The sequence below is a fragment of the Paenibacillus massiliensis subsp. panacisoli DSM 21345 genome, assembly GCF_000426545.1.
GTDB lineage: Bacteria > Bacillota > Bacilli > Paenibacillales > Paenibacillaceae > Paenibacillus > Paenibacillus panacisoli.
In genome coordinates this window covers 1-55,384 of the sequence record NZ_AUFO01000036.1, presented here as the reverse complement: position 1 = coordinate 55,384, position 55,384 = coordinate 1, and the positions used below count along the sequence as shown (strand labels likewise).

Genomic DNA, 55,384 nt, shown 5'->3' with positions numbered 1-55,384 from the left:
AGATTTCCAAACACTTTTTTAACATGTCATTCTCCCGTTTAAGCCTTTGAACATACCGATCCTGATCCATATATTCCTCTCGGCGTCCTCGCTGATCCAGTAGTCCATACTCACCCAGTTCTCTGTACTTACGCATCCATTTCTTAACTCTATCCTTATCCTGGATCCCAAGATGTTCAGTAATCTGTCTGTATGTCCATTTCTCTTCCACATGTAGTCGGATTGCCTCTTTCTTATCTTCTTCAGTATATGATTTAAACTTCTGTCCTTTAATCGCCATAAAAATGCACCCCTTAGATTTCATCGGATTAACCAGGGGGTTTTTCCAATGTCTATTCTAAGGGGTGCAATTCAGATTAACCAGGGGGTTTTTCCAATGTCTATTCTAAGGGGTGCAATTCAGACGCGATAAAGGGGGATTTCTATAATACCCATGGATGGGGATCAAATCTAGCTTAATCCGACAGAGACTAATTATGCGGCGAATTCGGATTTTTAAGTGAGCGTCCTAGCCCCTTGAGGAAGCTGAGCCCGAAGCTTAGCGCTCGTAAAATGTCGGGATCGCGAAGCGATTTTGACATCGACCACAGACTGGTCTTGCTGGAGGCTGCAGTGGTCGTCTGTGCCTCGGTAATCCCGGACTTGAGCCCATCAATGAGACTCTTGGTATGAGCAGGATCGAGGCTGGTCAGTGCACCAGCTGCTGCCATTCCGTGATTGATCAGGTTAGTTACCTCAGGGCGTGACACTTGCCCGAGGGCAATCTCGGCGATATTGGCTCTTGCTTGCAGCAAGGACTCGGCAGCCTCAAGTATGCCGCTTTTATGGAGCTCATTTAAGATGGATAATGATTTCTCTAGTGCCTCATTGCTCTCAGCGAGCTGCTGCTTCAGTTGAAGAATCGTCCTCTCCTGCAGTTCTTCCTCTGTCAGCAGGCGTTTTTTGACGATGGAGATGGGTTTTGCCATAGTTGAATGGCCTCCTCTGGTATTCTATTTGACCAACGATACGAAGTCAGGTCGGTTCCACTTCCGCTCTACCTCAACACCTGCTTGCGGGTTGCGCTTCTTGTAGCGTGGATTGGTCGGAGGCAGAGGATTCACGCCCTTCACGTTCAGAATCTGCATACGCACCTTGGTCTGTTTGTAAGCAGGGGTCCGGGTGCGTACATCCAGCGCGGTACCCGTTAGCAGGTTGACCGCACTTTCATGGCTGTTGGAGTGCATGGGCACATACACTTCATGGCCCCGAACACGGTCTGTGACTAATGCACTGAGCTTAATCGCCCCGTATGGTGATTCCAGTCTAACCAGAGACCCGCTCTCGATGCCGCGTTCATGGGCAAGCTCAGGTGATACTTCAACGAATACATCAGGGAATTTCTGATTGATCCCTTTCGATTTCTTGGTCAGATTGCCTTCATGAAAATGTTCTAGTAGGCGCCCGTTGTTCAAGACGAGATCGTATTCCTTCGGATACTCTACAGGTGGAACGTACTCTACCAGTGAGAAGCGAGCCTTTTTGTCTGGGAAATAGAACCCATCTGTGTAGAGCAGCGGCGTGCTCTCTCCCGTATCCGAGCCCCACATAAAGCTTCCCCAACCTTCCAGCATCTCGTAGCTACACCCGGAGAAGAATGGAGTCAGGCTGGCCATTTCGGCAAAAATGTCGGATGGATGTGTGTAGCCCCAGTCATAGCCCATGGCTTTGGCAATTTGTGTGGTAATCCACCAGTCAGGCTTCGAGTCGCCCACCAAATCCAATGCTTGATAAAGTCTTTGAACCCGGCGCTCGGTGTTCGTGAAGGTACCGTCCTTCTCCAATGAAGGTGCTGCTGGTAGGATTACATCTGCGAACTGAGCGGTCGTAGACAGGAACACATCCTGAACGACGAAGAAGTCCAGCTTCTCCAGTACTTCATGAACGTGGTTCGCATTGGAATCGACCCAGGCCATGTCCTCACCTACGAGATACATCGCCTTCATTTCGCCACGCTCAATGTCATCTAGCATTTTGATATTGTCTTTGCCTGGAAGTGGAGAGATCGGTGTTCCGTAAGCTGCCTCGAATCTCATTCGTGCCTCGTCATTGGAGACGTGCTGATAGCCAGGCAGCCATGGCGGTAACGTCCCCATATCGCACGCACCCTGGACATTGTTATGTCCTCGCAATGGATAGGCCCCGGCGCCTGAACGCATATAGTTCCCTGTAGTCAGCAGCAGGTTGGAGATAGCTGCGGAGGTATGCGACCCAGCGATATTCTGAGTGACACCCATGCCCCAGCAGATTGCAGTTCCATCCGCATCACGAATCATTTCGGCGATCGAGATCAGCTCTGCTCTGGAAATACCGGTCTCTTGCTCTGCGAATTCCAATGTGTATGGCTCTAGCACCAACTCATAGTCTGCAAAGAAATTAACGTGATTCTCAATGAAGCTCAGGTCATGCCAGCCTTGATCAATGATGTATTTGGTCACTGCGGTAAGCCAGACGAAGTCCGTCCCTTGCTTTGGATGGATGAACAGATCGGAGCGCTCTGCCATCTCATGCTTGCGCAAGTCAGCAACGATCAACTTTTGCCCGTGTAGCTTATGTGCTCGCTTAATGCGAGTTGCCAGGACGGGATGTCCTTCCGCTGGTGCACAGCCGATCAGAATAACCAAGCCTGCAGCAGAGATGTCCTGAATCGTTCCCGCATCCCCGCCGATTCCTACCGTGGACATCAAGCCATCCGAAGCAGGGGATTGGCAGTACCGGGAGCAGTTATCAATGTTGTTCGTACCGAAGACCTGACGTGCCAGCTTCTGAATGACATAATTCTCTTCATTCGTAATCTTGGAGGAGGAGATAAATCCAATCTTGTCAGAGCCATAATCTTTCTTGATCGTACCCATGCGATCAGCAATCAGGGAGAAGGCCTCCTCCCAGGTAGCTTCTACGAATTCTTCCCCTTGGCGAATGAGTGGAGTCGTCAAGCGCTGGTCACTGTTGACAAAGTCCCAGCCGAATTTACCCTTCACACAGGTGGAAATGGCGTTCACCGGGGCATCATGGGAAGGCTGGATTTTCAGGATATTGCGCCCCTTGGTCCAGACTTCGAAGGAGCACCCTACGCCGCAGAAGGTACAGACGGTCTTCGTCTTGCGGGTCCGGGTCTCACGCATGGCAGCTTCCATCTCGGAAATCGCGAATATACCGCTGTATCCAGGTTCTACTTCTTTAATCAGATCAACCATCGGATTCAGCAGCTCTTCACCTATGCCGGACATGAATCCAGCCTCACCCAGCATAGACTTCTCCATTAGAGCGTTGCATGGGCATATAGTAACGCATTGACCACAGCTCACGCAGGAAGAATCATTGATGGAAGAGCCCTGGTCCCAGATCACTCGTGGAATGTCTGCCTCCCAGTCGATGGACAGGGTCTCATTCACTTGGAGGTTCTGACATACTTCTACGCATTGACCACAAGCAATGCACTGATTTGGATCATAGCGATAGAAGGGGTGCGACATATCTACCTCAGAGGGGGCTACCTTGGGACGATATGGATATTTCTGATGCTCAACCTCCATCATCTCGACGGTGTTGTGCAACTTGCAATTCCCATTGTTGTTGTCACATACCGTGCAATATAGCATGTGATTTTCTAGCAGCCGATCCATGCCTTCGGTCTGTGCAGCCTTAGCCGAGGGTGAATTGGTGATAATGCTCATGCCTGCCTGGACCTTGGTGGAGCAAGCGCGCTTAAGCTGCCCGTCAATCTCAACGATACAGGTGTCACAGGTCTGGATGGGATCAACTTCGGGAACATGGCAAATTTGTGGATGGGCGATATTGGCAAAGTTAATGACGTCGATGACATTTGCGCCCCGTGACACCTCATAGGTGCCTCCATTCACGACGACCTTGATCGTTTGCTCGTTCATACAGATGCTCCTTTACGATTTCTTGGCACAGAGTCTTGCGTATTTATGCATAATCTTGACTGTATGCCATTTCCTTTTTCGCAAAAATGACCATAAAAAAACTCCACCCCAAATGTAAAATCCGATACCTCGGACCATACATTTAAAGTGGAGTAATTCATTAGCAATGACCTACCAATGGATCAATCCTAAAATATTTGACAATTTTACGACTAATTAGATTATACTACTACATGACAAAAAAACAAGACTGCATCTTGAGGATCGGCACTTCTGCAATGAAATAGGATTTATTCATTTCTTATCTTTGGAGGATTTGCATGAAGAAAGAAGCTGCTTTTAACGAGATTGTGAGAAAAGTTAGAAAAGATACCTTTGGGAAGGGTCCAGAGCGGATTCACACGACATTTGTGGAGAATATGGCAATTACGAAGATGTACGGGAATTTTACGCCAACGGAGAAATTCATTGCCAAGACCACAGAAGGGGTACAGATGGTGCACAGCGCAAGGACGCATATGATCAAGAAGCTCTATGAGAATCATGTTCCAGACGGGATGGAAGAGCTATGCGGCTCAAGGCTGATTCATTTATTCTCGGATATTAAAGTGGATGAGGATGTAGCCGTGTCTGTATTTCTTTTTGAAAAAAATATTGAACAGGGATGAGATGCGATGAGTTTACCACTACAGCGTTCACAGCGTGTCATTCGTTATGAACATGGCCAAGTAGCTACAGCGGATGACCTGATTGTGACCGAGCACCCCGTCACTGTGAAAGTGAATGGGGAGGAGCTGGCCACAATGATATGCTCGCCGGAGTATATAGAAGACATGGCTGTTGGATATTTAGCGTCAGAAGGAATCATTAAGGACTATAGAGATATTCAGGAGTTATGGGTACAGGAGGAGGCCGGCTTTGTTCATGTTCGAACTCAGCGCCTCAGTCTCCTACATCAGCAGATGTACACCAAGCGTTACATTACTTCTTGTTGCGGCATGAGCCGTCCTGGTTTTGTATTCTTCAACGATGCGCGGACAGCGAAAAGTATGGAGGATGTTCATATCAGGCTGTCCTTCCAAGAGTGCTTCAAGCTGATGCATGAGGTGCTCGCACAGACGGATCTGTTCCACCGCACCGGTGGGGTGCATAATGCAGCCTTGTGTGATTCACAGGGGATATTGCTGGCTAGATGCGATATTGGACGTCACAATGCTCTGGATAAAATCTATGGTCATTGTCTGAAAGAGGGTCTAGCCCTCAAAGATAAGGTGATTGTATTCAGTGGGCGGATATCTTCTGAGATCCTGATGAAGGTATCGAAGATCGGCTGCGAGATTGTCCTCTCCAAGTCTGCGCCAACAGCGCTGGCGTTGGAACTTGCAGAACAGCTAGGTATTACGACCGTAGGTTTCATTCGTAATGATACTTGCAATGTGTATACGCACCCTGAGAGAATTGTAGATGTAAAGAGGCAAATATAAGAACATTTCTTGCGAATTACATGTCACATTATTGACAAAATCTGAATTCTGGAATAATCTTGATTTTGCAGAAGAACAACGCATCGTACTTATGCATTACGTTTGGAGTACATTCAAGGACTTGTCTTTACTCTAAACTACCCGGTAACCAGCTTGTTTGGTTCCCCTATAGTTTGTGTAGGGAAATTAACCAGCATGGAAGTCATCTCTTACCAGATTCCTCAAGTGCCACGACTAGCTTGAAGAGAGTCTATAACAGAGCATAACTTCATGAGGGTTATTTGTGCTTTCATGATATATAATCTGGAGGTCAGCCATGGGATATAATTCACCACAACAAATTATGGAATTCACCGCAGAGGCAGGTGTGAAAAAAGCACAGCTCACATGGTTGTCCTTGATTCTCCTTGGATTTCTAGGGGGAGCATTCATCTCACTTGGATTTCTCCTCGACATCAGAGTCATTGGAACCGCGCCTAAGGAATGGGGCTCCATCGCTGGATTCATTGGTGCATCGGTATTCCCGTTAGGACTGGTGCTCATTATACTAGCGGGAGGTGAGCTGTTGACAGGCAATATGATGACGATGTCAATGGCCTGGTTCGCACGCAAAATCCGCCTTTATGATGTACTACGCAACTGGATTGTTGTGCTCATCATGAATTTCGTGGGTGCGATCTTTGTCGCATTTTTCTTTGGACATGTCGTGGGACTCACAGAAGGAGACTTTCTGACGAAGACCCTGGCTATTGCTCAGGCGAAGGTGAAGGATGGATTCATGGAATCTTTTATCTCGGCGATTGGCTGTAACTGGCTCGTATGTCTGTCCATCTGGATCGCAAATGGCAGTAAGGATTCCTTAGGGAAATTCGCAGGAGTCTGGTTCCCGGTCATGGCGTTCGTGGCTATCGGTTTCCAGCACGTGGTGGCCAATATGTTCGTTATCCCGGCAGCCATCTTCGCAGGCAGCCTGACCTGGGGAGATTATCTTTCAAATTTTGTTCCAGTGTTGCTAGGAAACATCGTGGGTGGTGCGGTATTTGTCTCTCTTATTTACTTTGGAGCCTATCGAAATAAGAGAGAGGTTGCCAGTGTAATGAACAGAGAGGCTTGAGTGTCTGGAAGAGTAAGGAAGACTCATCCAAACTCCAATTTTGCTTTCTTCGTCTAGATATTTACATTTCATCCGTGAGAGAATATAATGGCAAATGTACACCATAATTGGGAAGTAACAGGCTGCCCTTTTGCGATTAGAGTGTTGTACAAAAGTCTGATGGCAGTCTCCAATTGAAAGGCCAAGTGCCCAAAACGGATATTTTCCGTGTTTCTTTAAAGCTTCTGTGATGCACATAATCACTTCGTACAAGATTAATCGTTGTTTAGGCACGTTGATCTTTCTTGGTGAAAATAGTCTCATTTGAATGATCTATCTTAGAAAAAGTAGATCCGTGGCGAAGCTATGTCTTAATGCTGAAAAGGATATTTTTTACATTTTTAAAATGGACGAGGGATTGCTAGTTTTTATTCCTTATCCATTTTTTTTGATATAGTTATCCAACTACTATCCACTCCAGTGAGACGAAAGGAATGCTTCTAACAATGGAAAACACTCATATTATTCTATTGGATAAGCCCTTGGCCATAAAACACACTGAAGAATTAGAAAAGAGAATTTTTTTCATATCCTCGAACATTCATCATTTTAAATTAATCACAGGCGAAACAACAATTAACGGTGTAGAAGTTACTCTGCAACCAGGAACGGACCCAGAGGGAATTAAGACTAAAATAACCTCTGTGATTGATAATGAAATTGCACTTCAAAAAGTATTACCTCCACGAGTCGTATGGAAATCAAGTGATAACGCGCCCCAATTTCAAGATGAGCTCTTTGATAAAATGCTGGAACAAGAAATGGTATTTGAAATGGGCGAGGGTCAGGTCTGCTTTGGGGAAAAGTTAATCCACTTAATGGATTGCTTGGATCAGATGATTAAAGATATGACTATATCTCATTTTGGAGCTACTGAATACCGATATCCTACCTTAATCTCTACCAAAGCCCTCGAGAAATGCGGATATTTCAAGTCATTCCCACATTTCTTGATGTTCGTCACACGACTGCATAATGATATTGATATCTATCGTGATTTCCTAGAGGACTACAAGTCCAATCATGGAATTGGCTCTTATTTACTTCCCTACTGTCAAAACGTCGATTACTGCTTACCCCCCACCATGTGCTACCACACATATTATCAGTTCCAAAACACCCAACATGCTGAGACACACAATCGTGTTATAACGTCTATCGGAAAATCATTTCGCTATGAATCGAAATATCATCGGACCCTGGAAAGACTATGGGATTTTTCTATCCGAGAAATTGTTTTTATGGGGTCCAGGGATTTTGTATTGGATAGTCGCCACAAATTTATGGAAGCAGCGTTCTCTCTTTTCGAAAAGCTGGGGCTAGAGGGACACTGTGAAGTAGCTAGTGATCCTTTCTTTTGCAGCGAAGATACTGCAGCGAAAATATTTAATCAGAGAATGCAAGAACTCAAATATGAGCTGCGCTTAAAGGTTGGACCTGATCGAACCATTGCTGCAGCTTCTTTTAATTTTCATGATCACTTTTTTGGTGAGCAGTTCAATATAAAACGTGGTGAGACGGAATGGATGTCAACAGGCTGCGTTGGATTTGGCATCGAGAGACTAGTCTACGCATTTATTAGTCAGCATGGACTAGATGAGGCACAATGGTCCAAGGTCTTGTCCAATGCACAGTCAGAAGCTATTCACGCTGAATAAGCGCCGTGAGCAGCCCCCAATATTAAAACTTGCTTATAAATCTAATGTATGGAGGATTAAATGGAAAAACAGGGTCTATTCCAAATATTAGAGCTCGACGGTACTTTGCTGGATGACAATATGTTGATAAACGAAAAATTGGCCATGGAAATGTACAAGCTTCTTGTAATCAATCGAGTGTTTGATCGCAAACTGGTGAATATGCAGCGCAAGGGTCAGATTGGTACATATGCTCCCTTTGAAGGTCAGGAGGCGAGTCAGGTAGGAAGTGCCATGGCTCTTTCGAAGCAGGATTGGATGTTTCCTACATATCGGGATCATGCCGCAATGTTAACATTCGGCTATGAGATGGTGAAAATAATCTGGTATTGGATGGGGAGAATTGAAGGATGTATACCACCTGACAACAGGAATATCCTGCCTCCTTATGTACCTATAGCTACACAAATCCCTCAAGCAGCCGGGGCTGCATGGGCTAGCAAATATAAGCATGAGAATGCATGCTCCATTGCTTACTTTGGCGATGGTGCTACCTCAGAAGGAGATTTCCATGAAGGGCTGAACATGGCTTCAGTATTCAAGGCCCCAGTGGTATTTTTCTGCCAAAACAATGGCTACGCAATTAGTGTACCTTTATCACGCCAGACATCTAGTGAAACGATTGCCCAAAAAGCGATAGCCTATGGTATGGAAAATGTTCGGGTGGATGGCAATGATATATTTGCTGTGTATGCAGCAACTAAAAACGCCTTGGAGGCTGCCAGAAATGGGAAGGGCCCTTGTCTAATAGAAGCAGTAACCTATCGTTATGGTCCGCACACAACTTCGGATGACCCAAGCCGATATCGGAGCCTAGCGGAAAGCGAAGCATGGAAACCGAGAGATCCTGTTTTGCGAGTAGAGGCCTACCTGCAAAGGAAAGGAATACTGGAGCAAGGTGTACGAGAGAGAGTCCGCAGTGAAGCGGAACGCTTGGTAAGTGACGCGATTCAGTTCGCACTTAATATTCCAAAGCCTGATCCACAAAATATGTTTAACCATGTGCTCTCTAGCAAGCCGTGGAATATCCAAGAGCAGGAGAACAACTTTAATGAATTTATGCAAAGTCATCACCAATAGATGTTACGGAGGAGACTTAGTATGGAGAGAGAATTGAACCTTGTTCAGGCACTAAATGAAGCCTTGGATGTGTTATTGGCCAGTGATGATCAGGTGCTTCTCTTAGGAGAAGATATCGGTATAAACGGTGGTGTGTTTCGTGTTACCGAGAATTTGTACAACAAATTTGGTGATCGACGTGTAGTGGATACTCCTTTATCCGAAGCAGGCATTGTAGGCTGCGCAATTGGTATGGCCTTAAATGGTCTTAAGCCTATCGTTGAGATTGAATTTTTTGGCTTCATTTATCCTGCCTTAGAGCAAATTCTGTCACATCTTTCAAGGCTGAGAATGCGCACTCAGGGTAAATATGAGGTGCCGTTAATTATAAGAGCTCCTTACGGGGCTGGAGTTCGTGCTCCTGAGCTGCACTCGGAAAGTATCGAAGCGCTGTTATTTCAATCACCAGGACTACAAGTTGTGATACCTAGTAATCCCTATGATGCGAAGGGTCTGCTTATTGCGGCTTCGGAAGGTAGTGATCCTGTCATTTTTCTGGAGCCTATGAAAATATATCGCAGTGTGCGCAATCATGTCCCCGAGCATAGATATACAGTTCCTCTGGGTAAGGCGAGTATCGTAAGAGAAGGGCAAGATATCACCGTCATATCCTGGGGGGCCATGATCTGGAACGTGATGCAGGCGGCGGAGCAGCTTGAGAAGTCTCAAGGTGTTCATGTTGAGGTCCTAGATCTTCGTACGCTATATCCATTTGACATGGAGACGATAGAGGCATCTGTAAGAAAAACGCAGCGGGCTGTGATTGTACATGAAGCTGCATTGACAGGCGGTGTAGGGGCGGAGCTAGTTGCTGTGATTCAGGAGCGTATGTTCAGTGAATTGAAATCTCCGGTAAAGCGAATTACAGGTTTTGATGTACCTATTCCCCAATTCTCCATTGAAGACTACTATTTGCCTTCTACAGATCGAATTGTTCACGAAATAGATCAAATGTTAGTTTCCTTGAAGAGGTGAGATATATGAAATATGAATTTTTGTTTCCTGAGCTTGGAGAAGGATTGTATGAAGGATATATCGTTGCCTATATGGTCAAAGAAGGAGAGCAGGTTGCTGAAGACCAACCGCTTGTTGAAGTTCAGACAGATAAGATAACGACCGTGTTGCCTTCACCAGTAGCAGGAGTAATCGACAGGCTCCCCTACAAGCCGGGTGATGTCGTCACTGTCGACAACGTCATCTTGGTTATTGATCAGGACAGTAGGGGAACCCCGGACGTGATGAATAACGAATGGTTAAATATGGATCTGGGTCAGGCCGAGCAGCAGTCATGGAATGACTTCGGTATCAATCTAGGTACATACCCTAGTGCAGCCTTAGAGGATTCCAGCGACGAGACGATTGTGAAGATGACATCCACTCGTAAAGAGATAGCGCGAATCGTAACAAAATCCGTGCAAACCATCCCTCATGTAACGGCTTATGCTGAAGCAGATATAACAAATCTGCTGAATTATAAGGAACGATTACAACGAGATAAGGGACTAGACTTAACATTGACACCTATATTCGCAAAGGCATTGTCCCAGACCCTTCATCAGCATCCTATGTTCAACGCAAATGAGTTCAATGGCTCATTGAAACTGTTCTCAGAACACAATATCGGAATAGCGGTGGATACTGTGGATGGCGTTGTTATTCCAAGCATACATCAGGTTAATGGGAAGTCAGTTGATGTATTGGCCCAGGAGATTAATGCACTCGTGGAGAGAGCCAGATCCAGAACTATGTTGCTTGCAGATTCTCAAAAGGGAACGATTACTATAAGCAATGTGGGAGCCATAGGAGGCGGATTTGCCACTCCTATTATTTTCTATCCACAGGTGGCTATCATTGCCTTTTACCGTGCAGATAAAAAAGTGGTTGTGACCGAGAACGATGAGCTTGTAGTTAGAAAAATGCTCCCGATCACGTTAACCTTCGACCATCGTTTCTTTGATGGTGCAGATGGACTGCGTTTTTTGAACACCTTCAAGGCTCATCTGGAAAGTGGATATGAGGATTATCTGAATTAACATATTTCACAAAATGGCTAAGAAATTCAATTCTAAACTCTGTACGTCTCAAATAAGTATGATATGATTGAACAAAAACTAGATGATATTCCCAACAAATCAATTATAAGTTAAAGTGGTAACAGAGAGGTATTGTTCACGTAGCTCTGTCAAAGAAATTCCCTTAGCATAGTTTGACTTATCCATCTCCTTACCATTGGAAATCGAGTCAAACCAGGTTCATAAAAGCATTACGAGGAGATGTACGAAGTGAAAAAGCTTATCGAATTCAAAGCTGTGACGAAAGAATATTCCATAGGAGAGGTGACAATTAAGGCACTTGCTGGCGTAGATTTCTCAATCATGGAGGGAGAATTCGTTGTAGTCTTGGGTGCTAGTGGTGCAGGTAAAAGCACAATTCTGAATATTCTAGGCGGTATGGATACAGCCACGGCTGGACAAGTGTGGGTTGGTGACCAGGATATTACGGGATTCAACGAGAAAAGACTAACGGAATATCGCGCTGAGAAGGTTGGTTTTGTATTTCAGTTTTACAACTTAATTCCGAACCTGAATGCGCTAGAAAATGTTGAGTTTGCCACGGAGGTATGCAAAGATCATCTGGATGCTAAAGACATCCTATACAAAGTGGGGCTAAAGGATCGTATGATGAACTTCCCTTCCCAACTTTCTGGTGGTGAACAACAGCGCGTAGCGATCGCGCGAGCGGTTGCCAAAAATCCGTTGCTTCTTCTGTGCGATGAACCAACCGGCGCCTTGGATTATGTTACGGGGAAATCCGTCCTAAAACTTCTTCAAGACCTGAACAAAGAAACGCAGAAATGCGTTGTACTGGTCACACATAACTCAGCGATCGCGCCCATGGCAGATAAAATTATTAAGGTGAAGAGCGGAAAGATTGAAAGCGTGACAATGAATCCTAACAGGCAGAACGTTGAAGGAATCGAGTGGTAATGATGAAGCTATTCATAAAATTGATTCGTGATATCAGGCAATCCATCGGGCAATTTATTGCATTTGTGCTGGTTATTGCGGTGGGCGCTTTTTTTTATGCAGGCTTGGTCACGTTAAGTGATGATCTTAGTGATTATACGAAGGCTTACTTTGAGGAGCATAACTTAAGTGATTTAAATGTCTACTATGAACGCATTTCCAAGCAGGCTGTGGCAAGCATGAGTGAAGTCCAGGGTGTAAACAAAATCGAAGGACGTTATACCTTGGATGCAACACAGGTGCTAGAGGACACGAAGGCAACTGTAAAGCTGTATTCGATTCCTGAGCATAATCAAATCAATACACCTACAATCATTGAAGGCCAAATTCCGAACCAAGCGAATGAAATCTTGCTGGATTCCCATTACGCTCAAGAGCATCAGTATCAAGTTGGCGATCAGATCCAGTTAAGTGTGAATAACAAAAATGAGTTGTTCATAATCAGTGCTTTGGGCGAGAATGTGGAATATGCCAAGAAAAATGAAATACAGGATCATAAAACCTCAGGATTTGCGTACGTGTCTGAAGCAGCCTTGCCTCTCATAGCAGGCAGCTCGTACTATAATGAGATATTGATTGATGCCAAGGACGGATACGATATTGATCAATTAGGTAGAACAATTGAAGAGCAGTCCAAGGGACTCCCTTATCTAAGTCAAGTTAGCAAGGAACGGTCATTCAGCTATTCTCAGTTACAACAAACCATTCACAATAATAAGCTGATGAGCAAAGTAATACCGCTCGTTCTCTTTATCATCGAAGCTATTATTCTATTCCTTACCATGTCACGGATCATTGATTCGCAACGGAATCAAGTCGGGATCATGAAGGCACTGGGTGTAAAGAACAAGAGTATTATGCTGCATTATATGGGCTATCCAGTATTAGTGGGAATTATAGGTTCGATACTCGGCTGTATTGCGGCTGCCAGTATATTCATTCCATTAGTGAGAGCATCGAATGCGAGAGCTTACTCGCTACCTGATATTGCCTTCTCCTTATCCTTAACTTCCGTGATTCCACCCATTCTTTTTTCAAGTGCATTTGGAATCCTGTCCTGTTACTTAAGTGGTAGAGCTGTCTTGCGGGAACGCGCGGCACAGGCGATGCGTCCAAAGCCGCCTAAGAAGATGAAAAGGCTGCTTATCGAAAGGCTTCCGGGAGCCTGGCAAAACATCCCTTACAGCTACAAGCTCATTCTGAGAAATATATTTCTCAACAAAGGGAAAGCTTTGGCGAGCTCCGCTGGAGTTGTCGTAAGCACAGTTTTGTTAATCACGGCTTTTGGTACTCAAATGGCTTTACAGCAAGTAGCTGATCAGATTGAAGTGGTAAACACCTATGATTTAAAGATTGACTACACCAGAGGAAATTCACCAGAGATGCTACAACTACCTGAAGGTATTAAGAGTAGCTATGATTTGTCAGCCTTCCCAGTGGAGCTCATTCAAGGAAATCGTAACGAGAATGCGACGTTAGTAGTTACTGAGAAGGATAACCATCTTATTCATTTCTTCGACGATCATGGTAATGAGCTGGCACTGCAAGACAATGGGGTACTGGTACCCAAATCGTATGCAGATAAGTACCGCATTGCAGAAGGTGATACCATTCAGATCAAGTTCACCACGCCAGAATTATCTAATAAAACGGTCGATATGGAAGTCTTGCAAATTTCTACTCAGTACTCGAATCCTTCATTCTACTGTACACCAGCTTATCTAGGTAGCTTCGGCATTGATTATTCGCCAACGTCGTTATTGGTAGAGGCAGGTAGTGGGACAGAGCTTACAACCGTACGCAACTTCTTCGAGCAAGTACAGCAGGTGGATATGATCTCGGATAAGAATGATTTAAGGCAATCGGCAGAGTATATTATGAAGCAAAATAGTTTTATCTTTATTATGTTTATCATCAGTGCTGTAGTTCTATCCTTTGGAGCGATGTACACGATATCCTCTATCAATATTTATGAAAGAAATCGTGAGCTGGCTACTTTAAAGGTGTTAGGCTATCCAAAACATAAAATACATCGGCTTATATTTTTCGAAAATATCATCCTGACCAGTTTTGCGATTGTGGTAGCACTGCCTATAAGTGGGTACATGTACGATCTGGTTGTCAGAGGCTTATCCAGTACACACCAGCAGATTCCTAACCAATTAAGTCTGCTTGTCTTGCTCATATCGGTGTGCCTTGCATTTGTGCTCACGATTTTGTCCAACTTGTTACTTCGAAGAAAAGTGTCGCAGATCAATATGATTGAATCCTTGAAGAGCATAGAATAGTGGAATAGTAACAACCCAATATTTAAGAAGCTTCCCACCCGTTGTGGTGCTGGAAGCTTCTTTGTTCTGGTTCTAAGAAAGGAACCCTTAAGGAGATGAGACAATGAGTTCAGAGAAATCTTTTACAAAGCGTGAGATTATTGGATATTTGGCAGATTTAGTGGAAGATATTTTGGACGAAAAGGTTGTGGATTATACCGAACCATTCATCAGCCTGGGTCTGGTATCTGTTGATATCCCTCTATTTACGAAGAAGGTATCGAAGCAATTCGGAATTGATATTGAAGTTGCATCTATATTTGAGAATTCCAACATCAACCTATATGCGGATTATGTCTATAACATCCTACACCCAGTAGACTTAGGCACAGAGAGTGCTGACCCGGCCCAAGACAACAAAGCTTCTCGATCCAAGGAGGATGTTGCGATCGTAGGGATGAGCTGCCGCTTTCCTGGAGGAGCCAACAGCCCAGAGGAATATTGGGATGTCTTAATCAAAGGGATTAATGGCATTTGTGAGATGCCTGAGAATCGGTGGGATGTGGATAGCTATTACAGCCCGGATAAAGAAGAGCCTGGAAAGATGTATTCAAGAAAAGGTGGCTTTCTAAATGTACCGATTGATCAATTTGATCAGAAGTTTTTTAATATATCGCCCAAAGAGGCAAAAGCATTGGACCCCCAGCAGCGATTACTCCTTGAGTTGACGTGGGAGGCCTTTGAGCATGGTGGCATCAATATTGCTCAATATTATGGAAGCAATACGGGTGTATACATCGGTATAGCAGGAGAGGAATATTCATTTGCTCATTACAAATCAGGGGATTTGAGTAAAATAGATGCTTATTCCCTTACGGGGACAACTTTTAGTACTGCCTGCGGGAGGATATCGTACACATTCGGCTTTGAAGGACCATCGTTTTGTGTGGATACGGCATGCTCTTCCTCACTCACTGCACTTCACTTGGCCTGTCAAGCGATTAAATCCGGTGAGGTGGATACCGCAGTTGTTGGTGCTGTGAATTTGATGATTTCGCCAGCCGTTCATGTGTGCTTCTCCAAGCTAGAGGCTATTTCTATTGACGGGCAGAGCAAAAGCTTTGATGCTGCAGCAAATGGTTATGGACGGGGAGAAGGTGGCGGAGTACTGATTTTAAGGCGTCTAAGTGATGCCGAGAAGGATAAAGACAATATCATTGGGATTGTAAAAGGTACAGCGATCAACCAGGACGGAAAGAGCAATGGATTAACAGCTCCCAATGGCCAAGCTCAGGAAAAAGTAATTCGAAAGGCGCTAAAAGATGCTGGGTTACAGCATTCTGATATTGAATATTTGGAGATGCATGGCACAGGTACAAAATTGGGCGATCCGATAGAGGTAAAGGCTGTTGTGAATACCTATGCCAAAGATAGAACTATGAATAACCCCCTTCAGATTGGCTCTGTTAAATCCAACATTGGGCATTTGGAGGCGGCGGCAGGTATAGCTAGCATTATAAAGGTGCTACTAACGTTCAAGAACGAGATGATTCCTGCAAATCTCAACTTTAACGAGCCTAATCCACATATCCCTTGGGAGAAATCACCGATCTCCGTCATATCGGAACACAAAGTCTGGAAGAACGAAGGAAGCTTAAGAAGGGTCGGAATAAACGGTTTTGGCTTTGGGGGTTCCAACGCCCATATCATTTTGGAGGAACCACCCCGAATAGAGCAGCAGCATACTAACGATGCAGAGCCGATCTCTATCATCAAAATATCAGCTAAAAGTGAACATGCATTATATGAAAACATAAAAAGCAATCTTGCATATTTACAGCGTAACCCGCATATTGCACTCAAAGATTACGCATATAGTAACAACCAGGGTAAGGTTGATTTTGCTCATCGGTTTACGGTATCTGGTAAAAGTCGAGAAGAAATAATGAACAGGCTTCGGGCATATTTGGATACGAACAGCAAGGATGGGATCTCCACAAGGCAGAATGAACAACTTGAGATGAAACAGGATATAAAGCTCGTATTTCTGTTCACAGGCCAAGGTTCGCAGTACTTGAATATGGGCAAGGAATTGTACCAATCCAATCCTCCGTTTAAGTTCGCCTTGGACGAATGCGATCAATTATTTTATCCGTTTATAAATCAATCGTTAGTGGAGATGCTCTATAGTGGCAACTATTCTAGCGGAGATATTGAGAAGACTCTCTATGCCCAGCCACTTATATTTTCCATCGAGTATGCCTTGCTGAAATTTTGGGAAAGCATAGGGGTTACACCTGAAGTTGTGCTTGGTCATAGTCTGGGAGAATACGCAGCAGCCGTTGCCGCTGACATATTGAGTCTTGCGGATGCGGTAAAGCTGGTCGCGGTGCGTGGCCAATTCATGGATTCAGCTCCGGGGCGCGGGGCTATGGCCGCTATTTTTGCGAATCAAGCTACCGTGGAAGCATTGTTGCAAGATTATAAAGGTAAGCTCTCTATTGCTCTGCATAATGCGGAAGAAAATATCGTGATCTCTGGTGATGTGGATGCTGTTGAGGAAGTAACGACAGAAGCCATGCAGAGAAAATTAAATGTAAATAGATTGCAAGTGTCTCATGCATTCCATTCTCACCTTATGACTCCGATCCTGGAGCAATTTAGACACGTTGCTGATGAAGTGAAATTTAATAAAAGTAAGCTCACCTATATATCCGCTACCCTCGGAAGAGTAATGGACGAAGAAGACATATTAGATGCGGAGTATTGGACCAATCATATCAAGGATAAAGTTGATTTCTACCATGCGATGTCTCAATTGAAGGATACACCCAATACCATATTCCTCGAAATTGGTTCCAACAAAATGCTGTGTACGCTTGGCAGACTGACCCTTAATGAGGATCGGCTATTGTTGAACTCATTGGATATGAGGAAAAATGCTTGGGAACAAATCACATACTGCCTAGGGGAACTGTATTGCCATGGTGTAGATGTCCAATGGGAGGGTCTTGCGACAAGCTTTGACCATAGCTTCAATCGGGTAGCATTACCTACGTATGTATTTGATAAGGAATCCTACTGGATGCAGCCCGTGTGCTCTCATGAAGCCAGTAGAACGAGCAGTGCAGTTCCGGATCATCATCCGCTTATTGGGCAGAGAATTAGAACGCCTTACTTAAAAAATGGAGTTCTTTATCAAAGCGAATATACGATGGAAAACCCATATTTTATGCAGGAACATATTATTTTCGATACCGCAATAGCACCTGCTGCTGCTCATATGTCCATGCTGATCTCGATTGCAAAGGATTTCCGAGATCCAGTGAGCTGCACCATTTCGAATGTGGAGTTTCATGCGCCCTTAACAGCTGTCCAAGAAGAAAAACGGATAGTGCAATTCTCAATTGAAGATACCGATCTGGAGCAAATGAAATTTGAGCTGGTCAGCACAGATAAGCAGTCAGAACACGAGAATTGGATGAAGCATTGTCAGGGAAATATTGTGATGTCCCAGGAGCGGGGACATGAGAAGCGGGTATCTATTACTGAATTAAAGGCCCAGTACCCTGAAGTGAACTCAGGGGTTAATGCTTATGATGTGATGAGGAAATTCGGATTCAAATTAGGTGAGGGTTTTACGAGAATTTCGCAGGTGTGGAAGGGTGAAGCTGAAGGGCTTTGTTATATTGATCCCAAAAAAGACATTCCGAATGGTCAAGATTATATCGTGTATGCAGGCACAATCGACTCGATTTTTCAATCCGTATTCTTCATTTCCGAATTAAGTATGAGAATGAATTCGCAAAGTGAAGATTATGCCTTAAAGACAGCCATTCCTATTTCTTTAGGCAAAATTAAATACTACTACAGGGAAGCTGAGAGTTTCTGGTGTCATATTAAAGTAGACGATTCGCAGCAATCTGGCGTTGTAGGCGATATTGATGTGTACAACGAAAAGGGGGAAATCGTCTTTGAAATTGAACGAATCATGGCCAAGATCACGGAGCGCGACACACTGCTCAAGGAATTGAATAGTAGTGGTGATCGTATGATCTACGATGTGAAGTGGATGGAACAAGCAAGAACGGCAAGAAAACTAGAAGTGGATTCGAATGAAAAGATAGTATTATTCGGAAATGAACCAGATGTCGTTGATCGTTTCTTTGAACAATTCAATAGCAGGGGCATGTCTGCTGTTCGGGTTATTCAAGGGGACAAGTATGTAGAGCATGAGAATGATGTATTTTTTGTATCGTACACGAATAAGCACGAGGTTAAAAACCTTCTGGAACATATCGCAGATCAATATCAACAAGAAAAATATAGACTCATCTATCTAAGCACAATCAATGAGACTAGGCTGACTAATCTTGATGCAGATGAGTTGTTGCGAAGGGTCCAAGAGGACTGCAGTGGCCTATTGCATATCGTACAATCCATTACGGAACTGAATTACACGCAGGTCATGGGGATACAAGTAATAACCAATAATGTGCATCAGTCAGATGGTACACCTACCTCCGTGTATCAAGCACCATTATGGGGATTTAGCGAGGTTATTCGACTTGAGCATACCGGGCTCTGGAATGGCATTATTGATTCAGATATTCCTATGTTAGAGAACCATATTGATGAGATCATCAGTGAAATTCTCCATGGTGCTGACAAGCAGGTCGTGCTCAGAAATCCCCATAAAAGGTACATTCCTAGGTTGATTAGAGGTGGAAGAAGCCTGGCTCAGCAAGAGGAACTCACGCTTCGAGCTGATGATAAGGCCGTATACCTGATCACGGGTGGAACTGGATCGATAGGTCAGATCTACGCGGAGTATTTGATTCAGAAGGGCGCTCGCAATATCGTCCTATTAAGTAGAAATCAAGCCTCGGCTACCATGCTTGAAGTGATGGACTCTTGGAAAGAAAACGGTGTTCAGGTCATGCTTGAAAAAGCAGATGTGAGCAATGAAGCAGACGTAATTGCTGTAGTACAACAGCTGAGACAGAACAACATGACGATTAGAGGAGTCGTTCATGCTGCTGGAATTATTGATGACAAGATGATCAGAGATCAGACCTGGGAAAGCTTTGAGAACGTATTCAAAGCTAAGGTAGCGGGTACCTATCATTTACATCATGCATTAAAGGAAGAGGATCTGGACTTCTTCATTATGATGTCATCTATCTCTTCCATTGTAGGGAATATGGGCCAAGCCAACTATGCTGCGGCTAATTATTTTATGAACATTTTTGCAGAATACAGAAGGAGCCTAGGATTACCTGCATTGTCGATATGCTGGGGACCTTGGGAGGAAGCCGGGATGGCAACGAGCAGTAGTGACATTTTGAAGAACATTGGGAACAAGGGCATATATGGAATGTCCAAAGAACTTGGCAGGAAAATGATCGACAAGGTATTCCTGAAGGATCTGGCTTCGATTGTAGTTGCTGATGCAGATTGGGAGCTATTTAGCCAAAAAACGGGTGTGGATGAAGTTACCGCATTCCTAACAAATTTCATCATGAACAGCCATACGGCTAGTGGGGCAAAAGACAATCAGGATTCCAGGCAAAATGTTGTCGCCAGCCTGCATGCTTTAGGTCCATCAGAAAGAAGCGAGTATTTATTAAGCCTATTGCACACTTCAGCGGCTAAAATTATCGGATTTGAGGATGTAAATCAATTGTCTGTAGATACCCCTTTTGCGGAGCAAGGGGTAGATTCTTTGATGATCTTCTCTTTGAGAAACCAGATAAAGAATCTGCTGGATTTGCAGGTCGATATTTCGATATTTTTCAATTACCCATCCTTAAGAAAACTGAATAGCTATTTGTTAACAGAGGTCGAGAGCTTACAGCAGCAGAAGGAAGCTGTTCCGTCGGCTAGTGACGAACCATCAGTAGATGACATCTTGTCTGAGATCAACTCTTTAATTAACTAAAGACAAGCTTTACTTGCTATGTCGTACTTCGGAGGAAGCGATACCATGAAATTATTTTGTTTACCATTTGCAGGTGGATCCAAGCGTGCATACTCACATTGGGGTAGACTTGCTAACCAATCCTTAGAGGTGGAGGGTATCGAATTAAAGGGGAGGGGGGAAAGGTTCGGTCAGGGCTTTTATCGTGATATTACGGAAGCCGTTGATGATATCTATGAACTGATAAAAGACAGCATCGAGAAGGAAGAGTATGCATTATATGGACACAGCATGGGGACCCTTCTGGCTTACGAGCTGTATTACAAGGTTATCGACGAAGGGCAGCGGAAGCCACAGCATATTTTTTTCTCAGGACGTCAGTCCCCTATTGTGAAGGACAACATGCATATTACCTCCCATATGCCTGATGATGAATTTATTGAAAGGCTCATTGCTCTTGGTGGCATTCAAGAAGAGCTAACTCAGAGCAAAGAATTGATGGAGTTCTATTTGCCAGTGATCAAGAATGACATCAGAATGATGGAAAACTATGATTTTCAGAAGAAGGCCAAAAATATAGAATGTGGTATTTCCGTTTTGCATGGCATAGACGATACGATTGATGGTCCACAAGAGATAATGTGGGATGATTTATGTGAGAAAAGAAGCAAGCTTTATTATTTTTTGGGAGGTCATTTTTTTATTAATGATCATACTGACAAGATTATGAATATCATTGAAGGCGAATTATTGCCGAATGAGGTTGATTATGAACTTGCTAATGAATAAGCAGCGAGCCTTTCTTTTTCAAGGCGTAGGTCCCCAATACCAGGATCTATTGGATAGATTCGATAATGTGCAGCTTCAAAGCCTGAAGCGCTACGCTTCCATTGTACTTGAGGAGATTGGAGTAGACCTGTACGGCTACCTAATGAAGCATCAGGATATGGAATGTGACAGCATGTTCTATGATTGGATCGCCATCTATACGTGTGACTATATCATCTATCAACAATTTATTGATTCCGGGGTGAGGCCTGCAGTGATGCTAGGGTACAGCATGGGCCTAATCACAGCCATGGCTTGCGCGAAATCTATCTCTTTTGCTGATGGCCTACGAATGCTTCAGACGATATATGAATACCCCAAGGACAGCTCGGATTCCTATGGAATGGGGGTTATCGTAGGGCAGACGTATAAGGAGGTGTACCAGCTTATCGTTGATTGTAAGGCAGAGAATGAGGTGTTCATTGCAAGTGAGAATAATGATACATGTCTGGTTGTGTCGGGGATCAAGGATAGCATCCATCAGGTGCTGAAGAGAGCTGAGGAAGAAGGTGCCATAAAAGCTTCATTGATAAATACACCTTATGCGTTTCATTCTCCTTACGCAGCTAGAGGCATAAATATGTTCGTTGATCTTGTTGAGACGATTCCCATTCGTGAGGCTGAAGTGCCGATACTATCTGTGTTTACCCAGACCTTCATCCAAAGTGCACCTGATCTAAAGAATGAGCTTATCAAAAACATGGCAAGTCCCATGAATTGGAATGCCTCCATTCTAAAATTAGGAGAGTCGGAAATAGATAGCTTTGTTGAAGTTAGTCTGGATGATTCTCTTACCAAAATATCAAGGATTATCAATCTGGATAACGAGTTTTTGACCTACAAGAAATTTCAGCGACTGGAAAAAGCGTTGTAATAAAAATACTAATATATTGAGGTGCTTACCCATGGAACAGATTAAAAGCCGAATCAGAGAAATGTTAAGCCAATTTATTAAAAGCCAGGATATTGAAGATCATGATGATATTTTCGCTATAGGAGATGTTGATTCTCTCTTTGCCATGCAGTTGGTTGTATTCATTGAAAAAGAGTTCGGGATTGAAATTGATAATGATGATTTGGATCTGAACAATTTCAAATCCATTGATGCTATTTCCGCTCTCGTAGCAAATAAAAGCAGTGTACTAGGTCACTAATTCAAGCAACATACAAATCACTTGAGGCCAGAGAGGATATGCTTGATTTCTGCCTTGGAGGAGCGAAAGGAATGGATATCAACATGAAGGTAATTGGAGTTATAGGCGCGGGTGTTATGGGAACGGGCATCGCTCATAACTTTGCATTAGCAGGATATGACGTAATACTCATTGATATCTCAACGGAGATTCTGGAACAAGCCAAAGAGCGAGTTGCCGGCAACATTCGTTTTCAAAGCTTGTACAACAAGGATTTCAAGGCAGAGAAGCCGGATACGATTCTGAACCGGATATGCTTCACCGATAATTATGACTTATTACAGAATGCGGACTATGTCATTGAAAATGTAACGGAGAAATGGGAGATCAAGAAGGACGTGTACTTGACGCTTGATCGGATCTGCCCTGAGCATTGTATCTTTGCCGTTAATACCTCATGTATTTCGATTACCAAAGTTGCTTCTCTTACCAAAAGACCAGATAGAATCATTGGCTCACATTATATGAACCCAGTATTAATGAAGCCCGTGGTAGAGGTGATCAAAGGGTACCATACCTCGGAGGCAACGATTGAAGCAACCGTTGAGCTACTCGCTACCTTGAAGAAAGAGGCTATTGTGGTGAATGACTTACCAGGATTTGTGTCCAACCGCATATCACATCTGATGATGAATGAAGCGGCATTCGTCGTGCAGGATCAGGTTGCGGAGCCAAAGGATGTAGACGATATATTCAAAAAGTGCTTTGGTCACAAAATGGGACCACTTGAGACGGCTGACCTAATAGGTCTGGATACCGTTGTACATTCGCTAGACGTTCTATACGAAAGCTACCAGGATTCCAAATTTCGTTGCTGTCCGCTCCTTCGCAAAATGGTAGAAGCCGGGACTCATGGAAGGAAAACAGGTCAAGGATTTTACACCTATCCAAGCTTCGAGCATAGTCTAGTGAAAGCATGACGAGGTAGTATAGTCTAATTTTAAAGCCGCATGATAACAGGAATAGGTCTTGGACAAATGAATCGTGTCCAGTGAGTGACGAGCATGAGCTCTCCAACTGAACGCGATTCTTTTTGTTTTAGCTCTCGACTGGAGGAAAAATGGAGAACACTAGCGAACCCAAAAAACGGTTGTGGTCGATGAATTTCTTTTTACTCTGGCAAGGACAATTGGTGTCTGCTTTGGGAGATTCCATTTATGAAATTGCCCTGACCTTCTGGATTCTTTACAAAACAGGCTCACCAGGGTTGATGGGAGCACTGATGGCTACTGCCTTGCTGCCCAAAGTTCTGATCTCTCCTTTTGCAGGAGTTATCGTAGATCGCACAGACAGAAGAAAAATGATATTGCTGATGGATTTCATTCGAGGCATATGCATCACTTTTGTAGGGATTGCTGCTATATTTGGAGTCCTTGAAATTTGGATGGCCTTCGCCGCAGGGATCATCCTCGGTACATGTGCTGCATTTTTTAATCCTGCAGTTACATCAACAATCCCTGATATTGTTCCCTCATCTCGAATTGTACAAGCCAGTGCCAACTTAAGCATGCTACGAGCCATTTCTCAAATACTCGGGCCTTCATCCGGAGGCGTGCTGTTTCATCTTGTGGGCGCACCGATTCTATTTCTATGTAATGGCATATCCTACATCGTATCATTTATTCTTGCGATTTTTATGAAAATCCCCAAATCAACGAACCAGGATCAGAAGTACAACTTTTGGCATGATATGAAGGATGGGGTTACGTATATCTGGAAGATGAAAGGGCTTAGAGACTTGATTGTGTTAGCAGGTCTCTCCAACTTCTTTTCAACGATAAGTATCGTGTTGCTTGCACCGATGTTCAAGAACTCAGCGAATCTGGGAGAAGTGAGATATGGTATTGCCATTGCCATCTTTACGTTAGGCATGCTAGCAGGGATGGTGTATACATCTGTATTTCGCATTAAGCCGGAAAACAAAAGTATGGTACTTACGATATCAGGAATACTTTCAGGATTATTCTTTTCAACTGCAGTCATGATGAATGGTTTTGCACTCATGACTTGCTTGTTATTTATCGGTGGTGTATTCAGTGCAATTGTTAATGTGTTGATTGAATCGACTATACAATTGACAGTGGTTCAGGAAATGAGAGGCAAGGTATCCTCCATAAAAGGGACGCTCACCATGGGGCTCGCACCTGTGGGTATGCTTATTGGAGGTCTATTAGGCGAGTTTTTCCCGATCAAATATATAGTGTTTACAGGCTTTATGGCCATGAGTGTATTGTTTATTCCGTTATTTTTCATGAAATCTTTTAAAGTATTTATTCGAGGTAATCAAGCGCAACATAACATTGGACTGTAATTACTGTAAAAGGGTGTGAGTGTATGGGGCAAGAGATTGATAAGTATAAATCGGCTCTTAAAAAAGCTGCAGCCAAAATAGAAGAGCTATCTACAATCATTCAGGACCAAAAAGACAATGATGAAATTGCTGTAATCGGCTATTCGGGTCGTTTTCCGGGCGATGCATGGAACCTTGAAGGGTTTTGGAATGTTTTGGCTAACAGCATGGATACGGTCACCGAAATTAAATCCGATCGATTTGATTTCCACCACTATTACAGTAATAATCCTGAAGCTGAAGGTAAAATGATTACAAAAAAAGCCTCCTTTCTGCGAGAAAATATAAAGGAGTTTGACAATATTCATTTTGGTCTATCAGCTATAGAAGCTGCATCCATGGATCCCCAGCATAGACTTTTGCTAGAGGTTAGCTGGGAGGCACTGGAGAATTCAGCGCTCAACATAGAGGAATTGAGAGGAAGTAGGACAGGAGTATTTGTAGGGATAAGCGCTTATGAATATGCCAAAGCCGAATTGTTCTCAGGTAGCACTAATGATATAACCCCTTACTCCACAGTAGGAGTATCACTGGGATCAGCGTCGGGAAGATTATCCTATTTTTATGATTTCAAAGGACCAGCCATTACATGTGATACGGCATGCTCATCCTCGCTCTCAGCCTTAAGCATGGCAGTGGACAGCTTGCGGAATAATCAATGTGACATGGCCATTGTCGGGGGTTCTAATCTATTACTCACGCCAGAGCCCTTTGTAGGACTTTCCAAATTCAGTGGTTTGTCCAAGGATGGAAAATGCAAGGCATTTGATAATGAAGCAGATGGCTTTGGTAGAGGTGAGGGTTGTGGTGTCATTATACTTAAAAGGTTAAAAGATGCTAACGCAGCAGGGAACCAGATTTCTGCCATCGTAAAGGGCGTAGCTATCGGGCAAGATGGTAAGTCAAATGGCTTCACAGCGCCTAACGGCCTGGCCCAACAAAGCGTAATCAGACAGGCACTACATAATGCAAAATTAACCGTCGATGATATCGATTATGTAGAGACACATGGGACGGGAACGCAGTTAGGTGATCTGATTGAAATTCAATCACTTTCGGAGGTCTTCAAGAATAAAAAAAGTCCGATCTTAGTCGGTTCTGTAAAACCTAATATTGGGCATTTAGAGGCTGCTTCCGGAATAGCGGGATTGATTAAAGTCATTATGTCTTTAGAGAATAAGAAGATTTTACCTAACATGTATTATGAAAATCCCAACAAAAACATATCATGGGGCACGGTTAAAATTGCGGACAAATTCATGGATTGGCACAAATCAGAAGGAGCCAGAAGAGCAGGAATTAGTTCTTTTGGGTTCAGCGGGACTCTGGGGCATGTCATTCTTGAGGAGCCGCCTCAGGACAACAGGAAGCAACTAGACCAATTACCAGCTCATATGTTGACCTTGTCTGCCAAGAATGTCTCAGCATTAAAGGAATATGCAGGTTCTGTGAAGGGACTATTACAACAAGATCAAAGCTCTATTGCAGATATAGCCTATACTTCCAATGTCAGTAGATCTTTTCTGAAGCAAAGGTTCTCGGCAGTGGGGCGAAGCAAGCAAGAGTTGCTAGATAAAATAGACCTTTTCCTAAACAATCATCCTGGCGATGAGCTCCTGAACCGGAAGAATACCGCTAAAGACAAGAAAATAGCTTTTTTGTTCACAGGCCAAGGCTCGATCTATGAAGGTATTGCCAAAGACTTTTACGCCACATCCAATACGTTCAGAGAGGCCATGAACCTGTGTAATGAAAAATTTGAAAAGATACTGGGGTTATCGATTCTGGATGGAATTTATGGGGAAGACAAGACACTGGTAAATAGACCCTTATACTCCCAAGCAGCAATTTTCTCAATCGAGTATGCATTGACCAGGCTTTGGGGTTCGCTTGGCATCAAGCCTGCTGTAATCATTGGCCATAGTATAGGGGAATATACGGCAGCCTGCTATGCAGGGTTAATCAATCTGGATGATGTAATCCAGATGATTGCACGACGTGGACAAATGATGGAGGCCATAGATGTTGAAGGCAAGATGGTCGTTATTCTTACCAATGTGGAATATGTAAAGGAGGCATTGGAGGAAAGTGGGTGTCAGAATGTCACGATTGCCGCGATCAATGCACCTGGAAATGTCACAATATCGGGGCGGAGCGATGAGGTAGATATCGTTATTGATACCCTGCAAGCCAAACACAGAGTATTTTTTAATAAGCTGAATATTCCTCATCCATACCATTCTTCCTTAATGAAGGATTATGAAAGTATGTATGAGAACAGCATTGGGGACATTACTTTCTCCAAGATGAACATACCTATGATATCCAGCATTACGGGACAGCTTGAGAAGGAAGAAGTGCTTGGGAAAAGTAAGTATTGGATAGAGCACCTGTCCAAAACAGTGAATTATCAGGAAGCTATTAACGAAGCCAAACGACTCGGTGTCAACCTCTTCATTGAGATTGGAGGAGATGCAACGCTAAGCGTATTAGCTAATCAGTGTCTGAACGACAGTGATATTCTATTTCTACCTTCCATGAGAAGAGAAGCGGACAACTATACTCAGCTCTTTAACTCGATATCTACACTATTCCTGAACGGTATAGATCTCGATTGGAATACCTTTTATACAAGCTACTCCAAACGGAGAGTTAACCTTCCCAATTATCCATTTCAAAAGAAGGAACTGTGGAAAGAGGTCAGTAGAATGGAGCTTAATACGGTTATACAGGAGCAAGCAGCGGGAACAGCTATGGGTATAAAAGATAAGCCTGAACTCTCGCAATACTCGCAGCAGCAGCAACATCAGGCTACAGATGAGAGCGATCAAGGACATTCTAATTATAGAATGCAAATTAATGCAGAATTAAAGGAAATGATTAAGATCCTGACGGGGCTCAGAATTGAAGAAATCGAGGATGATCTGAGTCTACTGACACTTGGCTTTGATTCTCTGGTACTCATTCAGTTAAATAAGCAAATTACGAATAAGTTCAATCTATCTATTGCGCTAAATGAGTTCTTTATGAACCTGGATACCGTAGAGAAAATCACTGAGTATATTAGCCAGCATACCGATTGTTCTGAAGATGTAGTTGACAGTAGCAATGATGCTGATCCTGTATCCGGTGAGATGACTACTTCCCTCCCGGTGACCGAGCCTGTGAATAATCCTGTGGCCGCGGGCGAAGTGAAAAGCCAACCTTCAGGAGCCCTCGATCATATGGCTGCTATACAAAATATTATGAATACACAGATGCAACTGATGACAGAGCAGCTTCATGTATTAAAAAGTCTAACGAATTCAGAGACGGTAATAACGACAGCAAACCGACTGCCGAGCCCAAAGCATATTCAGCCCGGCGTCAGTAATTCGAATGCTGCACCTTTGACGGTGGACACTAAAAGCCACTATGTTCCCTACAAAAAACTAGAGTTGATTGATCATGAGAACTTCAATGAACTGCAGCTAACTTATATTCGCAATATAGAAAACAAATATACAAGCTTCTCCAAAAAATCAAAAGAGAACATTCAACGTTATAGAAAAGTATACGCCAATAATAGGAATGTAGCGGGCTTCAGACCTGTAATGAAGGAAATGATCTATCAGATTGTAGCTGATACGGGACAGGGCTCCAAGCTACGTGATATTGATGGGAACGAAATTGTGGATTTAACCATGGGGTTCGGTGTGAATCTACTCGGACATAATCCAAGCTTTATTCGTGAAGCATTGACAGAAGAGCTTGATAGAGGAATGCCACTCGGACCGATGGGTAGGTTGGCAGGAAGTGTTGCGGATCAGATTAGGCACTTAACTGGTGTGGAGAGAGTAGCTTTTTATAACTCTGGCACGGAAGCTAACATGGTAGCCGTACGGATCGCCCGAGCAAGTACAGGCAAGAAGAAGATCGTTACTTTTGCAGGCTCCTATCACGGTACTTATGATGGTTTGCTTGGATTGTCCTCCATTGGAGAGGATGGCGATCTGACGACCATTCCGTTAGCACCAGGCATTATGGATAGTGTGGTTAGTGATTTAATCATGTTGAATTACAATCAAGAGGCCTCACTGGAGTTCATACGGACTCATGCAAGTGAGATTGCCGGAGTTCTAGTAGAGACTGTTCAAAGCAGAAGGCCCGATGTTCAGCCCAAGGATTTTCTTAAGAAATTAAGGGGAATCACCGAAGAAAACGGTATTGCCTTAATATTTGATGAGATTATCACTGGTTTTAGAATTTGCGCAGGAGGAGCTCAAGAGCATTTCGATATCCAGGCGGATATTGTAACCTATGGAAAAGTCGTTGGCGGGGGAATGCCGATTGGCATTGTATCTGGAAAATCTGAATACATGGACTGCATCGATGGAGGTATGTGGAGCTTTGGTGATACGTCAGTTCCACCGTGTGAGCAAAAAAGAACATTTGTAGCAGGGACTTTTTCTCATCACCCTCTAGCTATGGCAGCTGCTAATGCTTCATTAGCCTATATAACAGAAAATAAGGACACACTGTATGACAAATTGAATAACAAAACAAATGATTTTGTGAACCGGGTAAATGCCTTTTTCGAAGAAAATCTTGTTCCTATTAAGGTAGTCCATTTTGGCTCGTTGTTTAGATTTGTATTCCGGGGAGATTTCGAGATCTTTTTCTTTGGGCTGCTGGAAAAGGGAGTGTATGTGTGGGAGGGGCGGAATTGCTTCTTCTCAACAGAGCACACGGATGAGGATATTGAACATATCTTTGCTGCCATAACAAGGACGATCGAAGAAATGCGACAGGCTGGGTACTTTGATGAGCCCCCGATGAAGGAACGCGCAATTCAGGGGATTCACTCCCTCCAAGATGAAGAATTGGAATCTATATCTCCCATGTCGCTTATTCAACAACGATTATATACATTAAGCTCAATGGGAAAAGATGACCCCTACAATCTGGTGGCTGTATTGAAGGTTAGGGGGACGCTGGATCTTCAAAAATTTGAGAATGTAATTAATCAAATTATTGAGCGACATGAAAGTCTACGAACGCGCCTATATATGGAGGACGGGGAATTTAAGCAAGAAATTCTTGACCGTGTGAATTTTAGAATTCAGACAATCGAACAAGGTCCCGATGAGAAACTGGAGACTCTAATTGAACAATTAGTTACTCCCTTTGACCTCAAGGAGGCACCTCTATTTAAGGTGATCTTGATCGCTGGAGGTCCACAAGAAAGTGCGTTGATTTTCAATTTTCATCATACGATAGCAGATGGAATATCTATGAGCATATTCGTGCAAGAGTTCATGCGTTTATATGCTAATGAAGTCCTTCCTCCAGTAAATAAGCAGTATAGAGATTTTGTTGAATGGGAAGCTCAATATTTGGTATCGGAAGAAAAGAAGCAGAGTGAACAGTACTGGCTTAACAAATTATCTGGAGATGTTAACGTACTGAAGTTGCCAGCTGACTTTCCAACGGGTGATGAATCAAATTTCGCTGCAAACACAGTCTACATGAGCGTTGATTCAGAGTTGGTTCATGCTTTGAAATTAGTGGCTTCACGTAATCAATGCTCTCTGTTTATGCTATTAGCTGCAGCCTTTAATGTGTTACTTAAGAGACTGACGGGATGCGAAGATGTATGTATTGGGACACCTGTGACGAATCGAGCAGAGGGGTCCTTTAATGAAAGTATAGGTATGTTCACGAATACCATTGTGCTTAAAAACAAACTAGCCGATGAAAGTACGTTCTCAGAGTTTCTGAAGGAAGTGAAACAAAGCTGTCTGGAAGCTTATTCGCATATGTACTACCCGTTCAATTTGTTGGCAAGTCACATTAAAAAGGCCAAACATAGTAGAGAAGGATTTCTTAACGTACGGTTTGTCTATGAAAAGACAGATGAAAGAGTATTAGTAATAGACAACCTTGAACTCACAACCTACGACTATAAAAGTAAATTATCTGACTTTGATTTTGTGATTGAAATTCTGGAGGAGAATGGGCTGTTCAATATGGGGATGACATATAAAACAAGCCTATTTAAAGAAGAGACCATTCGTACATGGGGACAGCAGTATAAAAGTATCTTACAGTTAATTACCCAACCCACTAATCCTGATGGACCAGACCTCAGACTCAGGGATTTTGCAAGTATTGACCAGGATACAACTGAGAGCTTCATTCCTGATATGGAGTACGCACAGAGCGAAACGGTAGCACTTACAAGCGGATCTATTGCCAATCAAGGATATGAAGCACCACGTAATGAAACAGAAGAAATGCTGGCTCGTATATGGGAGGTTACATTGGACATCAGCCCAGTCGGTATTGATGATGACTTCTTTCAATTGGGTGGAGATTCAATTAAAGCGATCCAGCTCATATCCCGAGCCAGGACAAAGTGCTACAACTTTGAAGTTGATCATTTATATAAGAACCCTACGATTAAGCAACTGGTGGCATTTGTTGAGCAGCAGCATACGAATCGTACCCGGGAACTCCAAGCTGGGATCGTGAAGCTAACCCCCGTTCAGAAACGGTTCTTTGAGCAGAAATCCAAGGATCAACAGCTTTGGACTAAGGCTAAGCTGCTGTATAGACCGGATGGTTTTAGAATCTATGTAATTAGAAAAGTTCTTGATACACTGGTTAATCACCATGACGCGTTAAGTATGGGGTTCAAGGATGACAATGGAAATATCGTTCAGATCTCCCGAGACATGAAGGAACGCTTGTATGATGTCAACATAGTTGAGAATGTATCAGAGCAGGAGATTGTAGAGAAATGTAATGAGATTAGAAGCGGTATAGATTTGCAAAATGGACCATTAATTAGAATAGGCTTGTTGAAGACTGATGAAGGGGACAAGCTGCTTATTGCTATCCATGGTCTATTAGTCGATGAGGTATCCTGGAGAATCCTGCTTAAAGATTTCTCAAATGCTTATATGCAGGCTGAAAAGGGCTTAAGCATAAGACTAGCCAAGAATTCAACCTCCTTCAAGGAGTGGGCAGCAAAATTAGATGAGTATGCCAGCTCTTATGCTGTTAGGAGACAGGTTGAATATTGGAGAAGCTTGCGTGATGCAGACATCAAAAAATTGCCAAGGAAAAGAGGTAAATTGGCATGGAGTTGAGTAAACGAGCCCTAGAGCTTAGTGAAGAAGTTACCGAAAGTATGCTGCTAGAGGCGAATCAAGCATATCATACGAATTCTTTAGATATACTGCTAGCTGCTCTTGCCCACACCATCCATGATTGGACGAAAGAGGAACAAGCGCTAATTAGCTTGGTTACGCAGGGCAGGGAAAAACTATTCAATGCTTTGGACATTAGCAGAACTGTAGGGAATTTCAGTTCACAATACCCTGTTATACTAACCGCTCATGCACAAATGGATGATACGATCAAACATACCAAAGATATGTTGCGACGGATTCCTGACCAGGGTAGATCCTATGAGATCATTAAATACCAATCTAACGATGAGCTGAACCGTGTAGAGCCCGAAATTTGTTTCAATTATTTATGGGAATGGGACAAGGATGCGGTGGAACCTGCAATTGAAATCCTGAGTCTAGATGACATGGAATACCCCTCTAGTAATCTGGCGTGCACTTATGCTTTGAACATTGAAGCCAAGATTCTGGCTGGCCAATTAACCATCTCCATTTTCTATAACGAAGATGATTTCTATGCTGACACGATCGAGAAGCTGCTAGCTACGTATCAGGATCATCTCATTCGTATGATTACTTATTGTACTGGCAAGGAAGATGCAGAATTAACCATTACCGATATCACACAAGAAAACATAACCATGCAGGAATTGTCGCAATACAAAGATGAACTGAACAATATTAAGAATATTTATCCTCTTGCTCCTATGCAAGAGGGTATGCTTTATCATGCTTTGACAGATGAACAAGATACGTATATCAAATTATCTAGCTTCCAGGTCGAAGGACAGATTGATTTGGATATGTTGCAGCAGTCTTTTAATATCGTAGTTGAGCGACATGACATTTTGAGGACGGTTTTTGATTATTCTTCATTTCATAGAAACATGCAGGTGGTGTATAAAAAAAGAAAAGCAGAGGTTGAATACATCGACTTTCAAAAACACGGCGCTGCTGCTGAAGAAGAGCTTGAGCAGTTAATTAAGCAGTATCGCATGAGGCGCTTTGATTTGAGTAAAGATCCATTATTACGCATTGTACTGGTACGGATGGAAGTAAATACATATAGTATGATCTTTCATCTGCACCATATCCTTATGGATGGTTGGTGTAACAGCCTCATATTAATTGAGTTATTTAAAATTTATAACGAACTGAAGCATGGGATTGAAGCTAATCTGAACCCAGTAGTACCTTATTTCACTTATATTGATTGGTTAAAGAACAAGGATATAAGCGAGGCTAAGGCCTACTGGAAGAGTTACTTAAAAGGACATGAGGAAATCACAACCATTCCTTTCGCTAAAGATAATAACTTGAATGAAGTCATCAATCAGGAAATGGTGTTGGTCCTGGACAAGAAAAAAACGTCTTGCATAACCCGCATGGCGCAGGAAAGCAAAATTACAGTGAATACAGTCATTCAGAGCATTTGGGCAGTTCTGCTTAGCAAATATAACAATAGGAATGACATTGTTTATGGATACGTGGTGTCAGGAAGAAATGCTGAAATTGAAGGTGTTGAAGTTATACCAGGGCTATTTATTAATACGCTTCCACTGCGCGTGGAATTCCCAGAGCATATCAACTTCCAAGAGCTGACTAGACATATAAGCAACATCACGCTGAACAACAGCAAGCATGATTATCTTAGTCTTGCGGAAATTCAGAATCAGTGTGAAGCAAAAAGTGATCTGATTAGCAGCTTGCTCGTGTTTGAAAATTATCCTATTGATGAAAAGAAGTTAAATGAAGAAATTTTGCGCAGTAATGATCTGAAAATATTAAATTCTGTGTTTGTATTGCCCCACCATCTGATTGAAGGGACGAATTATAGCTTAACGCTAGTTGTCAACCAGGATACGGATATGTCAATTAATTTTGTATATAATGAAAAGGTTTTCTCCGAGGAGAGCATTGCGAAGATATCGGCTGCGTTTGATGCCATCGTGGATCAAATCATAGCTAACCAGCATATAAGCATCGAGGATGTAGAGATACTGGATGATCGAGACAAGGATCGGATTCTCTATGAGTTCAATCATACGGGTGGCGATTATCCAAGAGAGAAGAGCATTGTCCAACTTTTTGAGGAACAGGCCCAGAGGGTGCCGCACCATCCTGCATTGATCTGGCAAAATGAACATGTAACCTATCAGGAACTCAATGAGCGAGCTAATCGTTTGGCACACTATTTAAGAAAAAAAGGTGTGCGTGAGAATATCCTAGTAGGTATCATGGGTGAGCGCTCGATGGAGATGATCACTGGTATACTGGGGATTCTGAAGGCTGGTGGAGCATATGTTCCGATGGATCCGAAATATCCAGTAGAACGTATGAGGACGCTGCTTGCGGATTCCAATACGGGATTGCTCCTGACTCGATCAACCTATATAGGGGAATTAAAACATAGCCTTGAGAAGCATATTGAAATGGTGCTTTTAGATGAGATTACCGAGGATACAACCGCAGAAAGCACGGAAAATCCGCAACAGGTAAACAGTCCATCGGATTTGGCCTATGTCATGTACACATCGGGTTCTACGGGAAATCCCAAAGGCGTTATGATCGAGCATAAAAGCGTTGTGCGGCTGGTGAAGAATACCAATTACGCGAATTTTAACGGAGAGAATCGGATACTGCAGACGGGAGCCATGGCATTTGACGCCTCCACCTTCGAGATCTGGGGGGCTCTGCTGAATGGAAGCAGCTTGGTGTTGGTTGAGGAGCATATTCTCTTACATGCAGAGAGCTTAGGAGAAGAAATCAGGAGACATCGAATTACAATGATGTGGCTGACTTCCCCACTATTTAACCAGCTTGTGCAGCAGGACGTAGGCATATTTAGTGGGCTGGAGACTCTAATTGTAGGCGGAGATGCATTGTCATGGGAGCACATTAATCTGGTAAGAAAGATGTATCCATCTCTGCAGCTAATTAATGGATATGGGCCAACAGAAAACACGACCTTCTCAACCTATTATGCTATAGAAGAGCTATTCAGTAATCCCATTCCAATCGGAAGGCCGATCAGCAATTCAAGTGCATTTATTATCGACCGCCATAATCACCTGCTACCGATTGGAGTGGCGGGTGAATTATGCGTTGCTGGAGATGGATTGGCTCGGGGATATTTGAACAATGCCGAATTAACAGATATGAAGTTCGTGCCACATCCGTATGATGTGGGTGCACGAATGTATAAGACAGGGGATATGGCTCGCTGGCTGCCAGATGGTAATATTGAGTATTTGGGCCGGATCGATGAACAGGTGAAAATTCGAGGATTTCGCATCGAACTAAACGAGATTGTCCACCAATTAATGCTACACGAAATGGTTCAGGATGCGATTGTAGTAGCTCGAGCTGGAGAGGACGGGCAAGCTCATTTATGTGCTTATATCGTTAGTGAAGCAGAGTTGTCCATATCAGCATTGCGTAATCACGTATCTGCTTCATTGCCTAGTTATATGATTCCTTCATACTTCGTCCGATTGGAGCAATTACCGTTGACTCCTAACGGAAAAGTAAATCGCAAGGCACTACCTGAACCCCATGGAGAGATAGATACTGGGGTGCAATATGTCGCTCCTCGAGATGAGATGGAACAATCTATTGCCGTGGTATGGGGAAAAGTATTGGGTATAAAGAATATTGGTATTAATGATGATTTTTATTCGCTAGGCGGAGATTCTATAAAGGCCATCCAGGCCATCGCTCAAATGCGCAATCAAGGCTATGTCTTTGAAATCAAGGATTTGATGAATAATCCCAAAATAAAAGACCTGGTCGTTCATATCAAACAGACACAATTGATTGCAGATCAGAGTGAGGTGTCTGGTGAGGTCCAATTGACACCGATTCAACAATGGTTTTTAGAGCATGATCATATCAATAAGGATCATTTCAATCAGGAAATACTGTTGTTTTGCAGGCATGGTTTTAGAGAGGATCGGATTGAGCAAGCATTTGATCATATTGTTCGTCATCATGATCTTTTAAGAGCAACCTATATTGACAAAAAGTTAATCAATAGAAAGATCAACAATAAGCTATACGACTTACGAATCTATGATCTTAGAGGAACGGATATTGCAGATGAATATATTACCGATGTATGTACTCAAATTCAAGCTAGCATGAAGTTAGCGAAAGGTCCGTTAGTAAAATTAGGATTGTTCAAAACGGACAAAGGAGATTACTTGCTGGTATCTATCCATCATATGGTGGTGGATACCGTCTCATGGAGAATTATCATAGAAGACTTTGAAACCCTTTATAATGGACAGGCTCAAAGTTTACCTTTGAAAACAACTTCTTTTCAGGAATGGTCTTCCAAGCAAGCTCGATATGCAAGCGGGCCTGCAATTAGAAATGAACTCTACTATTGGAACAGCTTGGATCAAGGGGGGATTAAAGAGCTGAGCAAAGATAACATCCCCCAAAACATAGTGGGTGCGGAGATCGCAACAAAGACAATCGTATTGGATAAGACACATACTGAAAAGCTATTAACCAAAGTTAACAGAGCATATTCAACGGAAATTAATGATATTCTGCTAGCGGCCTTGACCGTCACTATAGCTAGCTACAACCAGACTGATCGGATACTAATTAATCTTGAATCACACGGACGAGAGTCGATTATAGAAGATGTAGACGTAACAAGGACCGTCGGTTGGTTCACCAGTCAATATCCTGTTGTCTTACACATGAAGGATACTCTATCGGATTTGATCAAAGATACGAAGGATACACTGAGACGAATCCCTCACAAAGGTATAGGTTATGGTATTCTGAAATATTTATCGCCATTTGAATTAAAGGATACCCGTACTCCGGATATAAGCTTTAATTATTTGGGACAATTCGATGAGAATATCTCGGGCAACAGCTTTATACTAGCTGATATCAGGCCAGGAGATTCGGTAAGCAAGAATAGTGGCAGATTGTATCCTCTGAATATATCAGCCATGATTCTTCATAGACAATTCACGCTAACCCTGAGCTATATCCGAGAAGAATTTAAGGATACAACCATTGAAGAATTATTGCAGCGATATCTTGACAGTCTTACCCAGATCATTGATCATTGTGTATCCTTGAATCATGTAGAGGCGACAGCTGCTGATCTTACAGATGAGAATATATCATGGAGTGAATTGGCGCCTTATCATATGAGCATCGACAATATACAGCGGATGTATACGCTAACTCCGATGCAGGAAGGACTACTTTTCCATTCTATAGCAGATAAAGGTGAGTACTATCATGTCAACATGGAGCTTAGGGTAACCGGTGTACTGAATGAAGAGTTGTTTGACCAAAGCTTTAGAGAATTAGTTGCCCGTCATGATGTCTTACGAACAAATTTTGACAGCAGCAACTTCAAAGAAAACATGCAGATCGTGTACAAATCCAGAGAAGCTGGAATTAAGTATCGGGATATCAGGGACTTCCAAGGCGACAAAGAAGCTTATATCGAACAGCTGGTAAGGGAGGACAGGCTGCAGGGCTTTGACTTGTCCAAGGATATTCTTATAAGACTCGCTGTAGTCCGGATGAGCGATGAGGAATATAGTTTAATTTTGAGTAATCATCATATCATCTTGGATGGTTGGTCTTTTGGAATTATCAGTAGTGAGCTGTTCAATATCTACAATCATCTCTTGCAGAATACTGTACTAGAAGCGAGAAAAGTGAGACCTATCGAGGACTATATCAAATGGATCGGCACGCAGGACAAGACGGCAGCGCTGAACTATTGGTCGACCTACTTGCAGGGATATAATACTACAATTGAAATACCGTTCAAGAAATCTACAGTAACCCATGGACAACCACAGGAGGTCATTCTAAGTCTGAACAAAGAAGCTACCAGACAAATTGAAGTGCTGGCAAAAAACAATAATACTACAATTAATACGATCTTCCAGAGTGTATGGGCGATCCTGTTGCAAAGATATAACAATGTGAGCGATATTGTGTTTGGTTTTATTGTCTCGGGTAGAACAACTAGAATAGATGGAATTGATGAAATGGTCGGTTTATTCATCAACACGATCCCACTACGAGTGAACACTACGCAAGACAAGAATTACAAGAATGTGCTACAGAAGATAAGATCAGACTTTAATGAGAGCGAGCCTTATCAATACTGCTCCATGGCAGAAGTTCAAAAGCTTACTGAGGTTGGCACGGGTCTGATCAATGGATTGATGGTCTTCGAAAACTATCCAGTTGACCAAGATACGATTAATAAGGATCTACAGGAACAGATGCATCTCCAAATTAGTTCAACTCGGATTTTCGAGGAAACGAACTATAGCTTTAATATCAAAGTCATTCCAGGAGACGAGCTGGTTGTTAAATTTGACTATAATGATGGTGTATACGCTGAAGAGGAAGTTTGTAAAATCAAAAATCACTTTCTGAATATCCTGAATCAAGTTATTAGCAATCCGGACCTACAAATTGATGAAATTGAGATTGTAGGGAGCGACGAGAGAAAGGAGATATTAATTGACTTTAACAATACCTACGTAAGTCTCCCAAAAGAGGATACAATTCAAGGAATATTTGAGTACCAAGCTGCTCAGAACCCTGAAAAAGTAGCTGTTACGTACGGTGAAGATAGAATTAGCTACGGTGAAATCAACAAGCGAGCTAATAGCATAGCTACATTACTTAGGGATAAAGGTGTAGGTATAGATTCAATCGTATCCATTATGATCGATCGGTCCATTGACATGGTGGTAGGTGTACTTGCCGTCCTAAAAGCGGGTGCGGCTTACTTACCTATCGATACGAATTATCCTGAAGAGCGAATCAATTATATTTTGCAGGACAGTAAAGCCGAGATTATGCTGTCTACCCATAAGCTTGTACAGAGCTATGCGCTTGAGATCAGAGATGTGATTGATCTAGAGGATGAAGAGTTGTATGCGCTACCAAATGACGAGGTTATCAACATCAATCAATCTCATGATTTGGCTTATGTGATCTATACTTCCGGGACGACCGGGAGACCAAAAGGAGTAATGGTAGAGCATAAAGGTGTTATTAGCTTGAAGCATTGGTTCGAAAGTGATCTTGGCATCGGAAACGATGAACATATCCTACAATTTGCAAGTATTGCATTTGATGCATTCTCATGGGAGCTGTTCATGGCGATATTGCTTGGCAACACACTTTGTATACCAAGTAGAGAGAAGTTGCTCAGCTCAGATTTGCTGAACGAATATATTAGAGCGAATCAAATTACAACCTTAACAGTACCTCCATTTGTAGCCGCTGAGCTAGAGACAGAAAATGAATTGAGACGAGTAATTACAGCAGGAAGTGAACTCAAGTATGAGCAAATCTCACATCTACTCGGGAAGGTAGATGTGATCAATGCTTATGGACCCACAGAGGATACCGTCTGTACGACAACTTACAGGCTACAGCAGGATCAACAGGCGAAGATAACGATTGGAGCTCCTATCAACAATCATAAAGTACTGATACTGGACACCCACAATAGATTAGTGCCTATAGGAGTGAACGGCGAGCTTTGTATTGCAGGTGTGGGCTTGGCAAGAGGATATCTGAACAACGAAGAACTAACAAGAGAAAAATTTATAGCTAATCCTTATCAGGATGAGGAGGTTCTCTACAAAACAGGAGATGTGGCCAGATGGTTACCTGATGGAAACATTGAATATCTAGGAAGAATAGATCATCAGGTGAAAATCAGAGGGTATCGAATAGAGATCGGTGAGATTGAGCTGAATTTATTACAATATCCAAGCATCTCTCAGGTTGCTATTGTGGACAAGGATATAGGCGGGGCGAAGTATCTATGTGCATATTATGTAGCTGAAGCAGAAATAGCCATTCATAGCTTACGTGAATTTTTGGGTAGGAAGTTGCCTAACTACATGATACCGGCGTATTTCATCCGAATGGAATCTTTACCGTTCAATCTCAATGGTAAAATTGATCGGAATCTATTACCGGAAATGGATGGCCTAATAAATACAGGCATTCTATATGAAGAAGCCGATAATGAGACCGAATTGTTGGTGATCGGCATTTGCAAAAATATACTGGGTCTGCAGCAGCTGGGTGCAAGGGATAATTTATTTGAAGCTGGGGGAGATTCAATTCGCATTGCCAAGATACACAAAGAATTAAAGAGAAACAATATTCACATTTCAATTAAAGATATATTCTACTACGAGAACGTGCGTGATATATGTAATAACTGCTTGAAGAAAAGCGACTCTGCAGCAGAGAGTAATACAGGAGGATTGAAGAGTGCAGGGAGCTTATCAGAATGGAAGGAGTCCCTAACCAGCCAGCTTCATGAATTCAGTGATACGATTGCAAATTATCATAAGATTACAAGGGTATATCCAATAACAGCAATACAGAAAATTCTGTTGGAAACCAATCAGACATTTAGCGGGACAATCATGGATTTTGACGATGAGGTTAATGTAGACCTGTTAAGTAAAAGCATTGCAAGTGTCGTGAATGAACAAGCATTATTACGAAGTGTTCTCATCCAATCAGAGCATCAAGTTATGCTACAGGAGCATAGCTTGGTGCATGGACTTAACATACCTTATTTAGATCTATCGAATGCAAGTCAAGAACAGAATGAGCAAGTCCATCAATATATTTATGAGATGTATGCTGAACATTTGGAGAACACGGATCTGTACAACAAATTGCTATATAAAGTTATATTGGTTAAATTTTCGGACAGTCACTATAAGCTATATTTGCCCATTAGTCATTTGATTTTTGATGCAATGAGCGTCGAAATACTACATGAACAGATACAGCAAGCATATGATAACCAGGGGGAGTTAAGGAAACCTAATCCATTACAGTATGAGCATTATGTCAACGAGGTAGTGCAGGGGCCACAGGGTATATCTGAGCAGGAACTAATTGAGAGATTCAATCTAGAGCAATTTCAAGAAAGCTTTAGAACGTATTTCAAAAAATATAAGAAAGCCTCATGGACCAATACGACTATTTCTATACCGTTGACAGAAGATATTCGCGAATCTGTAGCAGAAATGTCATGGGAAATATCAATGAAAGTTTTTTTGAAAGTTCTAGAACTTAATTTCGATCTGGATACCATACCGTTTGCACTTATGTATACAGGAAGAAAATATCAATCCCATAATTATTATCATACTGTAGGTGCATTTATTGATATTTTGCCGCTAAGTCTACCTCGAGATCAACACGCAGATTCCGAAATGATTAATGAGCTAATTACCCTGGCTTCCACGAAGAACATTAATTTTGCTGCCTTGCTAGCTCATGGGGAGCCGAAGAGCAAGTATAAAAAGGTGAAGCAGATCTTGAAAGAGATTTACGGCGTAGGAACAATCAACATCCCAATATTTAATTATCTGGGACTGTATGATTCACAGTCAAGGATGAAGGAGGAGCTTAATAGAATAAAGGATAGTCACGGTAGTAAAGTGAAAAATTTGTCTACTGAGATCGCGATTGGCGTGCAAGGAAATGAACTGGTGATTAGATTATTCTGTGAAGAAAACAAATTGACATGGCTTACACAAGAGCTTCAACACTTCATGGCTGATTTTAACAAATTAATATTAAGGTGAGATTTGCAAACAACACATCGCTAACACCAAGTAAACAAGTCCATAGCTTTTTATAAGCAGTACAGGCACAGATGGGCAGCCGCCCACATACAATAAACAGACCATACTGTGATGGAAAAAGACAGATTCATGTATATTTCCAGGAGGTGTCCTCTGTGCCCGGATTGTTTACTGCAATTGCTCTGTTCATTAAGGAACTGACCTTACTCGTCTCCTACGTCAAGAATAACGCCTTCCCCCAACCGCTCAGCGAACAGGATGAAGCGAGGCATCTGAAGCTGATGGCCGAAGGCAATGCTCATTCCCGTAATATGCTCATCGAACATAATCTGCGTCTCGTTGCACATATTGTCAAGAAATTCGACAATACCGGAGAGGATCTGGAGGATTTGATCTCCATCGGTACGATTGGACTGATTAAAGCAATTGAGAGCTTTCAGACTGGGAAGGGCACCAAATTGGCAACGTTTGCGGCTAGGTGCATTGAAAATGAAATTCTAATGCACTTGCGTTCGCTTAAGAAGACACGCAAAGATGTGTCACTGCATGATCCAATTGGGACGGACAAAGAAGGTAATGAAATTACATTAATTGATATCCTCGGCTCAGAGGAGGACGATGTGGTCAACACGGTTCAACTCAAAATCGAGAAGAGCAAGATTTACCGCAACTTGGACATTCTTGATGACCGTGAGAAAGAAGTGGTAATCGGAAGATTCGGTCTAGAGACGGGTGGAGAAGAGCGAACGCAGCGTGAGATTGCCAAGGAGCTGGGCATTAGTCGCAGCTATGTATCACGGATCGAGAAGCGGGCGCTCATGAAGCTGTATCATGAGTTCTATAAACAGAAGGGGTAACTTGAAATATATTAGTCATCCTGTTCAAGATAAAGGATAGATTAAGTACGCAAGGCGTGATGACGAACAGGCCACTTCATCGTGGCTTGTTTTTAATTTCGCCCATTTTACGCGTTTTTTTATGAATTAAAAAATTTAGAGAAGCACGATATTCTAGCAACTATTGATAATATGGAAAAATAACTATAAAAAATGATAAAAAGTGTCTAATTGAATTATATTTCAAGATATGATTTTTATAACGTTTTCAGCCTTTTATTTGATTTACAATCATAATGTAACTAGTCGCTGTTGTCCCGATTTGTTGAATAAAAAAAGAATACAGTACAGAGGGTGTTAACGTGGAATGGTACGCTCTTTTTGTTCAAGCCGATAAAGAAATGATGGTAGAGAATCGCATCCATGCTTTATTTAATGAATCAGTCTGTACTGCGTTAGTACCCAAAAGAATGTTGTTAGAACGAAGACAGGGAGTCACAAGAGCAGTTGCTAGGTTACTGTTTCCTAGCTATGTGTTGATCAAGACAACAATGCAACCAGATATTTACTATAGAATTATGGAAATTCCTTATATTCTTAAAATTTTAAATACGGGTATTCCTCGTAAGGACGGCTGTTATTGGACGGCGATTGATCCTGAAGAGATCGAGACCATTCTGAATCTTGTTGACCAATCTGGGGTCATTTGTTCCTCACGAGTTCTGATGGAGGATCGCAACTTTTATGTAGAAGAAGGGCCCCTATTAGGTATGGAAGATAGGATTATGAAATTGGACAACCATCATAACAGAGCCAAGGTCAGATTGAATTTTAACGGGGAAAGTAAGACGGTCGACTTGGCAGTGAATGTATTTCGAAAGAATAGTTGATACAACAGAAAACCTGAGGGAGCTGGTCATAGTGGATTTTAGTCATTCTCATAAAGAAAAGCAAGCAGAGTTTAAAGCTTTTGTCGATCAAGAGATTAAGCCGTATGCTGCTCAGATTGACCAAGAGGAGTATATCCCGAAGAGCATCATAGAAAAAATGGTTGAAAAGGGATATTGGGCTACTGAATTACCTAGTGAATATGGCGGTGCCGGTCTGGATTTAATTAGTTCAGGTTTGCTTCATCAGGAGGTTGGACGGGGTTGCTCTAATGTAAGAAATTTACTCGGTGTTCAAGGCATGGTGTCCAGCGCCATCTTAAAGTGGGGAACAGAGGAACAAAAAAGGCACTGGCTACCGAAGATGGCAGCGGGTCAGGTAGGCGCTGCTTTTGCACTGACAGAGCCTGGTGTCGGGAGTGACATAAAGAATTTACAGACAGAGGCGATCGAGGAAGGATCGGACTATATCATTAACGGACAGAAAAAATGGATCACCTTCGGCGGTAGTGCTGATTTGTACATTGTATTTGCCAAGTGCAAAGGAAGAGTAGGAGCATTTCTGGTAGAGCGAGATACACCAGGGTTTAGCACAACACCGATTAAAGGGCTGCTAGGATTCAGAGGCTCCATGTTGGCGGAGCTCACCTTCGATAATTGTAGAGTGTCTTCAGATAATCTGTTGAGCCGAATTGGGTTTGGCTTATCTCATGTCGCTAACTATGGACTATCTCATGGGCGTTATAGTACAGCATGGGGATGTGTAGGCTTGGCGCAGGCCTGCTTGGAATCCAGTGTACAATATGCTACTCAGCGCAAGCAGGGAGATAAGTTTTTGAAAGATCACCAGCTCATACAAGAGCTAATTGCAGAAATGGAGGTTAACATCACTTGTGCTAGATTGCTTTGTTTGCACGCCAGCTATTTAAGAGAAAATAACGATGAACGATTTGTAATGGAGACTGCTAAAGCCAAGTATGTTGCTTCCCGAACTGCTTTTAATGCAGCAAGAGACGCTGTTCAAATTCACGGAGCCAATGGTGTAGGATCTGATTACCCTGTCCAAAGATATCTTAGAGATGCAAAAATCATGGAAATCGTAGAGGGGAGCTCGCAAATCCAACAGATCATAATTGCAAGCCATGCTTTCAGAAAGAAGTACTAAACATGTGATGTACTGTGGTTTGGGTTATAGGTATATAAAGGCTAATGAATAAAATCGGGGTCTGGTCGAAGAAGTCAATGAAACAGAATCGACCAGACCCCAATTAGCTTATTAAACGGCTGTTATATGAACTTTGGGAGTTCTATTAATATCATGCATACGCTTAATTTGTGATTTGTTTACGTTAACATAATCAGCTCTGCTATGCAGATAGATTACAGCTTGGATGGCCAGTTGCCATACCAGGCATATCCGCCTCTTCTTTCCTTGTCAATTTCGGTAAGATCATACTTAACTACCCCGTCACGGCCTACGAAAATCGGTTTGTTCGTTCCAATTTCATAGAAGCGTGCCCACAGTGCTGAAGCGCTGGAGTCTTTGATGAGCTTGCTATCCCCATTCTTACGCTCATAGCGGTAGCCTGTAATTTTGACTTCCTCAAACCAGGCTTCTGCAGCTTTGATGGAAGCTGAGATCTTGGAGTTGGAAGGTCTTGTCTTCAGGAACTTTACAATAGAAGTGCTCTCTCCAGCCGAGAGGGAAGGTACTTCATAGATTCGTGCACCTGCTGGTTTGAGTGTCTTGGAATCGTGTTGCTGTCCCCATGCTGTCAGCTTACCGTTTGCCACGACTTGCGAATTCAAGATCGCGTCTACGCCCTTGTCCACAGCAGCCTGGCTACGAGAAGCCAAGGAACTGTCGATGAAGGAGAAGTCACCTTTACGGCTGCCCACCTCATCCAACAAGTACAGTACATTAATCATCGCGTCATCATTAAAGGTTATGTGTGTATGATAGCCTGAGCTTTTATAGACTTGCGGGAATCCCCCGTTGGAATACTGCATGTTGAGCAAAAAGTTAATACCCTTGATCGCAGCATCTGAATAGCGGGAATCCTTTGTTTTCTTGTACTCACTTGCAAGTCTTCTGATTTCTGAATAAGTAGCCTTGTTATCAATTGTCGATTTGGCCCATTCCCCACTAGTCTCCGAATAATCCTTTTTCCATCCTCCATCAGCAAGCTGATTCTTTAGAATATCGGACATACTAGCAGTCGTCCCTGAAGCATCCGCAGCGGATACTGTAGTGATTGGTTGGAACAACGTTACCCCACCAGCCACAGAAAATGCCATCGTGCATACCATAACGCCTGTAATGATCTTTTTCTTGTTCATAAACATTGTACACTCTCCCGTTTCATCGTTTATTTATGTTTACTTGCCATTCATAATTACAATGTAAACCATATACTCCTTTCTTTATTATTTAATGGCTTTGTTTTCGTTTTACACCCAATATTTGTATTGGATAATGGAATTTTATGACATGGTAATTCTTTTGTCAATACATGAAATATTATGTAATAAAAAATAATAAATTGACGATTATTAATTAGTTCTTTAGTAGTGTTTTTCGTTCGTAGTTATGTATGGGTTGTAGCTGGATTTAGATCTGGAACGAAGCCAAATTACTAGGAAAAGTCTCGGTTTTAGACGGGTTATCACAAACGAATTATGTCTTGTATTAAAAAGAGAAATAAACATTAATGCCTAATCATATGGTCCTATATGAAAATGGGGTCAAAATGAGTGTGTTCAAGTAAATGAAGTGAAACATATGACCGTGGAAAACTGACTCTTGTGTTTGAGAAAACGGGACTTGAGCAAAGACTGTATGATGTTATCATCGAAGCAATACGAACTACGCACCTAATCTCTATAAAAAGTGACCAAAGCTCCGCTGGCTAGTTACCGGCAGAGCTTTTTTTTGGTAACCCCTTGTTACCGATTACTCTTTCTATAATAGCTGGGGGTGACTCCCGTTATTTTTTTGAACATCACATTAAAATTGGCGACATGCTCAAAGCCTGTACTTTCGGCTATTTGTGAGATGGGGGCCTTGCTCTCTCTAAGCAAACGTTTGGCCTCGCGCAATCGAATAATCTGCAAATATTCTTTGAACTGAAAGCCCGTAATTTTCTTGAACGTACGGCTTAGATAGGAAGGACTGATGTAGAAGAGCTTGGAGACCTCATGTAGCGTGATCTGACTATGGAAATTATCGCTCAGGTAGCCAGCCACTTCAGTCATCTTCTGATGCATGGGATGGGCGGTTATCGTCTGTTTCATGCTCTCCTTAATTGCATGGCGTCGCATATGAACCAGTAATTCAATTAATAGGGCACGCACACAGGTCTCAACAGCTTCGTAGCCCAGTTCACATTCACGTAGCATCTTTTGCAGCAGCTCTTCTACTGCGGCTTGCAGATCAATGGGGAAATGAATCAAAGGACTAACAGCATTTTTTTGCAGCAGTGAAACCTGACATCTCGATAGCTCTGTCGCGATAAAGGATTCACTGAAGTTAATCAAAATACGCTCGCACTTTAATGCATCTGAGCTTGTGGTCCGATGGATATCATGAGGATGAAGCAGGATTAGCTCTCCCTTTTGGGCGGTGTAAACGGTCTCGTTTACGAAGAACACTCGCTCCCCGTCCAGTAAGTAATAGATTTCATACGTTGAATGTGAATGTGACCTAGGCATGGACGCAGGTCCGGTCTGGTAGAGATATTGAATCGTGAATTCGTTCTCCGCAATCGCATATTTGGTTCCCAGAATCTCTGTCATATTCAACACCCTTTGCTCGATAGCAGATTTAAAAGGACAATCATAATAAATTATAAGGCTAAAATGGACATATAACCGAAAAAAATATAGCTTTTTTTGCACTATAATAATCTTATTGTCCTGATAAAAGATAGGGGTTGATAATAAAATGAACACGTTCCAGAATCCGATTATTCCGGGCTGTTATGCTGATCCTTCGATATGCAGAGTCGGGGAGGACTATTATTTAATTACGTCATCCTTTGAATATTTTCCGGGGGTTCCCATTTTCCATAGTAAGGATCTGGTAAATTGGCGTCAGCTTGGGCATGTGCTGGACCGACCATCCCAGCTTGATCTGGATGGAACTCCTTGTTCCAAAGGGATTTATGCCGCAACGCTTCGCTATCATGATGGAATCTTTTATATGGTCACCACCTTCGTTGTAAGCGTAACCGGAGCGCGAAGGAATTTTTATGTGACAGCGAGTGACCCCGCCGGACCGTGGTCAGACCCTGTATGGCTTCCTGATGCACCGGGAATCGACTCATCACTCTTTTTTGATGACGATGGAAAATGCTACATCATGGCAAACCGTCAGCCCCCTGGAGGTCAGCAATATCCCAAGCATATGGAGATCTGGATGCAGGAGCTCGATGTAAGCAAGGGTGAGCTGGTTGGAGTGAAGTATAGTCTCTGGGACGGTGCATTAAAGTATGTTCATGCCCAGGAAGGGCCACATATGTATAAGATCGACGGCTATTATTATTTAATCATTGCTGAGGGGGGCACTGGACATACCCATTCGGTGACGGTCGCACGTAGTACAGATATAAAGGGGCCATATGAAGGCTGTAAGTCCAACCCGATTCTTACGCATCGTCATCTGGGCAATAAGCATCCTGTGACCAATGTAGGCCATGCGGACATTGTGCAGACGCAGGATGGAGAATGGTGGATGGTGTGTCTGGGATCACGTCCCTATGGAGGCTATTACAGAAATCTGGGGCGTGAAACGTTCCTGGTACCATTTGTCTGGGAGGAAGGCTGGCCTGTGGTTAATCCAGGAAAGGGCGTTGTTGAGCTGGAAATGCCGCGTCCTTCGCTTCCCGAGCACCGATGGCCGTCCCAGCCTGTCTGCGATCATTTTGACAGTGAGCAGCTAGGCCTGACATGGAACTTTATCCGCACACCAAGAGGTGAGTTCTGGTCATTAACAGAACGCCCGGGATACTTGCGGCTGAAGCTAAAGCCCGAAACGATGACGGAATTCGTCAATCCAAGCTTCGTTGGGCGACGTCAGCAGCATATTCAATTCTCCGCGCGGACCGTGCTTGAGTTTGCTCCGCAATCGGTTCATGAGGTAGCAGGTCTGGTCATCCTGCAGCACAATGATGCCCAATACCGTGCAGAGTATACTCGTAATGAGCAAGGGTGTATTGTACGGTTGGTTCGACATTTTGAAGGAATGAGCACAACGCTCGCTGAGCAATTGGTCGGGTCGACAGAGTCGAACCATAAGCTGTATCTCAAGGCCGAAGCAAGGGGACAGGATTACAGCTTCTACTTTGCCACGCAAGCAGAAGTGTGGAATCCGCTATTGGAGCAGGTTGACGGGACAATCCTGAGTGTTGATGTAGCAGGGGGATTCTCTGGAACGTATATCGGCTTGTTCGCAAGCAGCCAAGGGCAAGCGAGTCAGAATCATGTCGATTTCGATTATTTTGAATATTCGCCACTGTATTAAGGTGTATGGGCTATATCATAACAGAGCATTGTTGCTTATATTCAGAAAACGGTTCATTAAAAATTCCCGATGTTTATCCATCGGGAGTTTTTTTAATCTTAGAGATATTCGGATATTAGAGATATTCATATCTGGGAGATATTCAGATGTTTCAGATATTCGAATGCCCCGATATTCGAGTGTTACTTAGGCTGAGGGGGTTAATGCCTCTTTTCGGTTGCTTCGCCATTGGGAAATGAATACGCCAGCCAGTACTAGCATGGCTCCGATATACCCCTGCATGGTTAGTCTCTCCCCGACAAAAAGAAAGGCGAACAAGGCCGCGAATACAGGCTCCATAGCATACATCAGGCCGGTTTGCGTTGGGGCCAAATATTTCTGCGCTACAGGCTGGGCTATGAATCCAAAGGCACTGCAGATCAGACTGAGAGCCAGAATGGCTATCCATCCGCTAGGCGTATGGGGTAGGGCAGGCGACTCAAAAATGAAAGAGAAGAGAAGCCCGTATGCCGCTGTGAATCCTAGTGAGACGATGCCGAGATTAATGGAATCAGTCTTTTTGACCGCCGCACTAGTAACGAGGATGTACAAGGCATTGCAGATTCCTCCTGCGATGCACAGCACGTCGCCAGAATGTACACGTAGATCGCTATTAAGCGTAAGTAATCCGATTCCAATTATAGCCGTAATTGCCCCCAATAGATGATGTTCCGCAAGTCGTTTGCGATAGAAGAGAACATGGAGTAAGGGGACGAAAATCACCGTAAGACCGACCAAAAAGCCAGCATTGGAGGTGCTGGTTGTTTTTAGACCAAAGGTAATGAATGCGAACACGCCAAACAGAACCAGCCCTAACAAGGCGCCATACTTCACAGTCGTCTTGTCGATTCGCTTCAGACGTTTGAAGAATAGGGCACCCGTAATCAGGAAAGCGATCCCGAAGCGAAGTGCAATGAGATTGAATTCCTCAATGGACCCCAGCCCCATTTTCATGAATAAATAGGATGAGCCCCATCCCAGGGTAACAAGCAGAACTAGCATACTGGCCTTTTGTGCATTCATTGTTTTATACGCTTCCTTTGAGCTGTGTAGTAGATGGGAGTAAATATGTATTTCAGACGTAGGTTTCTCTGAAATTCCTTCTCTAGTATACTCGGATTTCAATACAAGAATATTGAAGGTTTGTTATACTTAGCATGAGAAAAATTCATGGAATAACAGCCCGAAGGTGGGTCGCTAGTCCGCCTCGAGCATTGCATCATAATGTAGATGATGGAGATGAGGTGTAATGTGAGCATTCATAAATATACGATCCTTATGAAGGTCGTAGAGTTGGGTAGTCTGACCAAAGCGGCTGATGTGTTGGGCTTTACCCAGTCAGGGGTGAGCCATGCCATTAGCAGTCTGGAGGAGGAGTTGGGTTTTACACTGCTGCTTCGCGGAAGGTCGGGAGTAAGACTGACCTCCAACGGAGAGCAGCTACTTAAGCCCATAAGGGAAATGCTCAATTGGAATGAGCAATTGAAGCAGGTAGCCGCCTCCATTCACGGACTGGAGACAGGTACGGTTCGCATTGGCACCTTTACCAGTGTGTCCGTCCATTGGCTGCCTCAAATGATCAAGGAATTCCAGAAACAATATCCCCGTGTGGATTTCAAGCTGATGGAGGGCGATTATGAGGAGATTGAGAACTGGATTGCTGAGGGTCAGGTGGATTGCGGATTTATCACGATTCCCTCTCGCGAAGCCTTCGACGTGTATCCGCTACGAAAGGAACGGATGCTAGCCATCGTGTCCATGGAGCATCCGCTTGGTCATTTATCTTGTTTTCCTTTGGCTCAGGTGGAGTCGGAGTCGTTTATTGTCCCAAGGGAGGGCTCGGATTATGATGTCCGCCGGATTATGGAGAAGGCCTCGCTCAAGCCCAACATCATGTTCTCTTCCAAAGATGACTATGCCATTATCGCTATGGTGGAGAATGGTCTAGGTGTGAGTATACTGCCAGAGCTTGTCCTGCAGGGACGTGCCCAGCATGTGCACTGTATGGAGCTGGATGTGCCCAGCTATCGCTTTTTGGGCATAGCCGTTCATACGATGAAGGATGCCTCACCAGCTACCAGACATTTTGTCAGACACGTTCAGCAGTGGCTGGAGACAACGGATACGCCGTAGGGAACGGCAGAAATGGTGTTAGGAAACGAACAGAAAACAGAAAACTAGAGGCTAAAGGAGTGCCACAACATGAATTACCAAGAATCGCTGGAACAATATATTGAAGCTACGAATTCACATGATTTTGCGAATGTTCAAAAGGTGCTGCATCAAGATGCGATATACTGGTTCACGGATCAGACTTGTACGACGATGGCCCAGATTCAGCAATACTTTGAAACAGCATGGGACACGATTAAAGAAGAGGTCTATACTGCAAAGGATGTACAATGGATCGCAACAGATGAGAATGTGGCAACATGTGTGTATACATATCACTACCATGGACTACACAATGGCAAGCGAGTGTCCGGGAGCGGTAGGGCGACGAATGTCTTCATAAAGGATCACACGAATGAATGGAAGCTGATTCATGAGCATCTGAGCAGTCTTTAAGTACCGATGCTATTGAGTATTGAGCATGCTGGTGAGGGGCCGCACAGATAACTGGCGGCGCTCTTCTGTCATTTTTAAACTACAGTAACGTATTCAAGCAGGTAGAAGGGACCCAGCCCAGCTCCCCTTTCTCTGTCTTGCAGTAGGTCCAGGCATTCAAATGCTTCATCCCAAGCAACACTTCTCCTTCGAGCACGGTAAGCTCATGAGCAGAGTAGTCCTGAAGAACTTTTGCAATGCCAGAGTCATCGGGTGTCGTTAGCATTTGCTTGGGCACCCATCCTTCTTTGTCTGTAAGAAGAGATTTGCAAAATATCCAATTCGGGTATTCTGTATCCTCTGCTCCGTATAGCACTTCTTGTTGTGCCTGCAGGATGATCGGGTCGGGGTAGGTAGATTCGTGGCTCTTAATTACTATATAACGATGCAAAGTCGCGCCTCTCCTTTCATCTATGGGGATGTGTTACTGAAGAAAATATATCATGTTAGCTCCCTGTTAAAAAAGGGGAGAATGCGAAGCGGCCTGAATCCAAACTTTTTTATGGTATAATGTCCGTATCTAGCGGAGGTGATGACTTCTTGAAAGCATATCATTATAATGCAGAACCAGCTTACCGTGCGGACCCGGATATACATTTGCAGTACTGGGGAAGGGAGGAGTGTGTGCCTGGACATGCTGTAGGTCCCTTGGTGCGCGATGTCTACAAGATTCATTTTATACACAAAGGTTCTGGAAGGGTTCAGGTTGGGGAGCATACCTATACATTGGGAGCTGGAGAGGCTTTTCTCATATATCCAGATGTCTTGACTTACTATGTAGCAGATCAGAACACACCCTGGGTGTATTCGTGGATCGGATTTCATGGGGAGCAGGTCAATTCCGTGTTGAACCGTACCCGACTTACTCCAGAGCAGCCTGTATTTCCGATGGATATGAGATTCATGCCAGGAATGTATGATTTGCTAACAGAAGCTTCCACTCAGGAGACAGGATCTGATCTACAGATTCAAGCTTTAATGTATGGATTTTTGTCAGTTCTTGTGGAGACGGTCCCTTACACAGCTGAACGAATCTCTGCCCCCAGAAAGCAAGACGTATACATCGTGGAGGGGATTGAATTCATTCATGCGCATTTTCATGAAGCCATCTCCATTCAGGACATCGCCGCATATCTGGGGCTTGACCGCAAGTATTTCTCTACGATCTTCAGAGAAGCTGTTGGTGTCCCCCCACAGCAATATCTGCTGCAATTTCGAATGGATAAAGCGTGTGAGTTGCTGAGGAAAAAGCGATATTCAGTTGGAGAGGTAGCGAGATCTGTAGGGTACCAGGACGCATTATTATTCTCCAGAATGTTCAAAAAAGTCAAAGGCACTGCTCCAAAGCATTATTATTAGTGTCTTGAATGTATCGAATGTGCCTATAGAGTCGTGCATCCGCTAACCGTTACTCCCCCAGATCATTCAACCTGAAATCAGATCCAGTGAAGATACTAGCCTCCACTACTAATGTATACTCATCCCTATAAATGTAATTATAACTATCGTCTATAAACGACATTATTCCATAAACAACACCCTTACTGCTATAGGAACTATCCGTCATAATCGTTAAAATGACCTTAGTTCAAAAGGGAGGGGTTCAATATGACATACCAAGCAAATGATAGAAGATATGACACAATGCTATATAATCGCTCTGGTGCGAGCGGACTGAAGCTACCAGCCATCTCACTTGGGCTATGGCATAACTTCGGGGGACATGATTCGTTTGAAAATGGGCGAACTATGGTTCGCAGAGCTTTCGATCTGGGGATTACCCATTTTGATCTGGCGAATAATTATGGGCCGCCGCCAGGCTCGGCAGAAGAGACCTTTGGCCAATTACTTAAGACCGATCTGTCTGCATACCGGGATGAGCTTATCGTCTCCACGAAGGCTGGTTACTACATGTGGCCCGGTCCTTATGGGGAATGGGGCTCTCGGAAGAATCTGATCGCAAGTCTGGATCAAAGTCTAAAGCGGCTGCAGCTTGATTATGTTGATATTTTCTACCACCATCGCCCGGACCCGGATACTCCACTGGAAGAAACTATGAATGCGCTCGCACAAATTGTTCGCCAAGGTAAAGCCCTCTATGTCGGTCTATCCAACTACAGTCCTGAGGCGACTCGTGAGGCCTCGCGCATATTGAGGAGTCTGGGAACGCCTTGTCTGATTCATCAGCCTAGATATTCTATGCTATCCCGGGGAGTAGAGGATGGATTGCTGGATGTTCTGGAGAAGGAGAAGATCGGTTCAATCGTATTCTCTCCATTAGAAAAAGGTATCTTGACGGATCGCTATCTGAACGGAATTGCTCAAGATTCGCGTGCAGCGGGATCAAGTCCATTCTTGAAGCCAGAGGACCTTAATGAGCAGCTTATGGGTAAGGTCAAGAAGTTAACGGAGCTTGCTGAGCAGCGTGGTCAAAAGCTCTCGCAGATGGCACTAGCTTGGGTACTGCGGGGCGGACGTGTGACCTCCGCGCTCATCGGAGCAAGTAGAGTCAGTCAGATCGAGGATGCCGTCGGTGCGTTATCGGCTCTTGAGTTCACCGAAGAGGAGCTAGCGGCCATTGATGCCATTTTGGCGTAACTGAAATTTAATATGTTCTAGGTAACTTAATAAGGAGTGAAATCGCTAATTGCAAAAGAGTTGCCAAGGATAGGGGAGGAATCCCTTATCCTTTTTTTATATGTTTTATATCAAATTAGTCCTTATAATGACTATAAATCAAATTTTTAGATGTTATATTATGTAATTAATTCATTAATAAAACATCATTGGTAAACGAGGTTGTATAAAACGGGTATAAGTCTTAATACCTAGGTGTTTGCTGTCGATATATGTAAAGAACTATAAATTGGAGGTCAGCGATGAAAAAACACCGTAAAAAGGGAAATCTTAAAAAGAGAACAACTACTGTCATTTCCCTAGCTATGATATTAACATCCCAAGTGTCTCAATATGGTCAAATAGTGAGAGCGGCGCCATATGCGGAGCCGGTGACGAGTATAACTCTGTCCTCCAATCAAAAGGTAAACTTCAAGCTTGATCAAAATCATAATTACATAGGTACTCAATATCAAGACGATATCATTAAAATCTCGACCGAAGCAGATAACACTCTGAGCATCGAACCTTTGCAAGAGGGCAGTACATTTTTTAATTTGAATATATTCAATCAGCAGAGCACGCTTGTTCAGCCTTTTGTTGTGAATGTTGTGGATGCTGGAGAAGACGGTATTGTAGATATCGGAGATATCGTGAGCTATTTGAATATAGTTCCGCCTACTGTGGCTAAGGACGATGTTCGAAACATGTTAGGAAACATAGATTATCGAGTAATTTCGCCCACAGGTAATCAAGCACCGCTCATCATGTGCCAGCCATTAGTAACGTATAACCCGAACGATGATACATTTACGCCAGCAGACCTCCCTGTGGAATACTGGTTCGAGGATCCGAATGGAGATACGTTGTCCTATGCAATTGTCCAGGAGCCGAGCTCACAGAGCGGTCTGAATTTGGACTTGCAGGGAAGTATTTTAAACATAGGAGGGACTCCGACTCTCCCGACTACCTTCACGGTACGAGCAACAGATCCGCAAGGACTGTATGCGGATGTGGAAGGCAAGCTGGACTTCGTGCCCGAGGCGCTAAGGTCTCATGGTGGGGTGCAAGTAAGTGGTCCGTTAACTCAGGTTGATCT

33 protein-coding genes are annotated in these 55,384 nt (G+C 43.2%); 26 read left to right on the top strand and 7 right to left on the bottom strand.

Annotated features, from left to right (window positions below; genetic code table 11):
- From K331_RS0121410 to fdhF, 3 genes are all read right to left on the bottom strand, one after another.
- Positions 1-280, bottom strand: a 280-nt coding sequence (locus tag K331_RS0121410; RefSeq protein WP_028591865.1) for a helix-turn-helix domain-containing protein, incomplete at its 3' end; no start/stop codon positions are given.
- Between the two features lie 190 nt (positions 281-470).
- A complete protein-coding gene (locus K331_RS0121405) occupies positions 471-968 on the bottom strand; it encodes a DUF1641 domain-containing protein (RefSeq protein ID WP_028591864.1) in 498 nt (165 codons plus the stop codon).
- Positions 969-992: 24 nt separating this feature from the next.
- Positions 993-3,929: a formate dehydrogenase subunit alpha gene (gene fdhF / locus K331_RS0121400; protein ID WP_028591863.1), complete on the bottom strand. Its 2,937-nt coding sequence runs from the start codon at positions 3,927-3,929 to the stop codon at positions 993-995.
- A 320-nt stretch (positions 3,930-4,249) separates the two neighbouring features.
- Here fdhF and K331_RS0121395 point away from each other — a divergent pair, with 320 nt between their 5' ends.
- The 20 genes from K331_RS0121395 to K331_RS0121300 all read left to right on the top strand — a co-directional run bounded on the left by K331_RS0121395 (position 4,250) and on the right by K331_RS0121300 (position 44,667).
- Positions 4,250-4,597 (top strand): DUF2294 domain-containing protein, encoded by a 348-nt coding sequence (locus K331_RS0121395; protein ID WP_018884779.1) that lies wholly within the window; start codon positions 4,250-4,252, stop codon positions 4,595-4,597.
- Between the two features lie 6 nt (positions 4,598-4,603).
- The gene (fdhD, locus tag K331_RS0121390; protein ID WP_028591862.1) at positions 4,604-5,413 is read left to right on the top strand and encodes a formate dehydrogenase accessory sulfurtransferase FdhD; all 810 of its coding nucleotides are present in this window, start codon (positions 4,604-4,606) and stop codon (positions 5,411-5,413) included.
- A gap of 316 nt (positions 5,414-5,729) precedes the next feature.
- A complete protein-coding gene (locus K331_RS0121385) occupies positions 5,730-6,527 on the top strand; it encodes a formate/nitrite transporter family protein (protein WP_028591861.1) in 798 nt (265 codons plus the stop codon).
- A 485-nt stretch (positions 6,528-7,012) separates the two neighbouring features.
- Positions 7,013-8,224 (top strand): class-II aminoacyl-tRNA synthetase family protein, encoded by a 1,212-nt coding sequence (locus K331_RS31125; protein WP_051289960.1) that lies wholly within the window; start codon positions 7,013-7,015, stop codon positions 8,222-8,224.
- Between the two features lie 60 nt (positions 8,225-8,284).
- Positions 8,285-9,343, top strand: coding sequence for a pyruvate dehydrogenase (acetyl-transferring) E1 component subunit alpha (gene pdhA / locus K331_RS0121375; protein ID WP_028591860.1), 1,059 nt, complete (start codon positions 8,285-8,287; stop codon positions 9,341-9,343).
- A 21-nt stretch (positions 9,344-9,364) separates the two neighbouring features.
- Positions 9,365-10,357 (top strand): alpha-ketoacid dehydrogenase subunit beta, encoded by a 993-nt coding sequence (locus K331_RS0121370; protein WP_028591859.1) that lies wholly within the window; start codon positions 9,365-9,367, stop codon positions 10,355-10,357.
- A gap of 5 nt (positions 10,358-10,362) precedes the next feature.
- Entirely contained in the window at positions 10,363-11,415 is a 1,053-nt protein-coding gene (locus K331_RS0121365) for a dihydrolipoamide acetyltransferase family protein (RefSeq protein WP_028591858.1), read from the top strand.
- 249 nt (positions 11,416-11,664) lie between these two features.
- A complete protein-coding gene (locus K331_RS0121360) occupies positions 11,665-12,369 on the top strand; it encodes an ABC transporter ATP-binding protein (protein WP_028591857.1) in 705 nt (234 codons plus the stop codon).
- Positions 12,370-12,371: 2 nt separating this feature from the next.
- Complete coding sequence (locus tag K331_RS0121355; protein ID WP_028591856.1) at positions 12,372-14,696, top strand: ABC transporter permease; 2,325 nt, start codon at positions 12,372-12,374, stop codon at positions 14,694-14,696.
- 103 nt (positions 14,697-14,799) lie between these two features.
- On the top strand, positions 14,800-20,616 hold the full coding sequence (locus tag K331_RS0121350) for a type I polyketide synthase (RefSeq protein ID WP_028591855.1): 5,817 nt from the start codon (positions 14,800-14,802) through the stop codon (positions 20,614-20,616).
- A 45-nt stretch (positions 20,617-20,661) separates the two neighbouring features.
- Entirely contained in the window at positions 20,662-21,384 is a 723-nt protein-coding gene (locus K331_RS0121345; protein ID WP_028591854.1) for a thioesterase II family protein, read from the top strand.
- Complete coding sequence (locus tag K331_RS0121340) at positions 21,365-22,297, top strand: ACP S-malonyltransferase (protein ID WP_051289959.1); 933 nt, start codon at positions 21,365-21,367, stop codon at positions 22,295-22,297. The genes K331_RS0121345 and K331_RS0121340 overlap by 20 nt, the downstream gene beginning before the upstream one ends.
- Before the next feature lie 31 nt (positions 22,298-22,328).
- Positions 22,329-22,577 (top strand): acyl carrier protein, encoded by a 249-nt coding sequence (locus tag K331_RS0121335; protein WP_028591852.1) that lies wholly within the window; start codon positions 22,329-22,331, stop codon positions 22,575-22,577.
- 71 nt (positions 22,578-22,648) lie between these two features.
- A complete protein-coding gene (locus K331_RS0121330; protein WP_226383663.1) occupies positions 22,649-23,536 on the top strand; it encodes a 3-hydroxyacyl-CoA dehydrogenase family protein in 888 nt (295 codons plus the stop codon).
- 140 nt (positions 23,537-23,676) lie between these two features.
- The gene (locus tag K331_RS30115) at positions 23,677-24,927 is read left to right on the top strand and encodes an MFS transporter (RefSeq protein ID WP_036635495.1); all 1,251 of its coding nucleotides are present in this window, start codon (positions 23,677-23,679) and stop codon (positions 24,925-24,927) included.
- A 23-nt stretch (positions 24,928-24,950) separates the two neighbouring features.
- Positions 24,951-32,099, top strand: coding sequence for a type I polyketide synthase (locus K331_RS32995; RefSeq protein WP_028591850.1), 7,149 nt, complete (start codon positions 24,951-24,953; stop codon positions 32,097-32,099).
- On the top strand, positions 32,090-41,779 hold the full coding sequence (locus K331_RS32990; protein ID WP_028591849.1) for a non-ribosomal peptide synthetase: 9,690 nt from the start codon (positions 32,090-32,092) through the stop codon (positions 41,777-41,779). The genes K331_RS32995 and K331_RS32990 overlap by 10 nt, the downstream gene beginning before the upstream one ends.
- 155 nt (positions 41,780-41,934) lie before the next feature.
- Positions 41,935-42,636 (top strand): RNA polymerase sporulation sigma factor SigK, encoded by a 702-nt coding sequence (gene sigK / locus K331_RS0121310; protein WP_028591848.1) that lies wholly within the window; start codon positions 41,935-41,937, stop codon positions 42,634-42,636.
- A gap of 341 nt (positions 42,637-42,977) precedes the next feature.
- A complete protein-coding gene (gene loaP / locus K331_RS0121305) occupies positions 42,978-43,505 on the top strand; it encodes an antiterminator LoaP (protein WP_028591847.1) in 528 nt (175 codons plus the stop codon).
- A gap of 31 nt (positions 43,506-43,536) precedes the next feature.
- Positions 43,537-44,667: an acyl-CoA dehydrogenase family protein gene (locus K331_RS0121300; RefSeq protein WP_226383662.1), complete on the top strand. Its 1,131-nt coding sequence runs from the start codon at positions 43,537-43,539 to the stop codon at positions 44,665-44,667.
- Between the two features lie 215 nt (positions 44,668-44,882).
- Here K331_RS0121300 and pelA read toward each other — a convergent pair whose 3' ends face one another.
- Positions 44,883-45,842 (bottom strand): pectate lyase, encoded by a 960-nt coding sequence (pelA, locus tag K331_RS0121295; protein WP_226383661.1) that lies wholly within the window; start codon positions 45,840-45,842, stop codon positions 44,883-44,885.
- Positions 45,843-46,448: 606 nt separating this feature from the next.
- Positions 46,449-47,297, bottom strand: coding sequence for a helix-turn-helix domain-containing protein (locus K331_RS0121290; RefSeq protein ID WP_036635494.1), 849 nt, complete (start codon positions 47,295-47,297; stop codon positions 46,449-46,451).
- Positions 47,298-47,445: 148 nt separating this feature from the next.
- Between K331_RS0121290 and K331_RS0121285 the strand changes: the two genes are divergently transcribed.
- Positions 47,446-49,023, top strand: coding sequence for a glycoside hydrolase family 43 protein (locus tag K331_RS0121285; RefSeq protein WP_028591843.1), 1,578 nt, complete (start codon positions 47,446-47,448; stop codon positions 49,021-49,023).
- Positions 49,024-49,209: 186 nt separating this feature from the next.
- Here K331_RS0121285 and K331_RS0121280 read toward each other — a convergent pair whose 3' ends face one another.
- Positions 49,210-50,085: a DMT family transporter gene (locus K331_RS0121280; RefSeq protein WP_028591842.1), complete on the bottom strand. Its 876-nt coding sequence runs from the start codon at positions 50,083-50,085 to the stop codon at positions 49,210-49,212.
- Between the two features lie 228 nt (positions 50,086-50,313).
- Between K331_RS0121280 and K331_RS0121275 the strand changes: the two genes are divergently transcribed.
- A complete protein-coding gene (locus tag K331_RS0121275) occupies positions 50,314-51,195 on the top strand; it encodes a LysR family transcriptional regulator (RefSeq protein WP_028591841.1) in 882 nt (293 codons plus the stop codon).
- A gap of 69 nt (positions 51,196-51,264) precedes the next feature.
- Positions 51,265-51,630, top strand: coding sequence for a YybH family protein (locus tag K331_RS0121270; protein WP_028591840.1), 366 nt, complete (start codon positions 51,265-51,267; stop codon positions 51,628-51,630).
- 79 nt (positions 51,631-51,709) lie between these two features.
- Here the strand turns inward: K331_RS0121270 and K331_RS0121265 are convergent, their stop codons facing one another.
- Positions 51,710-52,060 (bottom strand): SH3 domain-containing protein, encoded by a 351-nt coding sequence (locus K331_RS0121265; RefSeq protein WP_028591839.1) that lies wholly within the window; start codon positions 52,058-52,060, stop codon positions 51,710-51,712.
- 149 nt (positions 52,061-52,209) lie between these two features.
- Between K331_RS0121265 and K331_RS0121260 the strand changes: the two genes are divergently transcribed.
- The 3 genes from K331_RS0121260 to K331_RS30110 form a co-directional block, all read left to right on the top strand.
- On the top strand, positions 52,210-53,028 hold the full coding sequence (locus K331_RS0121260) for an AraC family transcriptional regulator (RefSeq protein ID WP_028591838.1): 819 nt from the start codon (positions 52,210-52,212) through the stop codon (positions 53,026-53,028).
- A gap of 249 nt (positions 53,029-53,277) precedes the next feature.
- Positions 53,278-54,267 carry an aldo/keto reductase gene (locus tag K331_RS0121255; RefSeq protein ID WP_028591837.1) on the top strand — a complete coding sequence of 330 codons (990 nt, stop codon included), beginning with the start codon at positions 53,278-53,280 and terminating at the stop codon, positions 54,265-54,267.
- Positions 54,268-54,548: 281 nt separating this feature from the next.
- Positions 54,549-55,384: hypothetical protein (locus tag K331_RS30110; RefSeq protein ID WP_036635492.1), on the top strand; the 836-nt coding region annotated here is incomplete at its 3' end.

Excerpts from the sequence above, each read along its gene's own strand:
- K331_RS0121335 (WP_028591852.1), top strand. The coding sequence starts at position 22,329 with ATGGAACAGATTAAAAGCCGAATCAGAGAAATGTTAAGCCAATTTATT.
- K331_RS0121270 (WP_028591840.1), top strand. The coding sequence starts at position 51,265 with ATGAATTACCAAGAATCGCTGGAACAATATATTGAAGCTACGAATTCA.
- K331_RS0121370 (WP_028591859.1), top strand. The coding sequence starts at position 9,365 with ATGGAGAGAGAATTGAACCTTGTTCAGGCACTAAATGAAGCCTTGGAT.
- K331_RS31125 (WP_051289960.1), top strand. The coding sequence starts at position 7,013 with ATGGAAAACACTCATATTATTCTATTGGATAAGCCCTTGGCCATAAAA.
- K331_RS0121395 (WP_018884779.1), top strand. The coding sequence starts at position 4,250 with ATGAAGAAAGAAGCTGCTTTTAACGAGATTGTGAGAAAAGTTAGAAAA.
- K331_RS0121355 (WP_028591856.1), top strand. The coding sequence starts at position 12,372 with ATGAAGCTATTCATAAAATTGATTCGTGATATCAGGCAATCCATCGGG.
- K331_RS0121405 (WP_028591864.1), bottom strand. The coding sequence starts at position 968 with ATGGCAAAACCCATCTCCATCGTCAAAAAACGCCTGCTGACAGAGGAA.
- K331_RS0121255 (WP_028591837.1), top strand. The coding sequence starts at position 53,278 with ATGACATACCAAGCAAATGATAGAAGATATGACACAATGCTATATAAT.
- K331_RS32995 (WP_028591850.1), top strand. The coding sequence starts at position 24,951 with ATGGGGCAAGAGATTGATAAGTATAAATCGGCTCTTAAAAAAGCTGCA.
- K331_RS30115 (WP_036635495.1), top strand. The coding sequence starts at position 23,677 with ATGGAGAACACTAGCGAACCCAAAAAACGGTTGTGGTCGATGAATTTC.
- pdhA (WP_028591860.1), top strand. The coding sequence starts at position 8,285 with ATGGAAAAACAGGGTCTATTCCAAATATTAGAGCTCGACGGTACTTTG.
- K331_RS0121340 (WP_051289959.1), top strand. The coding sequence starts at position 21,365 with ATGAACTTGCTAATGAATAAGCAGCGAGCCTTTCTTTTTCAAGGCGTA.
- pelA (WP_226383661.1), bottom strand. The coding sequence starts at position 45,842 with ATGAACAAGAAAAAGATCATTACAGGCGTTATGGTATGCACGATGGCA.
- K331_RS0121365 (WP_028591858.1), top strand. The coding sequence starts at position 10,363 with ATGAAATATGAATTTTTGTTTCCTGAGCTTGGAGAAGGATTGTATGAA.
- fdhF (WP_028591863.1), bottom strand. The coding sequence starts at position 3,929 with ATGAACGAGCAAACGATCAAGGTCGTCGTGAATGGAGGCACCTATGAG.
- K331_RS0121345 (WP_028591854.1), top strand. The coding sequence starts at position 20,662 with ATGAAATTATTTTGTTTACCATTTGCAGGTGGATCCAAGCGTGCATAC.
- K331_RS0121280 (WP_028591842.1), bottom strand. The coding sequence starts at position 50,085 with ATGAATGCACAAAAGGCCAGTATGCTAGTTCTGCTTGTTACCCTGGGA.
- K331_RS0121290 (WP_036635494.1), bottom strand. The coding sequence starts at position 47,297 with ATGACAGAGATTCTGGGAACCAAATATGCGATTGCGGAGAACGAATTC.
- fdhD (WP_028591862.1), top strand. The coding sequence starts at position 4,604 with ATGAGTTTACCACTACAGCGTTCACAGCGTGTCATTCGTTATGAACAT.
- K331_RS0121330 (WP_226383663.1), top strand. The coding sequence starts at position 22,649 with ATGGATATCAACATGAAGGTAATTGGAGTTATAGGCGCGGGTGTTATG.
- K331_RS32990 (WP_028591849.1), top strand. The coding sequence starts at position 32,090 with ATGGAGTTGAGTAAACGAGCCCTAGAGCTTAGTGAAGAAGTTACCGAA.
- K331_RS0121385 (WP_028591861.1), top strand. The coding sequence starts at position 5,730 with ATGGGATATAATTCACCACAACAAATTATGGAATTCACCGCAGAGGCA.
- K331_RS0121285 (WP_028591843.1), top strand. The coding sequence starts at position 47,446 with ATGAACACGTTCCAGAATCCGATTATTCCGGGCTGTTATGCTGATCCT.
- K331_RS0121350 (WP_028591855.1), top strand. The coding sequence starts at position 14,800 with ATGAGTTCAGAGAAATCTTTTACAAAGCGTGAGATTATTGGATATTTG.